Consider the following 55502-nt stretch of genomic DNA (forward strand, 5'->3'; position numbering starts at 1 on the left):
GCACCGTCGACGCTTCCTCTCGCCTCATTGCGCCCAACTCGCGCCCCGCTCTCGGCAAGCCTCTCCCCAACGTCTCCCTCTTCGTCCTCGACGACTCTCTCTCCCCCTGCCCCATCGGCGTCCCCGGAGAGCTCTTCATCGGCGGCGCTGGCCTTGCCCGTGGCTACCTCGACAGGCCTTCTCTCTCCGCGGAGCGCTTCATCCCTCACCCCTTCGCCTCCGCCCCTGGTGAGCGCCTCTACCGCACCGGTGACAAGGCCCGTTGGCTCCCCTCTGGTGAAGTCGAGTACCTCGGCCGTCTCGACTTCCAGGTGAAGCTCCGCGGCTTCCGCATCGAGTTGGGCGAAGTCGAGGCCGCCCTCCAGTCGCTCCCCTCCGTCGACCGGGCTCTCGTCCTCGCTCGTGAGGACGTCCCTGGCGACACACGCCTCGTCGCCTACCTCCTCGGCTCCCCTTCCTCCCCCTCCTCCCTCCGCGACTCCCTCCGCTCCTCCCTCCCCGACTACATGCTCCCCTCCGCCTTCATCTTCTTGAAGGCATTCCCCCTCACCTCCCACGGCAAGCTCGACCGTCCCGCCCTCCCCGCCCCCGAGGCCACTGATGCGGCAGCGGCAATTCACGTCGCGCCTCGCACGCCCACGGAGGAACTGCTCGCGGGACTCTGGGCGGAGGTCTTGCGACTGGAGCGTGTCGGCGCCGAGGACGACTTCTTCGCGCTCGGCGGCCACTCCCTGCTGGCCACTCAGGTCGTGGCACGCGTGCGCAGCACGTTCCGCATTGATCTCCCGCTGCGTGCGCTCTTCGAGTCACCCACGGTGGCTCGGCTCGCCGCGCACATTGACGCCGTACTCCAGGCCCACCACGGCAGTGCGATTCCGCCGCTCGTCGCCGCAGCCTCCGAGGCCGATGCACCACTGTCCTTCGCGCAGCAGCGCCTGTGGTTCCTGGATCAACTCCAGCCCGGGACGGGCACGTACAACATGCCCCGAGCGCTCCGGCTGGAAGGGCCGCTCGACGTCGCAGCCCTGGAGCGTGCCTTCGCAGAGCTGCTCCATCGCCACGCGGTGCTCCGCACGTCCTTCCCGCAGCAGGACGGCGAGCCCACCCAACGCATCACGCCCCCTGGCCCCTTCTCCCTGGAGGTCCTCGACCTCAGCGCCCGGGAGGATCGCGAGGATGCAGCGCGCCGACTGACTGAAGCGGAAGCCGCGGCCCCCTTCATGCTCGCCACCGGGCCCGTGCTCCGCGCCCGCCTGCTCCGCTTGGAGGCGCGTCGCCACATCCTCCTCCTGACGATGCACCACATCGTCTCGGATGGCTGGTCCATGGGCATCCTCGTGCACGAGCTGTCCGAGCTGTACCAGGCCTTCACGCGCGACCAGCCCTCGCCGCTGGCGAAGCTAGGCCCGAGCTACGCCGACTATGCGCGCTGGCAGCGCACCTGGCTCCAGGGCGAGCACCTGGAGCAGCAGCGTGAGTGGTGGCGCAAGCAACTCGCGGGAGCGAATCAGGCGCTCGAACTGCCCACCGACTTCCCGCGTCCGCCCACGCAGTCCTTCGATGGCGCGACGCTCCACTTCCAGCTCCCCCTCGCGCTGAGCGAGTCACTCCAAGCGCTTGGACGGAAACACGGCGCCACGTTGTTCATGACGTTGCTCGCCGCCATCCAGACGCTGCTGGCGCGTCACGCGGGACAGGAGGACATCGTCATCGGCTCGCCCATCGCGGGGCGTCGCTTCGCGGAGCTGGAGGGGCTCGTTGGCCTCTTCGTCAACACCATCGCCCTGCGCTCGCGCATGGAGGATGAGCCCACCTTCGTTCAGCTCCTGGCGCGAGTGCGCGAGGCCACGCTCGGCGCCTACGCCCACCAGGACATCCCCTTCGAGAAGCTGGTCGAGGAGCTTCAACCCCGCCGCGACCTGAGCCGCGCGTCGCTGTTCCAGGCGATGCTCATTCTCCAGAACGCACCGCAGTCGGTCGCGGATGCCTCGGTGCCCGATGCACTCACCATCCAGCCCATCGAGGTGGACAACGGCGCGGCGAAGTTCGACCTCACGTTCACCTTCACGGCGTCCAGTCAGGGGCTCGTCGGCGCGCTGAACTACGCCACCGCCCTGTTCCGAGAAGACACCGCGCGGCGAATGCTCACGCGCCTGCGCGTCCTGTTGGAGGCCGTGGTCCAGGCGCCCGAGTCCCGCGTCCAGGAGCTCCCGCTCCTCACGAGCGATGAGCGACAGGAGGTACTGCGCGCCTGGAACGACACCGCGCGCCCCTTCGAGGCCACGTGCCTCCACCTCCAGTTCGAGGCGCAAGTCGCGCGGACCCCCGAGGCCCTCGCCGTGGCCTTCGGAGACGCGCGGCTCACCTACCGCCAGCTCCACCAACGCGTGCTGCGCATGTCTCGCCAGCTGCGCGACTTCGGGCTCCAGCCGGATGAGCGCGTAGCGCTGTGCGTGCGCCGCTCGCCCGACATGGTCGCGGCGATCCTCGCCATCCTCCACGCCGGTGGCGCCTATGTGCCGTTGGATCCGGCCTACCCCGTCGAGCGCCTGACCTGGATGCTTCAGGACGCGGGAGCCAAGGTCCTCGTCACGCAGAGAGACCTGATCGGCTTCATCCCCGCGGAAGGGCTCCCGACCGTCCTGCTCGATGACGTCCCCGAGACGCCCGAGTCAGTCATCCCCTCGGGTGACGTGTGCGTGGACCACCTCGCGTACATCATCTACACGTCGGGAAGCACGGGACGCCCCAAGGGCGTCATGGTGACGCATCGGACCGCCGCCAACTTCCTGCACGCGATGGATGCGCTGCTGGACAAGAACGCGGGGGGCACCTGGCTGGCCATCGCCAGCATCTCCTTCGACATCCACGTCCTGGAGCTGCTGTGGACGCTGTCGCGAGGGTTCCACGTCGTCCTGCATGATGTGCAAGCCGCGGCCCGAGGCACCGCGCTCCCACTTCCAGAAGTGCTGAGCCGCCACACCATCACCCACTTGCAGTGCACGCCGCCCTTCGCGCGAGCGCTGCTGCTGGCCCCCGAGTCCCTCGCCTCGCTCGGTTCGCTCAGGCATCTGATGATGGGCGGAGAGGCCATGCCGCGTCCGCTGGCGGAGCAGATCAAACAGGTCCTGCCCGGCACGGCGCTGACGAACATGTACGGACCGACCGAGGTCACGGTCTGGTCCTCCACGCACACCGTCGCCGAGGGCGAGGACTCCGCGACCGTCTCCATTGGCGCGCCCGTCTGGAACACCGAGTACTACGTGCTCGACAGGACAGGACGGCCCGCTCCCCGGGGGGTGCTGGGCGAGCTGTACATCGCCGGCGCTGGCGTGGTGCGCGGCTATCACGGACGACCGGAGCTCACGGCCGAGCGGTTCATTCCGGATCCATATTCGGATCGCCCGGGCGCGCGCATGTACCGCACGGGAGACCTGGCGCGCTGGCGACATGACGGCACGCTCGACTTCCTCGGCCGCACTGACTTCCAGGTGAAGGTGCGCGGCTTCCGCGTCGAGTTGGGCGAGGTCGAGACGGTCCTCGCGCGCCACGAGGCCGTGCGTCAGGCGGTGGTGGGCGCGCAGCAAGACAGCGCGGGAGATGGCCGACTGGTGGCCTGGGTCGTTCCGACCAGGGGGCACGAGGTCAGCGCGAGCGCGCTGCGGGAGTACGCACGCAAGCACCTGCCCGAGCACATGGTCCCATCGCTCGTGGTGCCGATGGAGTCCTTCCCGCTCACGCCGAGCGGCAAGGTGGATCGCAAGGCGCTGCCCTCGCCCGACACGTCGGGGTTGGAGCGCCGGCACGTGCCGCCCGCCACCGAGGCGGAGCAGCGCGTCGCGGACATCTACGCCGAGCTCCTCGGAGTCCCCTCGGTGGGCGCCACGGATGGCTTCTTCGAGCTGGGAGGCCACTCCCTGCTCGCCACGCGGCTGATGTCGCGGATCCGGAACGCGTTCGCGGTGGAGCTGCCGCTCCAGGCGGTCTTCGAGGCGCCCACGGTGGCCGCGCTCGCCGCGCGCATCGACGCCTCGCTGCGCACGGGCGCCCACGCCGCGCGCGCCGCCATCGAGCGCGTGCCTCGCACGGACGAGCTTCCCGCGACGCACGCGCAGCAGCGCCTGTGGCTGCTCGATCAGCTCGCCCCCGGGAGCCCCGCGTACAACATCCCCATCGCCCTGCCGCTCTCCGGCACGTTGGACATCGAGGCGCTGCGTCAATCGCTGGAAGCCCTCGTGCATCGCCACGAGGCGTTGCGCACGCGCTTCCGCGAGGGCACGGCCGGGCCCGTTCAAGTCATCGAGGCGCCGTCGTCGCTGTCGCTCGACCTCATCGACTTGCGCGAGCTGCCACGCGAGCGCCGAGAGCCCGAAGCGGCGCGGCTCGCGGAGGCCGACGCCCAGCGGCCCTTCGACTTGGGGGCGGGCCCCCTCCTGCGCGCTTCGCTCCTCGTCGTGGACCCGCGCGAGCACGTGCTGCTCCTCAACGTCCACCACATCATCTCGGACGGCTGGTCCCTGGGGGTGATGGTGCGCGAGATGGCGGAGCTGTATCGCGGCTTCACCTCCGGCACGCCCGCGCGCCTCGCACCGCTGCCGTACCAGTTCGTCGATCACGCGGTCTGGCAGCGTCGCTGGCTGGAGGCCGGTGAGCTGGAGCGTCAGCTCGCGTGGTGGAAGGCCCAACTCGATGACGTGCCGCGCGAGCTGGAGCTGCCCACGGACCGGCCGCGCATCCATCGCGACATCCCCCGAGGCGAGCACCTGTCGGTGAACCTGCCGCTCGCGCTGTCCGAGGCCTTGGAAGCGTACTGTGTCCGGGAAGGCATCACGCCCTACATGTTCCTGCTCGCCGGGTTCCAGCTCCTGCTGGCGCGCTACTCGGGACAGGACGACATCAGCGTGGGCTCACCGCTCTCGGGGCGCGACCGCTCCGAGATGGAGGGACTCGTCGGGTTCTTCACGAACACCGTGGTGATGCGCACGCGCCTGGGAGGAGACCCCACCGTGCGCGAGCTGCTGCGCCGCGTGCGCACCACCACGCTGGATGCCTTCGCCCACCAGCATGTCCCCTATGAGCAACTCCAGCCCATGCGTGACCTGCGGCAGGCGCCGCTCTTCCAGGTCATGTTCATCCTCCAGAACATGCCGCCCGCGGAGCTCGCGGTGCCGGGCCTCACGTTCCGGCATGTGACGCGCCAGCCGCGAGCCGCCAAGTTCGATCTGACGCTGACGTTGCTGCGCGGCACACAGGGCTTCACCGGAGACCTGGAGTACGCCAGCGAGCTGTTCGACCCCTCCACGGTCGCGAGGATGATGCGCCACCTGGAGACCTTGCTCGCGGCCTTCCTCGCCAAGCCCGAGCAGCGCGTCTCCACGCTGGACCTGCTCGGCGGAGAGGAACGCGCCCAGCTCCTGCTCGCCTGGAATGACACGCGCGCGGACTTCCCCGACGCGTGCGTCCACACCCTCTTCGAAGCCCAGGTGCGCCGCGCCCCGCGTGCCATCGCCGCTCGCTACGAGGGCGTGGACCTCACGTACCAGGAGCTGGATTCCCGAGCGAACCAACTGGCGCACGCCCTGCGGCGCCGAGGTGTGGGCCCGGAGACGCGCGTGGCCTTGAGCGTCGAGCGCTCACTGGATGTCGTCATTGGCCTGTTGGGCATCCTCAAGGCCGGCGGCGCTTGGGTCCCGGTGGATCCGCAGCTCCCGCGTGAGCGGCTGGCCTTCATGCTGGAGGACAGCGAAGCCGTCGCCCTGGTGACGCGCGCCCCGCTGCTGGAGCGATTCCCCACGTCGTTCCACGCTCACGCGCTCTGCTTGGACACGGATGGCGGAACAATCGCTCGGGAGCGTTCCGAGGCACCTCGTTCCGGCGCGACGCCCGAGCACCTCGCCTATCTCCTCTACACGAGCGGCAGCACGGGCAAGCCCAAGGGCACGGCCATCGTGCATCGAGCCGTGGCCAACCTCGTCACGCATGAGGCGGTGGCGTATGGCATTGGCCCCGGCAGCCGCGTGTTGCAGTTCGCCAGCCTGAGCTTCGACCTGTCCGTGGAGGAGATCTTCACCACGCTCTGCAACGGCGGGACGTTGGTCCTCGCGCCGCTGGAGAAGCTGATGCCCGGCGCACCGCTCCAGGAGTTCCTGCGAGCCGAGGCCCTCACCGTCATCAGCCTCACGCCCGCCGCGCTGGCCGCCACGTCTCCCGAGGGCCTGCCCGCGCTGCGCACGGTCATCTCCGGCGGCGAGGCGTTGCCGGTGGATGTCCTCGCGCGCTGGGCTCCGTCGCGAACGGTCCTCAACACCTACGGCCCCACCGAGGCGACCGTCGTGGCGACGCTCGCGGAGGTCCGCGCGGACGGCCGTCGTCCCTCCATCGGTCGTCCGCTCGCCAACGTCCGCGCCTATGTGCTCGACGCGCACGGGGCCCCCGTCCCCATCGGCGTGAAGGGCGAACTGTACCTCGGCGGGATCGGCGTGGCGCGAGGCTACCCGGGCCGCCCGTCGCTCACCGCCGAGCGCTTCATCCCGGATGCGCTGGGCACCGAGCCCGGAGCCCGGCTGTACCGCACGGGTGACGTGGTCCGGTGGCGCGATGACGGAACGTTGGACTTCGTGGGCCGCGCCGACGCGCAGGTGAAGGTGCGCGGCTTCCGCATCGAACTGGGTGAAGTGGAGGCAGCGCTGGCGCGACTGCCGCAGGTGCGCGAGGCCGTGGTGTTGGCTCGGGAGGATGGGCCGGGAGGAAAGCGGCTCGTGGGCTACGTCGTGGCACACGATGACGTGGCGACGGATGGCGCCCAGGTGCGCGAGGCCCTCAAGGCCGAGCTGCCCGAGTACATGGTCCCCTCCGCGGTTGTCGTCCTCCCGCGCCTTCCCCTCACGTCCAACGGAAAGGTGGACCGCAAGGCCCTCCCCGCGCCGGACTACGCGGGAGACGCGCGCGCCTATGTCGCGCCCGCGACGCCCACCGAGGAACAGGTCGCGGCGCTGTACGGCCAGCTGCTCGGCGTTCCCCGCGTCAGTGCCCGCGACAGCTTCTTCGACCTGGGAGGTCACTCGCTCCTGGCGACGCAAGCCATCAGCCGGATCCGCCAGGGCTTCGCGGTGGAGCTGCCCCTGCGCACGCTGTTCGAGGCCCCCACCGTCGAGGGCCTCTCGCGCCGCATCGACGCGGCACTCACGGGTCAAGGACTCTCGCCCACGCTCCGGCAGACGCGGGCGCGGCCGGTCCTGAGCCAGCCCATCGTTCCGCTGGAGGAGGCCGCTACGAACGAGGCCCTGCGTCCGGCGCCCGTCGCAGAGCAACCCGTCCCAGCGTCCTGGAACGCCACGGACACGGTCTATTCACCCGACGCATATCCAGTCCGGGGCCTCGCGGAACACGCCGCGCGGCATCCCGAGCGCCTCGCGGTCGAGGGGAACGGCACGCGCCTCACGTATCGCGAGCTGTACGAGCACGTCCTGCGCATCTCCGGTCGCCTCCAGGCCCTGGGCGTCCGTGCGGATGAACGTGTCGCGCTGTGCGTGCGGAGGTCCCCGGAGATGGTCGCGGCGATGTACGCCATCCATCACGCGGGCGCGGCCTACCTGCCGCTGGATCCGAGCTATCCCGTCGATCGCTTGGGCTGGATGCTCCAGGACTCAGGCGCGAGGGTGCTCATCACCGAGTCTCCGTTGCTGGGGCTCGTTCCCACGGAGGACCGGCACATCGTCCTGCTGGAAGAGGCGATGCAAGGCCCGCCTGCCTCGGCGGAGGGCGAGGTCCATCCGGACAACATCGCCTACGTCATCTACACCTCGGGCAGCACCGGCCGCCCCAAGGGCGTGATGGTGCCGCACCGAGCCGTCACCAACTTGCTGCCGACCCTGGATGGGCCGCTCGAAGGAGAGCGGCCCGGAACGTGGCTGGCGGTCACCAGCATCTCCTTCGACATCCATGTCCTGGAGCTGCTGTGGACCCTGTCGCGCGGACTCCAGGTCATCCTCCACGACGAACACGCCGCGGCCCGAGGCACCGCGCCGTCCCTGTCGCGGCTGCTCCGTGAGAACGCCATCACGCACTTCCAGTGCACGCCCGCCTTCTCGCGCTCACTGGTGCTCGCGCCGGATTCCTTGCCGTTCCTCGGCTCGTTGCGACACATGATCGTCGGGGGTGAGGCACTCTCAGGCCCGCTCGGCCAGAGCCTGCGCGCGGCCCTGCCGAACGCGGTGCTCACCAACATGTATGGGCCGACGGAGACCACGGTCTACTCGACGCGCTATCCCGTCCCGGAGGGAGAGCTTCCGGCCACGGTCTCCATCGGCACGCCGCTCGCCAACACGCGCGTGTACGTGCTGGATACCGAGGGGCAGCGCGTGCCCGTGGGGGCACCCGGTGAGCTGTACATCGCGGGTGACGGGGTGGTGCGCGGATACCACGGACGCCCTGACCTCACGGCCGAGCGCTTCGTCCCGGATCCGTTCTCGACGACGCCCGGGGCTCGCATGTACCGCACCGGCGACCTGACGCACTGGAGCGCCGAGGGCACGTTGGAGTTCATGGGCCGCACCGACTTCCAGGTGAAGGTGCGCGGCTTCCGCATCGAGCTGGGCGAGGTCGAGGCCGTCCTCGCGAGGCACCCGGACGTGCATCAAGTGGTCGCGGGCGCGCACCGCGATGCCTCGGGCGATGGGCGACTGGTGGCCTGGGTGGTGCCGCAGCCGGGGCTGGACGTGAACGCGACCGCCTTGCGCGAGCACGCACGCCAGCACCTGCCGGAGCACATGGTGCCGTCGCTCTTCACCGCGATGGAGTCCTTCCCCCTCACGCCCAACGGCAAGGTGGATCGCAAGGCGCTGCCTGCGCCCGATGCCTCCGGCCTCACGCACCAGTACGTCGCACCCGCCTCCGAGCGAGAGCGGCAGGTCGCGGACCTCTACGCGAGCCTGCTGCGCGTGGGACGCGTGGGGGCTCTCGACAGCTTCTTCGAGCTGGGCGGCCATTCCCTGAGCGCGACCCAGGTCCTCTCTCGCATCCGGCAAGCCTTCGGAGTCGACCTCCCGCTGAGCGACTTCTTCACCGCCGCCACGGTGAGAGCGGTCGCGCGGCGAATCGATGAGGAGGCCGCGTCGCAACCCGTCACGGCCCTGCCCACGCTGAGGGCGAGACAGGACATCGAGCATCCGCCGCTGTCCTTCGCGCAGCAGCGCCTGTGGTTCCTCGCGAAGCTCGAACCCGACAGCGCCTCGTACAACATCCCCGTCGCGGTGCTCCTGGAGGGTGTGCTCGACGTGGCCGCGCTCGCGGGCGCCTTCCGAGAGCTCCAGCTGCGCCACGAGTCGCTGCGCACCACCTTCCACGAGCACGCCCATCAGCCGTTCCAGCACATCGAGGAGCGGCCCGCGCTGCCCGCGAGCTGGGTGGACCTGACCGGTCCGTCGACGAACCCGCCCGACACGCTCGTGCGGGACCTCTTCCAGTACGAAGCGTGGCTGCCCTTCGACGTGGAGACCGGCCCCTTGTGGCGCGTCCTCGTGGCGCGCCTGTCGAGCGAACGGCACGCCCTGCTGCTCACCATGCACCACGCCATCTCGGACGGCTGGTCCATGGGCGTGCTCATCCAGGAGCTGACCGCGCTCTACTCCGCGCGGGCGACGGGGGCGGCGCCACGACTGGATCCGCTCCCCATCCAGTACGCGGACTTCGCGCTCTGGCAGCGAGGATGGCTGCGCGATGACGTTTTGGAGGCGCAGCTCGACTGGTGGAGGGGCCAACTCCAGGGCGCGCCGTCGTTCCTGGCCCTGCCCACCGACAAGCCCCGGCCCGCCACGCGCAGCGTCCACGGCGCGGCGCATCCGTTCCAATTCCCTCGGGAACTCTCCGACGCGTTGCACGCGCTCTGCCGCCAGGAAGGCGTCACGCCGTCCATGGTCATCCTCGCGGCGTTCCAGCTCTTGCTGTCCCGGTACAGCGGCCAGGACGACATCAGCGTGGGCTCGCCCATCGCGGGCCGAACACAGCCGGAGCTGGAAGGGCTCATCGGCTTCTTCGTCAACACGCTGGTGCTGCGCACCCGGTTCGACGGCATCACGACCTTCCGAGCGCTGCTGGACCGCGTGCGGACCCTGACGCTCGGGGCCTACGCGCATCAGGACGTCCCGTTCGAGAAGCTCGTGGAGGCGCTTCGCCCCGAGCGTGTCCCGGGCCGCTCACCGCTGTTCCAGGTCATGGTCGCGTACCAGAACGCGCCCATGCCCGAAGTGCTGGGGCCGAGGCTGCGGATGTCTCCGTACAAGCTGGAGCATCGCGCCGCGCTGTTCGACCTCACCTTGGCCATCAGCGACCGCGGCCAGGGGCTTCGCGGACAGCTCGAGTACAGCACCGACCTGTTCGAGCCCTCCACGGCGGCACGCATCGTGGGACACCTGCGCGTGCTCCTGGAGTCGGTCCTCGCGAATCCCTCGCGCCCGCTCGCGGCCGTCACCCTGCTGACGGAGGACGAGCGCCGGCTCCTCATCGAGCGCTGGCGCGACGTGGACGCCGCGACGCCCGCGGACGCCAGCCTCTACCGTCTGTTCAGGGCCCAGGCGCTGCTGACTCCGGGCGCGGTCGCGGCGGAATGGGAAGGACACACGCTCACGTGGCGGGAGCTGCACGAGCGCGCCCGAACGCGCTACCGCGCCCTGCTCGCCCGAGGCGCCATCGCGCTCCCGGCGCCGCCCCCCGTGGTCGCCGTGCCGCGCACGGAGTCCCTGCCGCTGTCGTTCGCACAGCAGCGCCTGTGGCTGATCCACCAGCTCGAACCGGACAGCCCCAGCTACAACATCCCCTCCGCGGTCCGCCTGGAAGGCGCGCTGCACGTCGATGCGCTCCAGCAGGGACTCTCGGAGCTGGTGCGTCGGCACGAGGCGCTGCGCACGCTGTTCCACGAGCACGCGGGCGACCCCGTTCAACGCATCCTGCCTCCAAGTCCGCTGGAGTTGACGCGCGTGGACCTGACACACCTCGGCGCGGGCGCGCTGGAGGAAGCCCGGCGCCTCGTGCTCGACGAGAGCACGCGGGGTTTCGACCTCGCCAGGGGTCCGCTGCTTCGGGCTTCGCTCCTGAAGCTCAAGCCCGAGGAGCACCTGCTCGTGCTCAACATGCACCACATCGTCTCGGACGGCTGGTCCATGGGAGTGCTGGTGCGCGAGCTGGCCGCGCTCTATCAAGCCTTCTCCGAGCGACGCCCGTCACCGCTGCCCGAGCTGCCCCTGCAGTACGCTGACTTCGCCGTGTGGCAACGGAAGTGGCTCGACGGTGACGCGCTCGACGCGCAGCTCGCCTATTGGAAGCGCCAGCTCACGGGAGCCCCCTCGATGCTCGAGCTGCCCACGGACAAGCCACGCCCCGCGGTGCAGACCTCGCGCGGTGGCTATGTCCCGGTGCAGTTCTCGACCGCGCAGAGCGAGGCCCTCGTCGCGCTCTGCCAACGCGAAGGCGTCACGCCGTTCATGGCCCTGCTGGCGCTCTGGCAGCTGTTGCTCTCTCGGTACTCGGGCCAGGAGGACATCTGCGTCGGCTCACCCATCGCGGGCCGTCAGCGCGGAGAGACGGAGAACCTCATCGGCTTCTTCGTCAACACGCTCGTCCTCCGAGGACACGTGGAGGGAGCGCGCTCCTTCCGACAACTCCTCCAGGACGCGAAGGAGACTGCGCTCGGGGCCTACGCGCACCAGGACCTCCCCTTCGAGAAGCTCGTCGAAGAGCTTCAACCTCAGCGCAGCCTCAGCCACTCGCCGCTGTTCCAAGTGCTGCTCGTGTTGCAGAACACGCCGGCGAGCACGCTCACCCTGCCGGGGCTCACGTTCCTGCCCTTCGAGCGCGACTTCGAGGCCGCCAAGGCAGACCTCACGTTGTCCCTGGTGCAAGCACCCGCCGGACTGTCCGGATGGCTGGGCTACCGCACGGACCTCTTCGAGCGGCGAACCGTCACCCAAATCGTCGAGCACCTGCGCACGTTGATGGACTCGGCGCTCGCGAATCCCGAGGCCCGGCTCGACTCCCTGCCATGGCTGACCGCCGCGGAGCGCACGCGCGTGCTGGAGACGCTCCAGGTCGGGCCTCCCGCTGAGGCCACGCCCCGGCTCCTCCACGCGCTCATCGCGGAGCAGGCCGCGCGGCATCCCGAGCACCCCGCGGTCGCGAGCGAGGGACGCGTCCTCACCTATGCCGACCTGGATGCTCGGGCGAATCAGCTCGCCTGGCACCTGTGTGAGATGGGCGTTGGACCGGACTCGCGCGTCGCGCTCTGCCTGGAGCGCTCGGCGGACACGGTCATCGCGCTGCTGGGCATCTGGAAGGCTGGCGCCGCGTATGTCCCGATGGATCCTTCTCAACCGTCGCTGCGCCTCCAGTCCCTGGTCGAGGAGATCGGCGCCTCCGCGCTGGTGACGGTCTCCGCGCGCTCCGCGACCCTGGAGACCCCTGGCACGCCGCACGTGTGTCTGGATGGGGATGCCCCGCGAATCACGCGGCATCCCACGTCCGCGCCCGGCGTCGTCCAACATCCGGAGCAGCTCGCCTACGTGCTGTTCACCTCTGGATCCACGGGGCGGCCCAAGGGCGTGGGCGTCACGCACGCGAATCTGCACGCCTACGTCGAAGCCGTCACCGAGCGGCTCTCGCTCACCGAGTGCGCGAGCTTCGCGATGGTCTCCACCTTCGTGGCGGACCTGGGCAACACCGTGCTCTTCCCCGCGCTTCGCACGGGCGGATGCCTCCACGTGGTGTCGCAGGAGTGCGCGTCCACGCCGGACCAACTGGCGCACTACGTCCAACGCCACGCCATCGATTGCATGAAGATCGTCCCCTCTCACCTCTCCGCGCTGCTGACCGCGGAGCGCCCGCGCGACGTGCTGCCTCGCAAGCGGCTGGTGCTGGGTGGTGAGTCCTCCACCTGGCCGCTGCTGGAGACGGTGCACGCCTTGGCACCCCAGTGCGAGATCCACAATCACTACGGCCCCACGGAGACGACCGTGGGTGTGCTCGCGGGCCGCGTGACGTTGCCCATCCCCTCACCGGCGCCAACATCGGTGCCCCTCGGGTGGCCATTGGCTGGAACGCGGCTGTACGTGCTGGACGCCGCGCTGCGCCCGGTTCCCGTGGGAGTCCCGGGCGAGCTGTACGTCGGGGGCTCGCAGGTGACGCGCGGCTACCTTGGCCGGCCCGAGTTGACCGCGGAGCGCTACGTGCCGGACTCGCACGCCCCCACGGCGGGCGCGCGCATGTATCGCACGGGAGACCGGGTGCGCTGGCTCGAGGATGGACGGGTGGAGTTCCTCGGGCGCGTGGACTTCCAGGTGAAGGTGCGCGGATTCCGAGTGGAGCCGGGCGAAGTGGCCCAGGTTCTGCGCGAGCTGCCCGCCGTGCATGACGCCGTCGTCGTCGCGCGCGCGGACGCAACGGGAGACAAGCGGCTGGTCGCCTACGTGGCGCCAGCGTCTCTGTCGCCGTCGGAGCTGCGTGGAGCCCTCCAGCAGCGACTGCCCGAGTACATGGTGCCGTCCGCCTTCGTTCCATTGGAGGCGCTGCCCCTGACGCCCAACGGGAAGGTTGACCGGAACGCGCTGCCCGCCCCCACGGCCACGGCGACCACGGTCGAGCACGTCCCCCCCGCCACCGAGCAGGAGGCGCAGGTCGCGCGGGCCTTCGCGGAGGTGCTGCGCCTGGAGAGCGTGGGCGCCGAGGATGACTTCTTCGAACTCGGTGGACACTCGCTCCTCGCGGTCCGGCTGATGGCGCTGCTGCGCGAACGGACGGGCGTCGTGCTTCCGCTCGCGGCGCTGTTCCAAGGCGCCACGGTGAGACGGCTCGCGGCACGGCTCGAAGTCGGAGCCCACGCACGCCGGCCCAACCTCGCGCGACTGGATGTGGGTCAGGCCCAAGGCCGCCCGGTCTTCTTCATCCACGGCGGTGGCGGCGAGGTGCTCAGCTACACGGAGCTGGTCCACCAGTTGGGAGAGAGTCACGTCCTCTACGGCGTGTCCGCCCCCGGCCTGGAGGGCGGCGCGCTTCCGCCTCCGACGATGGAGGCCCTCGTCCGTCACTATCTGGAGCAGATCCGAGACGTGCAGCCGAGCGGCCCGTACCGACTCGCGGGCTGGTCGTTCGGAGGCGTCGCGGCCTACGAGCTTGCGCGTCAGCTCGAAGCCCTGGGGGAGCGCGTCGAACTGCTGGCGCTGCTGGACAGCTACGCGCCCAGCGGTACGCCCGAGCCCGAGCCTCCGCCCCTCGCGAGGCTCGCGCGCTTCGCCAAGATGCTGGGAGTCACGCTGGACGATGTTCCCGAGAACGAACTGGTTCGGCTGACCGAGTTGCGGGGACAGGAGCAAGTGACGCGCATGATGGAGCTGGTGCGTTCGATGCCCACGGAGGGAGCGCTGGACGCGACACAGGCCGAGCGCGTCTTCTCCGTGCACGAGCGCTTGAGCGAGGCGCAACGAGGTTACGTGCCCGCGAGTCCGTTCGGAGGCACGGCGCACTTCTTCCCAGCCGAGTCACGGCGAGCCATCCCGGGCATGGCCTTGGATGGAGGCTGGTCCACCTGGATCCACGGTGGCATCACCGTGTGCGAGCTGCCCGGAGACCATCAGACCCTCCTCCAAGCGCCCCAAGTCGCGACGCTCGCGGAGCACCTGAGGAAGCTGCTGTACGCGTTGGAGTCCCAGACTCACTGACCCGATCCCGGTCGGCGTCCCATCGAGGGGCGCCGACCTGTCACGGGAGGCGTCGCCGGTAGCGCTCGCCCCACTCCTTCAGGCCCAGGAGGATGGGGACAAGGCTCCGCCCGAAGGGCGTCAGCTCATACTCCACGCGCGGAGGGACCTCGGCGTAGACCGTGCGCTTGACCAGGCCGTCCTGCTCGAGTTCGCGCAGTTGCAGCGTCAGCATGCGCTGGGTGCAATTGGGCAACAGGCGGCGAAGCTCTCCGAACCGAAGCGTCCGCGTGGACAGCCAGTAGAGGACGACGCCCTTCCACCGTCCGCCAATCACCGCGAGCGCCGATTCCACCGAGCACCCGCTCTTGCCTTCCGTGCGTCGCGCCATCCCAATGGTTCCTTTTTGGGTACTACCTACCAACATTGTGCGTACTTGCGCACGCGCATGAATCTGACGAGAACGCACGTTATCAAGCCGCTGCACGGGCGGGCTCGTGAGCGACCTCGGGTGACGTGCGTTCAAGGGGTCGGACGAGAGACGGTGCCATCACCAGGAGAATGCCGATGTCGTCGACCAGCAAGCCGCTCATCACGGTCGTAGGCGCAACGAGCAAGCAGGGGCGCAGCGCGGTCCACGCGTTGCTTCAGAGCGGTCGCTACCGCGTGCGCGCCCTGACTCGCAAGACCGACACCCCCGAGGCCAAGAGCCTCGCGCAGAAGGGCGCGGAGCTTGTCGCCGTGCCGCTCGAACTCGGGCACAAGAAGGCGCTCATCGAGGCGTTCCGCGGGTCCTCCGGCGCATTCTTGATGACGCCGCCCATGGCGCCCGGAACCGGCGAGGTCGAGGTCGGAAAGCAGCAGGCGGATGCGGCCGTCGAGGCAGGCGTGCAGCACCTGCTCTTCACGGGCCTGGAGAACGTGGACAAGATTTCGGGTGGAAAGAAGTACGCGCCGCACTTCACGGAGAAGGCGCAGGTCGAGGAGCACATCCGCACGCTCCCCGTCGCCAGCTCGTTCATCTACCTGGCGTACTTCTACACGAACTTCGTGGAGTACTACCCGCCGCGCATGGAGGGCGACACGGTGGTCTTCCCCATGTACCTCCCGAGGGACTTCCGGGCGCCGTTCGTGGATCCGCTGACCGCGGCGGGCCCGGCCGTCCTGGAGATCTTCAGCCACCGCGACAGGTACGCCGGTCAGACGTTGCCGGTCATCGGTGAGTTGATCACACCGCAGGAGATGGTCGAGACCTTCCAGCGCGTCACAGGCAAGAAAGCCGCCTACGCCTCCGCGTTCACGCGGGAAGAGCTCGTCCACCACTTCCCCCAGTTCGCCGGCGACGAGGGCTTCCTGCGCGAGGCGGAGGGGATGGTTCAGTACACCGTCGAGTACGGCTACTACCGCAAGGACCGCGACCTGGAGTGGAGCCGGCGCGTGGACCCCCACGCGGCCACCTGGGAGGAGTTCCTGCGCAGGACCGGCTGGCAAGGAGAGCCGCGACGCTTCGGCCAGGAGGTCGCGGAGGCGCGTCGTTGACACTCCCGTGACATGCCCCGCGGGAGCTGCGCGCGGGCCTCGAGGCTCGAGTTCCCGGAATGCACTTGCAGTGACAGGCCGCCGGAGCGGCGGTGTTCTCTTGCGGAGTGTCCGCCACCATCTCCGTGCTTCGCGGTCCGTGGCGTCACTCCGCAAGGGAAGAACCATCATGCCTCCGTCACTCTCGTCACGGGCGTCCTCCATTCACGGCGCTCAGCGCCCATGCGGCTGGGGGTGGAGGGCGCCTGTCGCGCTCGGGCTCTGCGCCCTTGTCAGCGCGGGCTGCGGCGGGGACGACCCCAAGAATCCGGGGGACCCCAATGCGGTGCCGGAGTTCACGCGCGTCGACAACGCGGCCCTGGACGTGATGCCGGGGGTCTACCCCAACGCCATTCGCGGCTCGGACACGGGAGATCTACAGGTCGCGCTGCTGGGCTCCGAGACGCTCGATCCCACCACGGTTGACCTCTCCACGGTGGTGCTCACGAATCCCAAGGGAACGGGGAAGGTGCCGGCTCACGGCGCCGAGACGCCCAGAGACGTGAACGGCGATGGTCGCATCGATGCCGTCTTCAACTTCCCTATTCCGGCCCTCCGCGACGCGGGCTTGCTCGCCACGGAGAGCACCCGGGTCCTCTTCGACGCGAAGACCCAGAGCGGCGCTGGGGTCTCCGCTCAAGACGGCGTGTACGACGCCAGCCATGTCGTGGTGAAGCTCCCTGCGCCCACGGGTCCATACGCGCTGGGCACGACCGAGTTCACGTGGACGGACTCCGGTCGCGAGGAGTCGTTCACCCAGACCTCCGATGACCACCGCACGCTCCAGGTGCGGCTCTGGTATCCCGCGCGAGCGATGCCGCAGGCGCAGCCGGCCACCTACTTCCTCCATCCCGTCGAAGGAGAGCTGCTCGCCGCCTGGCAGGGGTTCCCGGCGCAGATGTTTGGCTTCTACTTCGCTCACGCCGTGCGCGACGCCGCGCTACCCGAGGGCTCCGAGCGATTCCCTGTCGTGCTCTTCTCCCCGGGCTATGGCACCGCGCCGACCATCTACAGCGGCGCGATCGAGGAGCTGACGAGCCAGGGCTACGTCGTGGCGGCCATCTCCCATCCCTACACCGGCGCGCCCGTCGTGCTGCCAGATGGCAGGGTGCTCCCGCACACCGTGGAGATCTCCCCGGTCGATGAAGCCCAGAACGCCCACATCCAGGCGGTCTGGACCGGCGATGCGCGGTTCGTGCTCGATCAACTGGAGAAGCTCGGCGCCGAGTCCTCCGAAGGTCGCTTCGCGGGGCGACTCGACTTCACGCGGGTGGGGATGTTCGGTCACTCGTTCGGCGGCTCGACGTCCGCGGATGCGTGCCGCACGGACGCGCGCTTCAAGGCGGGACTCAACCTGGACGGGAGCTTCCACGGCGACCTGTCCGTGGAGGTCCACGCCCCCTTCCTGATGATGAACAGCGAGGAGTCAGCCCTGGACCCCACGCGGTCCGCCTTCTTCCAGAAGCTGCGCGCCATGGGCTACAGCGCCACCGTCCACGGCACGCAGCACTTCAGCTTCAGCGACATCGCCCTCGCCCTGCCCCTGGTGCGGACCTACGCGCCCAACGTCGCGGGCAAGGACATCCAGATCGGGACCCTGGAGGGCACTCGCGCGTTCGCCGTGACCGCGGCGTACGTGCGGGTCTTCTTCGACAAGCACCTGCGCGGGAACAGCAGTCCTCTGTTGGACGGCCCGTCAGCGGAGACGCCGGAGGTGGACTTCTCGGTCCACCGCCCCTGAGCGCGCGTCAAGGCGAGCCCAAGGCCCGGACGACCAGGGCATCCAGCTCGATGACATCGCCGGGTGAACCTTCGTCGCCCGTCACTTGCACGGACACCCGCTCCGTTCCCGCCGGGGCCGTCAGCTCGCGAGTGGTCCGGACCCACTGGCCGGAGAGCACGGGGCTGGAGAGAGTCTCCGTCTGCAGCTCCTTGCCGCTCGAGTCTCTCCAGATGACATGCATCTCGGCGACCAGGGAGTGCCCCTGCGTTCCGCGCGCCCAGAAGGAAGCGCGGTGAGCGCCCGGCGCGGCCACGAACCCTGGCCAGTTGTCGGTGATGACGCCCCAGCCGTAGGGCTCGACCACCTCCACGCGCAGACCCGCCGCGCCGTCTCTCGCGGCGGAGGATGCTCTCGAAACGGTGACCGCGAACCACGCCCGCCAGGTTCCAAGCCCCGACTCCAGGGAGGCCGTGTCGGCATCGAGCAGATTGGCGGTTGGAGAATGATCGATGATGGCGGGCCCGCAGGCAGTCAGCGCCAGGGCCAGCAGCGGCGCGCGCCAATGCCTCCGGTTCATGGCGAGGTCTCGCGGTCCTGGCGCTCACAGGACAGCGTCACACGGGAACGTTGAACGGCCTCCGCGTAGCGGCCTCGCCGGAACTGTTGCTCATGCCTCGCCCAGTGCGCGCACGCGCGCGGCGCGTCCTTGAGCTGGTACGTCAGCAACGAGCCCAGCTCGAAGCTGAGGCGCTCGCGCGTCACCAGCGGCTGCTTGCGCATCGACTCCTCAAGATATCTCGCCGCTTGCTCGAACTCGTGCCGCCCCCGCAGCACCTCCAGCTCTCGCAAGACATCGTCCACGCTCGGAGCACGCGCCGGCGTGGAAGGCACCCGGGACGCAGCGGCCTTCGTCGGGAGAGGCGCCGCGATCGGCTGCGGACGTTCTGGCTCGGGAGGAACGGGCTCGGGCGCTGGCCACTCCAGTGTCTGCCCAACCGTTACGGGGACCACCGCGCCACTGCGCACACGGAAAGCAATGGCGCCTTCATGCAGGGTGACCGCGCCGCCGGACTCCCGCTGCTCCACCGTGAAGCGCGTGCCCATGACCTCGATGGCGCCGCCTGACACGAGCACGACGGCGGGGGGCGCACCGGGCTGGCGGTGATTCACCGAGAACTCCGCGCGGCCACGGACCAGTCGCACACCCGACGCCTCACGGCGCACGACAAGCGGTCCCTGATTTCGAAGGGTGATGCCCCGCGCCGCGTCCAACAAAGCAGCCTCGCCGCCTTGAATCTCCACGCCCGCGACGTCTTCCCGCACCTCCAGGTCAGCACTGGCCCGCGCGAGTTCAAGCCCCCCCACAGAGCGGGTGGAGGGCGTCCACAAGAGGAACACCCCGAGGGCGAGCGTTGCCGCCGCGGCGGCAAGTCCCCAGAACACCGGACGCCTGGGCCACGCGGGCTTCGGCGCGCGCGCCTCTCGCAGCCGAGCCCCCAGCCGGGCCCGGACGGCCGGTGGCATCCCTCGCTCGCGGCGGTGCGAGTCTTCACGCCGGAGGGCTGCGCGGAAGTCACGGGGAGCCATCGTCCACCTCCCATCCCCAGGCCAACAGGCGGCCCTGGGCGCGGCTGATCAACTTCGACACGTAGCCTTCCGACAGCGAGAGCAGGTGGGCAATCTCGCGCTGGCTCAGGTCATCCAGGATCTTCAAGCCCATCACCACCCGCTCCTGCCCTGGCAAGCGGTCCAGCGTCGCCGTGGCGCTGCGCACCGCCTCTCTGCGCGCGAGGGCTGCCTCCGGCGTGGACTGCGTCTCCGCGGGTGGCGCCGGGAGAAAGAGTTCGGCGATGCGCTGTCGAAATGTCCTCTCGCGCCGCAGCGCGGAGAACGCCACGTTCTGCGTGACTCGAAAGAGCCAACCCCTCACATCCTCCTCGCGCAGCCAGGCCCGGTGCTCCCATGCCTTGAGGAAGACGTCATGCGCGACGTCCTCAGCCCAACCCGAGCGGCCCGCCGCATACCGCAGCGCCCAGACGTAGACGTCCTCGGCGTGCTCCTCGTAGAGCGTGTCGAACGACACAGGCCGGGCTGGCGGAGCGGGCGGGGCCGTGGAGGGGAGAGCGCGCGACATCCATCACCTGAGGACCTACGATCCAAGCGGGAGAAACTTTCCTCGAAGGTTACTGCCCCCAGGAAAGCAGGGCGCCGGTTTCGAGCCTCGCGCCTCCCCGTGACCACAGCGTCTCGCCCTCGCTCACATGCGTCACAGGTCGCAGCAGCCCCAGGGCCGCGCGCGCTTCCGCCGCGAGACGCCCGGTGAGCCGCCACCGGAGCTTCATCCGCGCCCAGCCCGTGGGAGAGACCTGGGTCCCCGACGGGCTCGACAGCCCGGAGTCCTTGAGCTGGAAGACGTGGAGGACCATGCCCGCGCCCACGCCCGGTTCGAGCTGAAGGCGCTCCGCCACGGAGAGCCGATAACTCAAGAAGGCGCCACCTTGGGCCTCGAACACGGTCAGCGCCGCGTCGCGGGACATGCCGAGGCCCACCTCCGCATCCAGGCCGAATGACTCCCAGCCACGCCTGACCGAGAGCAGGAGATGCGGATCCACTCCGGGCCCACGCCAGAGTGTTCCCAACCCCAGGCTCAGGTCCAGCGAGGGACGCCAGGGCGCGGCGGCCACCTCCACGGGAGGCTGGAGCACGGGCTCGGGCTCGGGCTCGGGCACAGGCGGTGGCGCTGGCTCCGGCAGGGGCTGCACCGCCCGCGTCATCTCGGAGAGCTTCTGCGCGATCTCGAGATGAAGCTCCGAGAGAGAACCTCGCCCCACGCGAACGCCCTGTTCGACCCGCTGCTTCGGCCCCATGGCCTCCAGGCGCAGTCCTTCTGGGGTGCGACTCGCGCGCAGTCGAAGCTGCGCCGGACTCTGAGGCGAGACGACCGCGAAGCCCTCTTGAATCAGCCGCAGGGCCACCTGTCGCTCCAGCGCCACTCCGTCCCACCGTCGATAGTCCTGCTCGGGCAGGGAACGCAGGTCGAAGGACACCGACACTGCCGGAGCCTGGGTCAGGACGACGAGGGAGAGCGCGCAGAGCAGAGCAGTCATGCGGTGGCGGCGGAGAGTACCGTCGCCCGTGTCCCCCAGCCAGCGAGGACTCACCCGTCACGCACGGGCCACCCGGCAGGAAAGTATTTTCGGCCACGCGCGTAGCCAGGGTCATGACGCTTCCTCGCTCCGTAAGCCTCCTGCTTCTTTGCGCTGGCGCGGTCGCCTGTGATGGCTCCATCGGGCCCAGCCATCACACGGGCGGAGACGACCCCACTCCGCCGGCCACCTCCGATTCCGTCCGCCCGGCGCCGGCGAAGTTCTCCTGCGACGCCAACGCCGTCCCCGCGGACCTGCCGTTGCCTCGGCTCTCCCGCACGCAGTTGATGAACTCGCTTCGCTTCGCCATTGCCCGTGCGCTGCCGAACGAGGCCGACGCCATCTGGACGAAGCTCACGCCCACCCTCGCCCGCTACCCCACGGACCGGCGCACACCCGCGCCCGGTGACTTGAAGGGCGGCTTCAGCCGGTTGGATCAATCCATCCAGCAGACCCAGATCGACGTCATGTACGACCTGGGCACCGCGGTGGCCCAGGAACTCACCAGCACCGACGCGCGCCGAAACACGCTCCTGGGGACCTGCGCGAGCGACAGCCAGACGGCCAACGATCGCGCCTGCCTGGAGACCTTCATCCGAGGATGGGGCTCTCGCGTCCTGCGCTACCCCCTGCCGGCAACGGAGGTCACTGCCTTCGCCGACATCGCCGGGGCCACCCCGGTGGACAAGGCCGCGGTCGCGGACGTCATCACCACCCTCCTCAACTCGCCGTGGTTCCTCTATCGCGTCGAGCACGGCACCACCGCCAGCGGAGCGCTGAGCCCCCTCTCCGCGTTCGAGCTGGCGTCGAAGCTGTCCTACGAATTCTGGCAAGCCCCCCCGGATGACGCGCTCTGGGCCGCGGCGACCGATGGCTCGCTCCTGACCGCGAGCGGCTACACCACGCAGCTCGAGCGGATGATGAAGAGCCCACAGCTGCGCAGCTCCCTGGACGAGTTCGTCAGCGAATGGCTGCGCCTCGAAGAGTTGCCGTCGCTGGTGGCGCTCCGCAACGACCCGGTCTACCAGGCCTTCGTCGGAGCGCAGATGCCGACGGACGCCACGCGCACGGCGATGTTCGAGGACGTCCAGCTCTCCGCATGGAACACCGTCGCGTCCGGCGGCTCGGTGAGCGACTTCCTGCACGACCGGCGCTCCTACACCGCGGATCCCTTCCTGGCCGCCATCTACGGTGTCCCCGTCTGGAACGGCACGGGCCCGGCACCGGTCATTCCTTCCCCGAACCGCAGCGGACTGTTGACCCGCGCGGCGCTGCTGGCCACGGGGACCGCGTCAACCCGTCCCATCCACAAGGGCTACCTGGTGCGAAACGCCCTGCTCTGCCAGCAGGTCGGCGCCCCTCCGCCCAATGCCAGCACCCGCCCGCCCGCGCCGACAGAGAGCCTCACCACGCGACAGGCGGTGACCCAGCTCACCTCCGGGGGCATCTGCGGCGGATGCCACAACAGCACCATCAATCCACCGGGCTTCGTCCTCGAAGGATTCGATGCGCTCGGCAGAGAGCGCAGCGCGGAGCGGCTGTTCAACCCGCAAGGCAACGAGACCGCCACCTCCCCCGTGGACACCTCGGCGGACGTGCTGCTCTACGACTCCGAGAAGCAGGTCATCTCCAACGCGGTGGGGCTCTCGCAGATGCTCGATGACAGTCACCTCTTCGAGTCCTGCGTCGCGCAACACTACTTCCGCTTCGCGCACGCTCGCGTGGAGTCCACCTCACGCGATGGCTGCTTGCTGACGGAGATGGAGTCCGTCGCGCGCAGCGGCGCACCCATGGCCGACCTGCTGAAGACCGTCGCCAATCATCCCTCGTTCAAGCAGAGGAGCTTCCAGTGAGCAATTCACCCGTCTTCCGATGGGATCGCCGCATGTTCCTGCGCGGCGCGGGCGGAGCCGTGCTGGCGCTGCCGCTGCTTCCATCCCTCTTGAGTCCCCGCGAGGCCAAGGCCCAGACCACGCAGCGCCCGAAGTGCTTCGTGCATTTCCGCACGCCGCACGGCGCCATCTTTGGCGCGAACATGTGGCCAACGGACGCGGCGCTGACGCAGTCCCTGTCCTACGCGGACCACGATGTCCGGCGGGGAAACCTGGCCGCGACGACCAACGCGAGTGGTGATGCGGTCATCAGCCGGGTGCTCACCGCGAAGTCGTCCGTGCTCACGGCGGCGCTCCTCGCGAAGATGAACATCCTGCGGGGACTCGACTTCCCCATGTACATGGCTCACAACTTCGGAGCCACCCTGGGCTACTACGACTACAACAAGGAGCGGCCCGGCTCCCCTCGCGCGACCATCGACCAGGTGATGGCCTACTCACCGGCCTTCTACCCAAGCGTCGCCTCCGTCCGGAAGCGAAGCGTCGCCATTTCCGGCTCGGACACGTCGAGCGGCAGCTGGGGATACAGCACCCCCGGGGTTCGCACCTCCGGGGTCGCGTCGAGCGCCATCAGCGGCACCGAGAGTTCGCTCGCGCTCTTCGACACGCTGCTCGCGGGCACCAGCAGCTCTGGCGCCACCCGAGCCCCGGTGGTGGACAAGGTCCTCGAAAGCTACCGGCGCCTGCGCAATGGCAATGGTCGGCTCTCGGCCGAGGACACGGTGCGACTGGATCAGCACATCGACGCGGTCGCGGAGCTGCAGCGTCGACTGGAGACGACCGCCAGCGCGGGTTGCCAGGTGCCGGCCCGGCCCACCACCGACAACCTGTCGCTGCGAAACTCCGGCACCTTCGGAGGAGACCCCGCGAAGAACGTCGAGTACTTCCGCCTCATCAACGAGGTGCTCGCCGTGGCGATGAACTGCGGTGTCTGCCGCATCGCCACCCTCAGCATCGATGAGAACAATCAGAACCTGACCTTCACCACCCGCGCGCCGCAGGGTGAAGACTGGCACAACAACGTCGTTCATCCCGCGACGGTGGCCGGGACGAACCAGGACCTCGTGGTCCAGTTCAACCAGGTCTTCTTCTCGCAAGTGTTCCTCGATCTCGTCTCCCGGTTCGATCGATTCTCGAACGGCGCGGGGGGAACGCTGCTGGATGACTCGCTGCTCGCGTGGGCCCAGGAGAGCGGCAACACGCCCCACTTCTCCTTCTCCATCCCGGTCGTGACCGCCGGGGGCGCGGGGGGCGCGCTCAAGACGGGCAGCTACTGCGACTACCGGAACATCACTCGCAAGGTGAGCGGCGACTCGAGCACGGGCACCGAAGGCAACTTCCTGTGGTCGGGCCTTCTGTACAACCAGTGGCTCGGCACGGCGCTCCAGTCGATGGGCATCCCGAAGTCCGAGTGGAGCGAAACAGACCATCCCGGCTACGGCTGGAAGACGGCGTACCAGTCAACCTACGAGTACCTCTTCACGAACAATGGCTTCACCGCGGCGCAGGCCTATCCGGCGTCCATGTGGCAGAAGACCGGAGAGCTGCTGCCCTTCCTCTCTCCCTGACCGACGCGGGAGGCCCTGGGGACACGGGTTGCTCGCGGCCCGCTGAGCCGCCCAGCAACCAGGCCACGGGGCGCTGAACAGACATGCCTCCCACCCGAGCGGCCCTCCCGCCAGTCTTTGCGGGAAGGCCCCCGGGTGACTGCGCGCGACAGCGAGGGACCTCACCTTCTGTCCGAGGCACATGCCATGAGCCCGACCGCGCCCAATGACCTGTCGCACGTCGTGGAGCAGCTCCGCCGCAGGGATGCCTACGCGCATCCCGTCGACCGAGTAAAGGTCCTCCAGACTCACATCTCGTACGTCCTGCTCGCGGGCGACTACGCCTACAAGCTCAAGAAGCCGGTGGACTTCGGCTTCCTGGACTTCCGCACGTTGGATCAGCGCAGACACTTCTGCCTGAGCGAGGTGGAGCTGAACTCGCGCCTGTCGCCCGAGATGTACCTCGGCGTGGAGCCCATCGTCCGCGCGGGGACGCACGTCCACATGGGCGGAGAAGGAGAAGTGGTCGAGTACGCGGTGAAGATGCGGCGCCTGCCCTCGGAGCAGATGCTGGACGCGAGACTCGCCGCGGGGCGCGTGTCCACGGCGGACATCGAGCGGCTCGCGCGGAAGATGGAGCGCTTCCACCGCGCGGCACCGAGCGACCCCAGCGTGTCCCGCTTCGGAGCCCCCGCCGAGATTGCGCGCGACTGGGCAGAGAACTTCGACCAGTCCCGGCCGTTCATCGGGATGACGCACTCGGCCGCCCAGCATCGGCTGTGCCTCGAGTTCGTCCGCTCGTCGCTGGTCCGCCGCCACAGCCTGTTGCTCGCGCGCATGCGGCACCATCGAATTCGAGAGGGGCATGGAGACCTGCGCACATCGGCGGTGTGCTTCGACACGATGTGTCCGGACGGCATCTGCGTCTTCGACTGCATCGAATTCAATCGCCGCTTCCGCTGCTGTGACGTGGCCTCGGAGATCGCCTTCCTCGCCATGGACCTGGAGCTGCATGACCGGCCGGACCTGTCAGACGCGTTCGTGGACACCTATGTCGAGGCGAGCCACGACACGGGCGTGCGACGGCTCCTCCCCTTCTATGGCTGCTATCGCGCGTATGTGCGCGGCAAGGTGGATGGGTTCCGGCTCGACCAATCCGAGTCCAGCCCTCACGAGCGCGCCGAGGCCCTGCTCCAGTCTCGCAAGGCCTTCGAGCTGGCCTGCGGCTACGCGGACGAGGACCGACCGCCGCTGCTCGTCCTCATGAGCGGGCTGTCCGCCACGGGGAAGACGACGCTCGCGCAGGCCCTCGCGCGGCTGCGCGTCTTCGACGTGCTGGCCTCGGATCGGCTCCGTCGAGAACTCTCGGGCCTGGACACCCACGCGCCCCAGGTCGCGGCCTACGGAGCGGGGCTCTACTCGAAGGAGCGTCGGCAGCGCGTGTACCAGGAGCTGCACCGGCGCGCCGCGGAGGCGCTCTCCGACGGGCGCTCGGTCATCCTTGATGCCACCCATGGAGAGCGGGCGCAGCGCGAGGAGGCGGCCTCACTCGCCCGCGAGCATGGCGCGTACTTCTTCGTCATCGAGTGCCGCGCGGACGAATCCGCCGTGCGCCATCGCATGGATGCGCGGGAGCGGGTCCACTCCGTCTCGGATGCACGCTTCGACACGTACCTTCAGCAGCGCAGTCACTTTGATCCACTCGACGAGTTGGACGACTGGAGCCACATCGTCGTGGACACCTCCGCGTCGCTGGATGTGAGCACCGCGCGCGTGCTCCATGCCTTGGACGAGCGCCTGACGCCACGAGGACTCGCGACGGGGCCCCGCCTCGATACGGCGCGACGACGCGAGGCCCCGGACCTGCGAGGCTGACCCTACGGTTGGATGGCGACCTTGAACACCCCGTCGCGGCGCTCACCAAAGAGGGCATAGGCCTCCTGGATGTCCGCGAGCCGGAAGCGATGCGTGATGAGCGGAGACAGGTCCACGCGTCGGCTGCGCACCACCTCCATGAGTCGCCGCATGCGCTCCTTGCCGCCCGGACAGAGCGTGGTGACGATGCGGTAGTCCCCCAAGCCCGCGGCGAACGCGTCATACGGGATCTGAAGCTTTCCGGAGTACACGCCCAAGCTGGACACCGTCCCGCCCGGCCGGAGGCAGCGCAGACAGCTCTCGAAGGTCTGCGGTGTCCCGAGCGCCTCAATGGCGACATCCACGCCGCCCCCCGTGAGGCGTCGCACCTCGGCCACCACATCCTGCTGCCGATAGTCGAGCACCACGTCGACCCCCATTCGCCTGGCCATCTTCAAGCGCGACTCATCACCATCGACCCCAATGACCAGCGTCGCCCCCATCAGCCGGGCGCCAATGGATGCACACAGGCCAATGGGCCCCTGCGCGAACACCACCACGGCATCACCGATCCGCACCCCGGCCGACTCGGCCCCGCTGAAACCCGTGGAGGCGATGTCCGACAGGAGCACCACTTGCTCATCCGTCAGCTCATCCGGGATGGGCGCGAGGTTCGCCTGCGCCGAGGGGACGAGGATGGACTCGGACTGCGCGCCGTTGAGGGTATTGCCCAGGCGCCAACCGCCCGCCTGCTCCCACCCATCCCCATGGCCACACTGCGCCGCCTGCCCTGACAGACACGCCCGGCACTGCCCACACGGGGTGATCGCCCCCACGAGCACGCGGTCCCCAACCTGGTAGCCCGTCACGCCCGGACCCAGTTCCTGGATGACGCCCACGGGCTCGTGGCCAATGACGAGCCCCGGCTTCACGGGGAACTCCCCCCGAACGATGTGCAAGTCCGTGCCGCACACCGTGGTGAGGGTCATCTGGATGACAGCCTCACCCGGCCCGGCACGGGGCGTCTTCACGTCCTCGATGCCGAAGCGGTTCACGCCGTGAAAGACATTGGCTCGCATGCGCTTCCTCCTGTGGGTGCATCCACGGACGAAGTGTCTGCACGATGCCAATGAACGAGGCGCTCCCGGGAGCTCGCTTCCAGGCGCCCGCGCCCCCGGCTGCGTCGCCCCCCCTGATTTCGAGACCGCCGTTGCGTTCAAGCGCGCCCTCGGAGCGCTGACTACCTAGGGAGGCAGGAACCCTCCTCTCCCAGCTGAGTCCGCTGCCGCTCCCATCCCGGTACCGTCCAACCGTGCCGGCGTTCGCAAAGAACCTCCTCGGCTCGCGTTGATAATCACCGCCCCATCCACTGACCATCCTGAACCAAGGAGGGCGGCCTTTACCTGTTCTTTCCTGAGACCTGAGCATCCCGGTCCATCCCTTGATGTCCCGAGTTCCTCATGACAAGCTGTCAAGAGGAGGGCTCATGAAGCCACTGGCTAGCGCGTTGTGTTTCTTTGCGTTTGTTGTGCTTTTGGTGAAGGGATTCAATTCAAACAGTGTGATGTCAACGGCCGAGGCGGCGACACCACCGGTCGGCCAGGCGGTGATCGCGGCCACCAAAGCTGCAACAGTGACAAAAACGATAACGAAGACAACGACAAAAAAGACAGCGACCCTGAAGCCACCCTCAGGACCCACAGAACCCAACGAAGAAGACGGCGAAATCATCAACAGCAAACCAACAACAAGCCGAACGACGCAGACCAAGACAGTGCAGACCAAGACAGTAACGAAAGGTGGACCTACGCCCACCGATGAGTGAGCCCCCCCTTCTGGGGATGGCCTCCCTCGCATGGAGGGTGCCGGGGGGACCCTCATGCGAGACAGCCTATTCCCAGGGAGCCAGCGGATTGCGTGGGAACCAATAGAAGAACCACGCCAGGACGCCGACACAGAATGTCAGCATGACCCGGCGTGGCAGCTTCGTAAGCGCCAGCGCCGCCAGGATGCATTGGCTGGGAACAAACACCAGCATGTAGAACGGATAGGTGACGCGCACGTGAGCAATCAGGATGAAGAGTAGATACGGAACACTGAAGAGCAGAAAGGCAAGGAGCGCCAGCGGATGTCGCTCCCGGATGTCCGACCAGACGAGCGGGAGGGCGATCCAGCTGAACAGCAGAATGATCAGGTTGGGTTGATCCATGTACTGCAAAACATAGCGCGGAATGCTGCCGTCTTCGACCTGCATTGATGTGACGAAATACGGCGAATTCTGGAATCCTGAAAACCAATGAAGCGGATGCACGCTGTCGCTCACTCCCGGCGACCCCAGGGTCCGGTGATAGCTCGCCATGCTCGCGATGTGATGGAGCGGGCTGGGAAATGCGTGATAGACGGCGTCGTAGATACCCAGTCCCACGAGAAAGCACAGTGCCGTGGGAATGCCGACGCTGAGGCCGACCCGCGTGGTCACTTTCAGCGCGGCCTTGGAAAGCCATCGCTCCTGGCTGACCCAGACGTAGAGGACAAGAGCGATGAAGACCATCGCAACGACTCCCTTGGCCAGCATTCCAATGCCAAGAACAAGTCCGGAGAGCCACCACCTCTGTCCCGTGAATAAATAGACCCCCAGCATCGCGAAGAAGAACGCCGGGATGTCGAGCATCGCGATCGAGGAGTGAACGAACCAGAGATTCTCAAACCCAAGCAAGAAGGCAGCAAGGAGCGCGACCCTGCTGTCAGTGAACCTGCGGGTGAGCAAGTAAACCAGCGCCAGCGTGAAACTGCCGGCGAGGACGGAGGGCAGGCGCCAACCGAATCCGCGATCCCCGAACAGCTGGATGCTGACTGCGATGAGCGCTTTGGCAAGAGGCGGGTGCTCCTCGTTGCATACCGTCCCATTGATGAGACACTTGGCGGCCGGTACGTAGTGTGCTTCGTCGAAAACATAAGCCGCGGCCGGCTGATCAATGATGCTCAAATGAAGGAGCACGACGACCGCCACGAGTCCCACCAGTGCCCAGTCATGATTGGGTGTCGAGGGCTTCGAAGACGCTGCGTCATCAAGCAGAAGGGCATTGCGAATCCATCGAGAAAGAGCGCCCATCTTTTCCATTCATCACGCCCAAACCACCTCGCCGGAGAGCCGCGGCCGAGACGTTTTGATTTGGCATTCCAAGAGGTGGCTTGCGGTTGTCATCGACGACAGGCGGGCCCAGGCTGCTTCCTACGGATGCATCCGCCCTGAGCTTGGAGCCACCGGTGCCTACCCAAAGTTCGGTCACTGAGTCAAGACAGGGAGGTTGAACGGATTTCCTTGGAGAAGGGGCGAGCTGCTCGCCTGGGCTCACCCCTCCATGAAGCAGGCACTATCTGCCCTCCCCTCGCTGACGTCGGCGGAACTCCTCCACCTTCGCCTTGTTGCCGCAGCCCGACATGGAGCACCAGCGCCGCTGTCCGGAACGCGAGGTGTCCACGAAGAGCAGCGCGCAGCCCTCTCCCTCGCAATTGCGGATGCGCTCTGAAAGCGGCCCCCCCAGGAGCTCCACACCCTCCCGCGCCACGGCCGCCAACAGGGAGTGCACGCCACCACGCGTCCACGTCAGGCCCTCGGGGCCCAGCTGAGGCGCTGGGGGAGGCTCCGCCGCCCACCGGTTCACCAGCGCCCTGGCCTTGGCGTCCAGGCTCTCGTTTCGCAAGCGGGCCACCGCCAGTCCGTAGAGGGCCTCGCGAAGCTCTCGCGCGTGCCGCAGATCCTCGTCGGTGGGCTTCGGGTCCTTCACCGCCAGCCCGGCGGCGACCAGCCAGCGCCCCAGGTCGTGCGGCGTCTCCAGCAGGTCCCTCGGCTCGGCCTTCAGCCGCCCGGCCAATGACGCAGGCAGGTCCAGGCAGAGCCGGCCCGAGCGGAACTTGAATCCGTCCCGCAGCTCACCGGCCAACGCCAAGGGCTGCTCCAATGCCTGTTTCTTTCTGAGTGCCATGAACTCCCACAGGAAACCATGAAACCGGTTTGACAGGTTACAGAAACTCAACCATAGATTCGCATGTAACCTGTTTATGGGGTTACTTGAATCCCCCGTCGCGGAGGCACACCCATGCAACTGGAAGGCAGGAAGGTGATTGTCGTTGGGGCTGGCTCGGGCATCGGCAAGGGCGTGGCATTGGCGGCATCGAGGGCGGGCGCGCACGTGGTGCTGGCGGGCCGCACGCGAGCGACGCTGGAGGCCACCTCGGAGGCGATGACGGGCTCCCGCGAGGTGCGCGTCCTGGACGCGTCCGTCGAAGCAGAGGTGGCGGCATTCCCCTTCCTTACCGGCGCTGTCCTCTCCGTGGACGGCTGCGGGGTGCTGATGTGAGCGGGCACGACGCGGTGAAGCGAACCCCCTGGCGCGCACTCACGGCCGGGGCCCTGCTGCTCCTGGCGCTCCCCTTCATCGCTCGCGAGGCGGACGCCCGAGGGAAGTCCGTCGCGGATCAGCTCGTGGGGACTTGGACGCTGGTCCTCGTCGACAATGTGCTTCCGGACGGGACGCGGGTGCAGCTCTACGGTGCACAGCCCCAGGGCCTCCTCATGTTCGATGGCCAGGGGCGCTACTCCCTCCACATCCTCCGCGCGGGCCGGACCCGGTTCGCGGCCAGCGACAAGAGCCAGGGAACGCCGGAGGAGAACCAGGCCACCGTGCGAGGGACGAACTCGCACTTCGGCCGGTACTCCGTGGACGAGAAGGAGCGCACGCTCACCTTCCACATCGACCACGCCTCGTTCCCGAACTGGGAAGGAACGGAGCAGCGGCGCACCTTCACGCTGACGGGCGACGAGCTGAAATACATCGTCCCCGCGCCGACGACCGGAGGCACGGGGACGCTCGGCGAGGTGCAGTGGAGGCGCGCGAAGTAGCTGCGTGGACTCGGGGGCTACGACGCGTGGAGCTGCGCCCGTTCGAGCATCACGTGCGGCCGTTGAGGGATGAAGGCCGCCACCAGAGTCCCGTGCACTCGGGATAGATCGTGCTACCGAGGCGCGAGAACGAGCGGGCGCACTCTTCCCCAAAGAAGAAGTCCAGAAGGCGCACCCCTTCATCCATCGAGGGGAACTCATAGTCCGTCCGAATCCACATGCGCTTGAAGCCCCAGGTGCCTTCGAGCAGTTCGTAGTAGCGGCGGAGCTGTTCAGGCGGCTGAAACGGGACGGAGTGCCCCGTTCCCAGCGTCTCGATGACCATGGCCGTTCCGCCAGGACGGAGGACTCGCAACATTTCTCGGAGGCCCGCCTCGACGAGCGCCTTCCACTCGGAAGGCTCCCAAACAGTCTGGTGGCCATACGTCCATCCCGCGATGGAAAGGTCGGCGCTCCCATCTGCCACGGGGAGCGCGCCATTGTCGGCCACGTTGACGGTGCAGTTTGTCAGTCCGAGGCGCGTCAACTCGCGCTGGGCCAGGCGGAGCATGGGTGCGGCACCATCGAACGCGCGGACCGAGCGCACACGAGGCCCCAACAACGTGGTCACACGCCCTGTTCCAGCACCAAGTTCAACGACCTCCAGGTCGGCCAACGTGACCCGCGACTCGATGGCCTTGAGGAGATTGCCCTCGCGATCTTCATGCTGAACAAGCGCAGCGTACTGGTCCGGGTATGACTCGTAGACCTCACGGGCGTCGATCATGTGTCCCTTTTCTCCAAGTCCATGGCCAAGTGAAACGCTCGATGCGGAAGAAGGTGTTCAGGTTCGGGCCGAGGATGGGACGAAACGGTGCCATCCCGCTGCGGCCCAAGGAAGGGCCGCGAGGATGCGGACCCGGCGAAGGGCGGCGTCCCAGCAGCTCGCGTCCATCATCCGGGGCCGCCATGCAGTGGGTACCTGCCGACCGGGCATGAGCCTGTCTCGACTCTCCCTCGACGCGACCTCCTGTGACCCGTCGCACGTCATCTGCGCGTTCCGAACCGTCACCGAGAGCCCGCTGTCGCGATTCTTCCGCGCCGACGCGCACTGCCGACCTCACTCGCGACTGTTCCGGAGCGGGCGCCGCGACGAAGAGAGCACGACACGCTCCGCCTTCGGCGTGGCAATCTGCGCGGGTGGCTGGGCGGCACGTTGCCCCCTCCCTCGCGAGGCTCCATGTCCACTCTTGATTCCGGCCCTGTGACGTCCTCGGTCCGGGTGGAACTCCTGACCGCGCCCTCCCTGAACTTCGCCATGGAGCAGAGTGGCGTCCCGCTCATTCGAGAGGCACGGATCCGCAACGTCGGGTCACGTGCCCTCGGGCCCACGGTCCTCGGCGTGCGCCTGGAGCCCGAGCTGGGGGACTCCGTTCGCATCCCGGTCCCGTCCATGCCCGCGGGTGAGGAGGTCAGCCTCGGAGTCATCGACCTGCGCCCACCCGCCGGACACCTGCGCACGGTGTTGGAGACCGAGCGGGCCCAGCTCCGCTGGTCGCTCCAACAGGAGTCACAGGTCCTCGCCGAGGGCACCGCGCCAGTGGAGATCCTCCCCTACAACCACTGGCCTGGAGCGAGCGCGCCGCTCGGCCTGCTGACCACCTTCGTCACGCCCAACCATCCGGTCATCCCCGAGCTCCTCAAGGACGTCCGCGCTCGGCTCGAGAAGGCGATCGGCGAGGGGGACCTGCCGGGGTATCAGCGCCACCAACCGCAGCATGTGCTGTCGATGATGGCGGCGCTCTATGGCGTCATCCAGGACCTGGGGCTCAGCTACATCGAGGCACCTCCCAGCTTCGAGTCCTTGGGACAGAAGGTGCGGCTGCCGGATCAACTCCTCCGCGAGCGGATGGGCTGCTGCCTCGACGTGACGCTGCTCTTCGCGTCCGCCCTCGAAGCCATGGGGCTCCACCCGGTGGTCCTCCTCGTCCATGGGCACGCGCTGCTCGCCACATGGCTCATCGACGAACGATTCCCCGAGGGATGGGTCGAGGATGCGGCCCGGTTGCGGAACCTGGTATCGCTGGGCGCGCTGATTCCCTTCGACGCCACGGCCGCGCTGGTCGCCGGGCACCCCACCTTCGAGCAGGCCATGCTCATGGGGCGCGAGTACCTCGCGGACGATGCGAACTTCCGCGCCGCGCTCGACGTGAGCGTCCTGCGCCACGACGGCTACCGCCCCCTGCCCCTTCGCAAGGTCGAAGCCCCACCCGCCGACTTCGAGTCCACCGAGCCGGCGCGCGCTCGGCTCCACACCCTCCTCGCGAGCGCAGCCGCGGCAGCTCCTGCGCAGGAGCCTCCGCCTCCGCCGCCCCAGGTCGTCTCGCGCTTCGCGCGATGGAAGGAGAAGCTGCTCGACCTCACGTTGCGCAACAAGCTGCTCAACTTCCGCCTGGAGACGCGCGGCGCGCTGCCGCTGCACATGCCCGACCTCGCGACGTTCGAGGACGCCTTCTCCAGCGGCGAGAGCTTCGAGATCCACCCCGCGCCCGAGTCCAGTGGCGCGGATGCGCGCGATGCGAAGCTCCAGCTCGCCCGCGGAACGGCGGATGAGCTGACCGCGCGACGACAGCAGGACCTGGACAAGGGCCTGCTGCACTCCCCGCTGCGCGAGTCCGAGCTGTGGGCTCGCGCGCGCCACCTGGAGCGGACCGCGCGCACCGACCTGGAGGAAGGGGGCGCCCATACGCTGTACCTCGCGCTGGGACTGCTGCGCTGGTTGGAGCCAGGGGATCCGACCCCGCGCCTCGCGCCGCTCATCCTCTACCCCGCGACGTTCCGGATCGACCGCGCCCGCAAGCGCCTGCGCATCGAACGGCTGGCTGACGAGCCGATGGGCAACGTCACCCTCGCGGAGAAGCTGAAGCAAGACTTCGGACTCGACGCGCGCGCGCTCACGGCCCTGGAGGCCGATGAGAAGGGATTGGATGTCCCCAGCATCCTTCGCGCGGTACGAACCGCCATCCAGAGTCGCGCCGGCTGGGAGGTGCTCGAAGAAGCCCATGTTGGACTCTTCGCCTTCACGAAGTTCCTCATGTGGAAGGACCTGGCGGACAACGAAGCCGGCCTGCTCTCCAATCCCCTCGTGCGACACATCGCCGCGGCGGGGACGTCCGCGCCTCCAGTGGGCGGCACCGAGTTCAATCCCGAGACGCTGGACGCCGAGGTCCCCGTCGCCGACCTGCCGTGTGTCGTCAACGGTGACTCCACGCAGCTCGCGGCCATCGCCTCCGCGCTCTCGGGGCGCTCCTTCGTGCTGCAAGGCCCACCGGGGACGGGCAAGTCGCAGACCATCACCAATCTGATTGCCGCTGCCGTCGCGCGAGGCAAGTCCGTCCTCTTTGTCTCGGAGAAGATGGCCGCGCTCGAGGTCGTGCATCGCCGCCTGAAGGATGTGGGGCTGGACGACTTCTGCCTCGAACTGCACAGCCACAAGAGCAACAAGAAGGAAGTGCTCGAATCCTTCGGGCGCGCGCAGGACCGGATGCGAGGCATCCGCGAGCCGCCATGGGAAGACCGCTCACGCGAGCTGGGCAAGGCGAGGACAGCGCTCAACGACTACGTCCGCGCGGTCCATCAGCGGTGGCCCCTGGGCCAGAGTTCCTACGACGGCACGAACCGGCTGCTGCGCTTGCGTGCAGCGCCGTCCGTCGCCCTGCCCCACCCCGCGCCCGAGGCGCTCACCGAGTCCGAGCTGCGCGCGGCCCAGGAAGAGGTCGCGTCGCTCGTGAGCCCGCTGCGCAATGTCCGGGCCCTCGGCGCCCACCCCTGGGGCGCCGTGCGCGGCGTCCACTGGACGAATGCCCTGGAGGATCAGCTCCTCCGGATGCTGGGCGAAGTCCGCACCAGCCTCGACGGCGTGGACGCGACGGCGACGGGCCTCGCCTCGACCCTGGGACTCGAATCCACTCCGAACCCGACCGCGAAGCTCCGCGACCTCGCGGAGCTGGGGCTCGTGCTGTCCAGTGGCCCCCTCCCGTCCGCGGCGCAGAGCAGTGAGGGGTGGACGCCCACCGCACAGCGCATCCGCGAGCAGGCAGGGTGCTTGCGTGAGCAGTCTTCTCGCGAGGCGGACGTCGCCTCGCGCTGGAGCCCGAGCCTCTTCTCGTTGGAGCTCACGCCCCTCCAAGCCCGCTTCGAGAAGTGGGCCGGAGCGTTCGTGCTGTTCGCGTTCCTCTTCCTGTGGAGCGCGCGACGCCTGCTCACGCCGCACGCCACCCGCGTGCTGCCCGGCAACCGTGACATCGCCCGAGACCTCACCACTGCGCGACAAATCATCGCGGGCCGCCAACGCATCGAGACCCAGGGACGAGCGCTCGAAGAGCCCCTGCGAGTCCTCTCGCCCGCCGAGCAGACCCAACCCGACGCACTGGAGAGCCTGATTCAGCGCGCCTCCCAGACGCGCGACCTGAAGGAAGCCTTGGGCGTCGCGCGACTCCAGCTGCCGGGAACCTCCGCGGCCCGCGACGCGCTGCGCACCCAAGCCACGGCCCTGGAGCGCGCGCTGGAGCGACTCGCTCGCGCCGAGGCGGCCCTGGCCGAGACCGTGAAGGCACATCCCTGGGAGCAGCCGACCTCGCCGCGGCACCGTGGGTCCCTGCGATCCCAGGTCGAGGACTGGAAGAGCCACCTGCGCGCGCTCAAGCCCTGGTGCCAGTACCAGACGCAGGCCGACCGAATCCGCGCGCTGGGCTTCAGCGCCTTCGTGGACGCAGTCGAGCAGGAGAGCGTCGCGCCTGAAGCGTTGAGCGCGGTCTTCGAGCGCGCCGTGCTGACCACCTGGTCGCGCGCGCTCCGCGACAGCGAGCCCGCACTTCGCGACTTCGACGCGGACGCCCACACCGGCCGAATCGAGCGCTTCCGGCAGCTCGACCTCGCGCACGTGGGCCTCTCGCGCCAACGCGTCCTATATCAGCTCGAACAGCGGCTGCCCGTGGGCCTCGGCGCGAGCGCGGAGAGTTCGGAGCCGGGCATCCTCGCGCGCGAGCTGCGCAAGAAGCGGGGACAGATGGCGCTGCGCAAGCTGCTCGCCTCCATTCCCAACCTCGCGCGCCGCCTCAAGCCCTGCTTCCTGATGAGCCCGTTGTCCGTCGCGCAGTACCTGCCCGCCGACGGACAGCGGTTCGATCTGCTCGTCTTCGACGAGGCCTCGCAGATCGGCACCCACGACGCCATCGGCGCGATGGCCCGAGCCAATCAAGTCATCGTCGTGGGTGACTCCAAGCAACTCCCGCCCACGAGCTTCTTCAGTCGCGGCGAGGACGCGGAGGCCACGCCCGACGAGAACGACGTGGTCGAGTTGGAGAGCATTCTCGAAGAGGCCCTCGCCAAGCAGTTCCCCCAACAGATGTTGGGCTGGCACTACCGCAGCCGCCACGACAGCCTCATCGACTTCAGCAACCGGCAGTACTACGAGGGCCGCCTCCAGGTCTTCCCCGCGGCGCGCGCCCGCGTGGCCGACCTGGGCGTGAAGTGGCATCCCGTCCCGGACGGCGTCTATCAATCCAAGACGTCCGGCAAGACCGCGGCCATCAATCCGCGCGAGGCGGAGGCCCTGGTGGCGGAGCTCGTGAAGGCGCTCCGCAAGCACACGCCCCAGGAGCGCACGTTCGGCGTGGTCACCTTCAGCATGGTGCAGCAGCAGGTCATCCTCGACCTGCTGGATGCCGAGCGCGCGAAGCACCCGGAGCTCGAGGCGCACTTCACGTCCTCCGAGCCCGTGTTCGTCAAGAACCTGGAGAACGTCCAAGGCGACGAGCGCGACGAGATCTTCTTCAGCATCTGCTACGCCAAGGACACCGAGGGGAAGCTGCGGATGAACTTCGGCCCCCTGAGCCGCGCGGGCGGCGAGCGCCGACTCAACGTGGCGGTGACGCGTGCCCGCTGTGCCCTGCGCATCTTCTCCACCTTGACGCATGAGCAGATCGACCTGTCGCGCACGACCTCGGTGGGCGCGCGCCACCTGCGCGAGTTCCTGCGCCGCGCCGCGGAGTCCGCCTCGCCGTCGAGCACGAACACCCGGGAGCCCGAGGACGCACTCCCACAGGACGTGGCGGCCTCGCTGCGCGCGCTGGGCTACACGGTCCATTCGGACGTGGGCACGGGCGGCTACCGCGTGGATCTCGCCGTGGAGCATCCGTCGCGCCCCGGCGAGTACGTGCTCGGCGTGGAGTGCGACGGGCCCCACTATCGCGCGGCGTCCAGCGCCCGAGACCGCGAGCGGCTGCGGCCCGAGGTCCTGCAAGGCCTGGGATGGCGCCTGGCTCGCGTCTGGTCGCTCGCCTGGGAGGAGGACCGAGCGGGACAGCTGCAACGCCTCGCTGCCGCCGTGAAGGACGCGGTGGAGGGGGCGCCCCTCGCCGCGGTGGCTCCTCGGCTGGAAGACCCATCGGCCGAGGCGGCCATCCCAAGCGCACCGCCTGCGGAGCAGCCAGGGGCCACGACGTCGGCGCGCGGCGCGGCGGTGCAGGCCTACGTCCCCGCGACGCTCCCGGCCGTGAGGGAGGGCGCGGACTTCTTCGCCCCCACGTCGGCCTCGCGACTGCGTGAACAACTCCAGTCCGTGCTCGAACAGGAAGGCCCCATCCACGAGGAGCTGCTCGCGCGACGCATCCAAGAGGCCTGGGGCTTGGGCAAGCTGACCCCTCGCGTCCGCAAGCGCATGGAGGAACAGCTGGCGGAGCTGGTCCAGCGCGGCGCCATCCTCGCGCAAGGGGAGTTCCTCTGGGCCGGATCGCGGAGACCCGCTCAGTTCACGGGCTTCCGCGGCGCGCACGACGACCGGGACGTCAGCCAGATTCCGCCCGAGGAGCTGGCCAACGCCGCCGCCGCAGTGCTCGCCCACGCGCTCTCGATGGAGCGCGACGAGCTGCTCCGCGAGACAGGGCGGCACTTCGGGGTGAGCCGGCTGACGCGCACCGTGGTGCCGGTGCTCGAAGCGGGCCTGGAGCTGCTCGCCCGCGAGGGGCGGTGCACCCTCGCGGGCGAGCGGGTCATCTGGCGGGAGTAGGCGCCGCGCTCAGCGCGCGGCGTCCTGCTTCAACCCATACGTCTTGCCGCCGAACGCGAGCGTGAAGTTGGCGGGGCTGGAGACGGGGAGCTGGTAGGAGAGCTTCACCGTCACGCTGCTTCCACTGGGGATGGTCTGCCACGTCGGCAGCGTGAGCTGAACCCGGTGGAAGTCCCCCTTGAGGCCGCCCACGTTCGAACCGCTGTGGTCGCTGCGAATCACGCTCAGTGTCCACCCGGACTGCTGCGACATCGTCGCGGGCGCGGACGTGGCGTAGTCGAACTGAAGCAGCGCGCCTCCCGGGATGGTCTGCCCGGAGTTGTTGGTGAGCTTCATCGCGGGGTTGATGGGGTAGTTCGCATCACCGACGGCGAAGTCCCCCACCTCCACGGACACATCGAGCGCCTCGGTGGGCATGCCCAGGTTGGAGCGCAGGTTGCGATACGGCGAGGCGGTCTTGAACTTGTCGTAGATGAGGTTCGTCATCGTCGAACCCATGAAGTACTCGCCCTGACCGTTGTTGCGGGTGGCATCGAAGGCGTAGTCGCCCGCCAGCTCCCAGAACATGATGCCGCCGATGCCTCGGTCCACCACGTACTGGGCCTTCACGGCGATGGACTCCTCATCCTCGGTGGAGAGGAAGACCTTCTTCGTCGCGTTCCACAGCCACGGCGCCACCAGGGAGGCGCTGTAGCTGCGGACGTACGTGCCCGTGAGCTTGTCCGTGGGGTCGTTCACCGGATCCAACCCGTACGCCGTCACGTAGCTGCCCTGGAGCCCCGCCTGGAGGTTCTTCGCGTGCCACATGGGGTTGCTGCCCGACCCCACCTCCGCGCCGAGCGAGTTCTTGTCATGCCAGAGGTTGTCGATGCCAATGGCCCCGTTACCGCACGGCACCGTCGAGCCCACGTTCGGCCCGGTGCCCGGCGGGCACTTCGTCTGGTCCGCCAGCGGCGCCGTGCCCCACAGGCCACTCGTGCCGTTGCTCACGTTCTGCCAGCCACGCGTGTAGTACGGCACGCCCAGGTTGATGCGGCCTGCCTGCAACGCGCCTCGGAAGTAGTGATAGGCCCAGTCCGTGTTCAGGTACCCGATGCCGCCGTAGGTCCCATACACGTTCCAGTTGAGCAGCTCGCCGTCCTTGCCGTCGTCGAAGAGCGGCGCGTTGGGACCCACGAACTGGTTCCAGGCGCCGTGCAGGTCGTAGGTCATCAGGTTGGCGTAATCCAGGTACTGGGTGACCTGATACGTCTCCGTCCCGCGCAGGATCCATCCCGAGGCCGTGGTCGCCGCCGTCAGCATGTAGTACTTGCCATCCGCCGCGCTCGCCGCGTCGAGCTTCTCGCGCAGCGTCTTCATGAGCGCGACATAGCCCTTCATGAGCCCCGAGCGCCGAGGCGTGGCGAGGGAGAAGTCATCCGGGTTGCCCGCGTTGGGCATCGACGTGGCGTACTCGAAGTCGATGTCCGCGCCGTCAAACCCATACGTGCGCAGGAACGCGACGACCGAGTCCGCGAAGGTGTTGATGGCCGCCTGGTTGACGGTGTTGCTGCTCGTAGTCGTCAGCGTGTAGAAGCCGCCGCTCGCCACCCGGTTGCCATTGTCATCCAGGTAGCCGCCAGACTCGGCCCAGCCGCCAATGGACACCAGCGTCTTGACCGCCGGGTGCTGCTTCTTGAACTTGTTGAGCAGGTTGAAGTGCCCCTTGTAGGCGAAGGCGGGGTCCATCTCCGCGCCGGCCACACCGGGCCACTCCTGGCCCGTGGCGGGGTTGTTGGGAGAGTTCGCGCCCACGGAGACCTTGTTCTGGCCATCCACGTGCGCGAACGCGTAGTTGATGTGCGTGATCTTGTCCCAGGGAATCTGCGGCACCAGATAGGACGGGGCGCCGTTCTTCCCGTCGCGCCAGCTGGTGAAGTACCCGATGATGCGGCGCGGGTGGTCCGCCCCCATCTTCTCGCGGCCCGCCGAGTCGTAGACGAGGCAGTACGGCACCGCCACGCCCGGCGTCGAGTACAGGCCATCTGGCCGGCACCCCACGGGGTCGCTGCCACCGTTGGTGGTCGTCACCGGGAGCGCGGTGCTCGCCGCCGAGACGTTGCCCGCCGCGTCACGCGCCTTGACGCTGAACGAGTACGCCGTGTTCGCGGTCAGGCCCGTCACGACCGCCGCAGGGTCCGTGACGGACACGGCCAGCGCGCTGCCCTGATACACGTCGTAGCCCGTCACGCCCTTGTTGTCCGTCGACGCGGTCCACGCGAGCGCGACGCTGGTCGAGCCCACGCTGGTCGTGCGCAGCCCCGCCGGTACGGAGGGAGGAATCGTGTCCACCTCACCGCCGGTGCCGCACGCACCCACCAGCTTGTACCAACCGCTCGCCGTTCCAGCGACCGGGTCCGCGGTCCAGATGGCGACGAGGGCCTCGTAGAGATTGCTCTGATACACGACGCGGTCGCCGGCCTTGTAGATGGTGCTGGCGTTCCACGCGGGGACGCCCGTGCAGTCCACCGCCAGCGCCGCGCGACTTCCCTCCAGCGGCGAGGACGACGCATCGGCGGCGTCCGAAGACAGACACGCGGTCGAGCTCGAGAGCAGCAGCATCCCCGCCAGGGACGCGCTCCTCCAAGAAAGGCAATGCATTGCATTCTCCTCGGGACACGCGGCGCGCCAGGACAGCGCACCGGATTTCAGGACCAGGGGCCCTGTCTCAAAGAGGGAGGCACTCGCGAGTTCGGGTCACCACCCGCCCGCCGGCGCGCGTTCGCGCCGGGCAGTTGATGCGCGCCGCCCGGCACACCCTCACGCGCCAGCAGCTCGCGCAGATGCGCCCGACCCAGCCGGAGCCGGCTTCGCACCGTCTCGAAGGGAACGCAGAGCACGCCCGCCAGCTCGGGCACGCTCATCCCGTGCACGTGATGCAGCACCAGCACGCGGCGCTGCTCGCCGGGAAGCTGCTCGAGCAGCGCATCCACGCGCTGACGCCAGAGACAGTCCTCGCGGGCGTCGTCGAGGCTCGGCGCGGCGACCTCGGCCAGCGCCTCCTCGTCCATGCGTGAGCGCTCCAGTCGCGCGCGACGCGAGGCCGCGAAGCTCACCCGCCGCACCACCTGATCCGCCCACGCGACGAGCGCCCCGTCGCCTCGGTAGCTCGGCAGACCGCGGTAGATGGCGACGAGGGCCTCTTGCGTGACGTCGTCCACCTCCGTGTCGCGCCGGAGCAGGCCACGCACCCGGGTGCGCACGCGCGGCAACAGCTCCGTGAGGAGCGCGCCCACCGAGTCACGCGACCACGCAGGCGGCGCCACGGCTGAGACGCCCTGCCCCGCGGCCCGCCCTCCTCCGTCCCTGCGTCTGACGCTCGCCATGTGTTCTCCCATCGCGTGCGCTGGAAAGGTCGGGCACGGGGCCGCCCGGCCCATCGGGCGCACCCGATGGGCTGGCTCGCGGCACATCCTCGCGGCACCCGCGCCCCGTGCTCCTCCGGACCCGGAGCAGCACGGGTGCCGCGGTGCCTCAGTTCAGCTCGACCACGCGGCTGGTGCGGCCATCCTCCGCGCGCGAGCGCAGCAGCACCCGGCCCGAGACTCGGACCGGCTGCGCGTAGGGCACCCACCACTTGCCACCATCGAGCGAGTACTCGATGACCAGGCCCGGGTAGCGCACGTTGGCGAGGAGCTGACCGCCGCGACGCTCGGCTCCCGGCAAGGGGATGCGGTAGTTGACGCCCACGCTGTCCGGCAGCTCCCCGCGCACGTCCACGGGACGATAGGCCCCGAGCCGCGGCAGGACGTACTGGCCCAGGCTGTTGGCGAAGCGCGCCCACAGCGCGGGCATCTGGGCGACGGGGGGCAGGTCCGGGTTCCACGCGCGCTCGGCCACGCCCAGCAGCTTGGGGAACGCGAGGTACTCCATCACCTCGGGCGTCTTCACGTTCTCGCCGAAGAGCAGGCCATGCATGCCCAGGATGTTGCGGCGGCCCTCGGCGGTCAGGTGCTCCTTCGAGTCCCAAGACTCGGGAGGAATGGGGTTGCCCATCCGGTCATGCGTCCCGTTCACGTAGACGTCGAACGGGCGGTACTCGAAGGTCTTCTTCTCGTCGACGAAGTTGGCCCAGTAGTAGCCGGGCTCGTCGGGGTCCTTGTTGTACGCGAGGTCCATGTACAGGTTCGTCGCGTGCGACAGGATGACGCGGTAGCCCTGGTTCGCGTACCGGTAGGCGTCATCCTCGCGACCCCAACCCCAGACATTGCTCCACGGCATGGGGATGAAGCCGGGCAGGTCCAGCCCGTGGTGGATGATGTCATCCCAGCCCGTCACCGCGGCGCCGGACTGAGCGATGAGTCCGCCCCAGCGCGCGAAGAACAAGTTGAAGCGCTGCAGGTCACTCAGCCCCTGCGTCTCCGGATTGCGCTGGCACGCGGGTGAGCCCGCCCACCACACGTTCGCCGAGAGCGAGGGCAGCTCGTCGCCACCCGCGTGGATGGCCACCAGCCGCGCCGCCGGCACCGCGTCGTAGCGCGCCTTCAGCTCGCTCACCACCTTGCCCAGGAAGGCATACGTGGAAGGCAGACACGGGTTGACGAAGTTGTCCGTATAGCCTTGCACGCTGGTGTGATGGGACGCGTCGTCCGGGTCCACCAGCCGGTACTCCTGCGCCTGCGCGGGGTCCGCGTCCCGATATTGGCGATAGCGATACTCCATGGCCTTCACCGCGGCGCGCGCGTGGCCCGGCATGTCGATCTCCGGAATCACGTCGATGTGGCGCTCGGCCGCGTACGCGAGCAGCTCCTCGAAGTCCTTCGTCGAGTAATAGCCGCTGCCCCGGCCCACGAAGTTGAGCGTGGCGGTCTCAAAGCCCTGGTAGCTCGGCGCCGCGCCCCCATTGGCCTCGGTGGGAGAGCTGGCCTTGAAGGCGACCCGGTCGCCCGGCCCCAGGTCGCTGCCGCTGCCCAGGCCCACCTGCAGCATCTCGGCCTCCTGAAGATCATGGCCGCGCCGCGAGCCATAGCTCGTCAGCTCGGGGATGCCGGGCACCTCGATGCGCCAGCCCTCGTCATCCGCCAGCCGCAGGTGCAAGGCATTGAGCTTGTAGTGGGCCATCACGTCGAGCAGCTTCTTCACCGTCTCCTTCGACTGGAAGTGCCGCGCCACGTCCAGGCTCATGCCGCGATACGCGAAGCCCGGCGCGTCCACGATGCGCACGCGCGGGAGCGTCACGGACGCCGGCCGCGCCTCGCGCTTCACCGAAGCGGTGTAGGCCGATACCGGAACCAGCTGACGCAGCGTCTGGATGCCATGGAACACGCCCGCCGCATCCGAGCCCACCAGGGACACGGCCGAGTCCGTGACCTCCAGTATGTAGCCCTCCGCGTCTCGGGCGCCGTCGCCATCGACATCCAGCGCGGCATCCACGCGCAGATCGATTCGCTCCGAGCCCGCGTTCGCCTCGCGCACGCTCACCGGCGCGGCGAGGACGTCACCGAGCGCCGCGGCCAGATAGGCGGCCTCTCCGGACAGGCCCGCCGCGTAGCGGATGCCCACCGCGCCCTCCAGCGTCAACACGCCGTCGCGCGCCTCCACCTGGCGGGGCTGAGGCAGCAAGCGCGCCTTGAGGTCGAGCGCCTGGAACGAGGGGTTCTCCGCGTAGCGCAGGGCCGGCGTCTGGACGGGGAGCACGTCCCCCTCGAAGCGCGTGGTCTGCTTGGGGTCCGCCGCGTTCAGCCGCACGGTGGCGGGGACCGCGATGGACACCGCGTCCGCCAACGCGCCGCCCTCGAAGACGACGCGGAAGCCCGCGGGCGCGTCGGTCTTGAGGATGGCCCAGTCGGAGGCGAGCACGGACAGCGTGCGCCGCTCGCCGGGCCGCAGGGGCTTGAAGCTCGGCAGCGGCTCCAGCACGTAGGCGTCACCGCTCTGCGCCTGGCCCGCCTTGGAGATGCGGATGCCCTGCGCCGCGAGCGCCTGGATGCCCGTCGCATCCCCCTCGCCTTCATCGAGGATGCGGCGCACGAAGCTGAAATAGAGCTTCCATCCGGTGGACCCCAGCTCGCGCGTGCCGCGATTCTCCAGGGTGAACTCGGAGCGGAAGAACTTCCAGCTCCCCACCGAGTTGTCCACCGGCTGCCACTCGACGGCCAGTTCCGTCGGGCGACGGCAGGCCGAGGCCAGCAACGTCACGACCGCGAGGCACAGCACGAGCCGCTTCATCGGTTCTCCCTCCGCCACGTCGCCGTGGCCACTGAAACGAATGGGTTGGGGACAGCCAGGGCCTCAGAGCCACCACTCGACGCGCGCGCCCACGTAGTGACCGACCTTCGAGCCGCCCACCGTCTGGAGGTACGGCGAGAGGACGCGATCCACCGCGGCCTGGTTGTAGAGCGCGAGCGTGTAGAACAGCCGCAGGTGCGGACGCGCCCAGATGTCGCGCTTCCCGGTGGGCACCAGCGTGGGGACGATGGACAGCTTCATCGCCGTGCCGAACTTCTCGTGGCCCTCGCGCAGCCCCTGGAAGCTCGCCTCGTTGACCAGGTGGAATTGATCGTGGAGGTACAGGGTGCTCTGCGCGCCGACGGCGTACTCGACATACCGGTCAGCGACCGCGCCGCTCGCGCCGCGGCCCGTGTGGAGGATGCCGTAGCCGTTGAGGCTGAGCAGCGGGTTGACGTTGACGAGGAAGTGCTCGACCACCTCCACGCCATAGGCTCCCGAGTACTTGCCGCTCGCGGAGGGCAGGCCATAGGTGTTCCAGGTCGGCGTGCCCCCCAGGCTGCCATTCGCGATGCGGCTGCCGAAGCGCACCGACGCGTCGTTGAAGCTGCCGTTGCCGAGGTCCAGGTGGCCCTTCACGCCAGCCACCACGCCCACGTCCTTCGGGAGGACCCGCTGCTCATCCCCCAGACGGGTGACGGCCTGGGGCAGGGAATGCACCTCGGCCAGGAGGTGCACGGAGTGCTTGTTGGGGAGAGGCTGCGTGTACTGCGCCACCAGCACCGTGCGCTGCCGGCGCTGGTCCGGCTTGCCGTCACCATCCGTGTCGATGGCGTACTCCGCGAGGGTCGCGGAGGTTTGGAGCAGCACCGCCACGTCCAGCGGGCCGTACTGCATGCCCAGGCCCTGCGCGGACAGGTTGTTGAAGTACCAGTAGTCAGACAGGTACACGTTCGTGCCGCGATAGAAGCGCACGCCGCCCCAGAACTTCAGGCCCGGCAGCAGGATGTTGCCCGCCGCGACGTAGGCTTCGCCCAACTCGAGCGCGAGCGTCGAGCTGAAGCGGTTGCTCGTGAGGCCGATGAACAGGCCATTGTCCGCCCACATCGCGGGCGTCAGCACGGCATACGCATACGGCGCATCCGGGTTCGTCTCTGCCTGCTTCAGCAGGTGCAGCTTGAGGGAGGGCTCCAGATAGTCCCCCTCCTCCAAGCGACCGCCCACGGATCGGCCGGTGAGGTTGAAGGTCTTTCCCTGGATGAACTCGCCGCTGGTGGGCGCCCAGCCCACGCCGACGCGGCCGTACATGGAGAACTCCAGCCGGTCCGTCAGGGATTGCGCGCTCGCGGACGACGCGAGCAAGAGACTCAGCGCGGCCACGAGCAGGCGCGCCGGACGACACTCGAACAAGGGGACTGCGGGGCCACCGGGAATCATGTGTGAACCTCCGGGCAAGGCACGGCCAGCCCCTCCTCATTGGAGGGGTTGATTCAGTGAGGGAGACTGCGAATGGAAGCAGGGGCGGCTAGAGCATGGCGCGCAGCTCGTCCGCGACGCGGTCCGCGGTGGGGCCAAGGATGACCTGCACGCTGCCGCTGGCCGGCTTCACCACGCCGCGCGTCCCGAGCCCCTGGAGCTTCGCGTCGTTGACGAGCAGCTCATCGGCCACGCTCAGCCGAAGCCGCGTGGTGCAGCTCTCCACCACGCGCACGTTGCCCGCGCCCCCCAGCGCATCGAGCATGGCGCGCGCGAGGATGCGGTGCTCTCCGCCCGAGGCCCCCTGGGACTGGAGGACGCGCTGCACCTCACCCGCGATGACGTCCGCCTCGGGCCCGATGATGACCTGCACGCTGCCCGCCGCCGGACGCAGCACCCCGCGCACCCCGAGCTGCTTCAGCGCGACCTCATCGACCCGCGCCCCGTCCTGCACCTGGAGCCGCAGCCGCGTGGTGCAGGCGTCGACCTCCTTCACGTTGAGCGCGCCGCCGAGCGCCCGCAGGTAGGCCTCGCCGCGGGCCAGCACGGGCACCGCGTCTCCCAGGCTGGCGGGCGCGCTCGCGACGGCGGCCTGCTCATCCTCGCGGCCGAGCGTCTTGAGGTTGAAGCGCGCGATGACCACGCGGAAGACGCCGTAGTAGACGAGGCCGTAGCCCAGGCCCACCGGCAGCAGCCAGAGCGGGTGCGTGGACTTGCCGTAGTTCAGCACGTAGTCGAACAGCCCCGCGGAGAAGCCGAAGCCCAGCTTCACGCCCAGCGCATCCATGATGACGTGCGACAGGCCCGTCATCACCGCGTGCAGCACGTAGAGCAGCGGCGCGAGGAACATGAAGGCGAACTCGACGGGCTCGGTGACGCCGGTGAGCGCCGAGGTGAGCGCCATGGACAAGAGCACGCCACCGACGCGCGCGCGGTTGCGCGAGGGGGCCGCGTGGTACATCGCGAGGCACGCGGCGGGCAGGCCGAACATCATCACCGGGAAGAAGCCCGCCATCATCGCGCCCGCGGACGGGTCTCCCGCGAAGAAGCGCTTCAGGTCCCCTGTCACGCCGTTGTAGTCACCGAGCACGAACCACGCGAGGTTGTTGATGATGTGGTGCAGCCCCGTGACGATGAGCAAGCGATTGAGGAAGCCGTAGACGAACAGGCCCATGCTCCCCGCGCCCATCACCGAGCGGCTGAACCCATCCAGCCCCATCTCCACCACGGGCCAGCCGTATCCAAACGCGAGCGCGTAGACGAGGCAGACGCTGCCCGTGACGATGGGCACGAAGCGGCGACCTCCGAAGAACGCGAGGTACTCGGGCAGCTTCATGTCCTTGAAGCGGTTGTAGAGGAACCCCGCGCTCAGGCCCGAGAGGAGCCCGACCGGCGTGCTGAGCTTCGCCGCCAGGCGCGCCTTGTAGGTCGAGAGCGCCAGGTCTCGCGCGGCGCCCGCCAGTCCCGCCGTCACCTCGGGGGGAATGGTGATGAGCGCCTCCGTCCCCTTGATGACGATGAAGTAGCCCACCGCGCCCGCGAGCCCCGCCGCGCCATGGTTCTCCCGAGCGAAGCCCACGGCCACGCCCACCGCGAACAACAGGCCGAGGTTGGAGAAGATGGCGTCGCCCGCCGCGGCCAGGAAGGCGATGTCGAGCAGGTCCGGTTGCCCCAAGCGGAGCAACAAGCCCGCGATGGGCAGCACGGCAATGGGCAGCATCAGCGCGCGCCCGAGCTGTTGCACTCCACCAAACGTGTTTCTCACCACGATGTACCTCCGTTATGGGGCCGGCCGTTCACAGGCCGGGCCAGGTGCTCCTCACCAGCGCGCGGACGGCATCCGCGCTCTCCAGCGACAAGGCCGCCCGCGCGACCTGCTCGCAGTGCGCGAGCGAGAGCGTGCGGAGGGCCGCCTTCACATCCGGGATGACCGCGGGCGTGGCGGACAGCTCCGTGACGCCCAAGCCCACGAGCAGCGGCGCGGCGAGCGGCTCCGAGGCGACGCCGCCACACACCGCCACCGGCCGGCCATGCACACGGGCGCCTTCCACCGTCTTCGCCACCAGCCGCAGCACGCCGGGGTGCAGTCCGTCCAACCGTGCAGCCAGCTCCGCGTTGCCGCGGTCCATGGCCAGCACGTACTGCGTGAGGTCATTGGTCCCAATGGACAGGAAGTCCGCCGCCGCCGCGAGCTGATCCGCGAGCACGGCCGCGGCGGGCACCTCCACCATCGCGCCCAGGGCAATGGGCTCCACTCGGCCCAGGGCCACGCGCTCGGCCTCGACCACGGCTCGCACGGCGCGCAGCTCGTCGGCGGAGGTCACCATCGGAACGAGGATGCGGCAGGCCCCTCGAGGCTGGACGCGGAGGATGGCCCGCACCTGGGCACGCAAGAGCTCCGGTGAGCGCAGGGACACGCGCACCCCACGCAGGCCGAGGACGGGGTTCTCTTCACGCGGAAGCGGCAGATAGGCCAGCGGCTTGTCCCCACCGACATCCAGCGTGCGGATGACCAAGGGGCGCCCGTGCAGCGCGTTGGCGATCTCTTGGTAGCGCGCGGTCTGTTCCTCTTCGTCGGGCGCGTGGACCCGCTCCAGGAAGAGGAACTCGGTGCGCAAGAGGCCACAGCCCTCCGCGCCCTTGTCAAAGGCAGACAGGGCATCCGCGGGCCGCCCCAGGTTGGCGAACACCTCGATGCGCACGCCATCCGCGGTGCGGCACTCCTCGTGTGCATTCGCGAGCCGCGCGCTGCGGCGCTCCGCTCGCGCCGCGAGGCTCCGCGCCGTCGCCTCACGCGTGGACTCGGACGGGAAGACGCGCACCTGCCCGGCGTCACCTTCGAGCACGAGCGGCGCGCCGTCCGGGATTCCCAGCGCAGAAGCCCCCATCGCCACCACCGCGGGAATGCCCATCCCCGCGGCCAGGATGGCCACATGCGACGTGGGCCCACCGCGCGCCATGCACAAACCCGCGATGCGCCGAGCATCGAGCGCCGCCAGCTCCGAAGGCAGCAGCTCATCCGCGACGAGGATGGCATCGGGCGGAAGCTCGGCGGGCACGCGCGAGTGCGCGCGGCCCATCAACTCCGCGACGACTCGCCGCGCCAGGTCCCGCAGGTCCGAGGCGCGCTCGGCCAGCCGCGCGTCCTCCAATCCCACGAGGGCCGCGGCCTGACGCTCGACCACCGCGCGCCAGGCCCAGGGAGCGCTGCGGCCTTGGGCCAGCTCGCGACCCGCGGCCTCGGTCAGCTCCGGGTCCTCGAGCAGCGCGAGGTGTGCGCGGAAGATGTCACCGCGTGCGCCGGCCCCCGGCCCCGCGGCGTTCGCGGCCTGAATCTCGGCGCGCACGCGCGCGAGGGCCTCGTCGAGGCGCGCCGACTCGTGCTCCAGGCCCGCGCCCGCCTCGGGCACCTCGAAGGTCAACTCCGTGACGCGCACGGCACGCCCCAGCGCGAGGCCCGGCGACGCGAGCGTGCCGGAGAGGAGTCGCTCGCCCTCGGAGGCATCCAGCACGGCCACGGGCGCGGCGGGCACTGGCATCGACACGGCCACGCCCGGCGCGGCCCGAAGATGAATCGCCTCGCCAAGCCCCTCGGCCACCCACTCCACCAACTCGCGCGCCACCTGCTCCGCGCCCTCGCCTTCCACCTGGAGGGACAAGAGGTCGCCGTGCACCGCGCCCAGGGCCATGAGCGCGGACACGCTCTTGCCGTTGGCCGTTCGGCCCTTGCACGTCAGCACCACGCCGCCCAGGTGCTGCCGGGCGCGCAGCGCGAACGCGGCGGCCGGACGCGCGTGCAGGCCGTGCGCGAGCAGCAAGCGGACCTCCCGCAGCACGTGTGCATCCGTCTGCGCCTCGCTCGCGCGCGCCGCGTCCCCGGTGACGGTGAGCAGCGGCTCGCCCGCCTGGACCGAGCGCCCCTCCACGCAGTCCGACACGGTGTAGCCATCCGCGTTGACCACCACCATGAGGGTCTGGAGGCTGCGCGCCTTGCGAGCGAGCAGGTCCATGTCGAAGGTGATGAGCAGCGCGCCGGCGCGCACCTGCTGGCCCACCTGAACGTGGCAGGTGAAGCCCTCTCCGCGCAGCGCCACCGTGTCGATGCCGATGTGCAGGAGGATCTCCGCGCCCGTCGGCGCGCGCAGCGTGCACGCGTGACGCGAGGCGTGGACGGACACGACGACGCCGTCACATGGAGCACGCAGCTCGGAGGACGTGGGGTCCACCGCCACGCCGTCGCCAATCAGTCGCTGCGCGAAGGCCGGATCCGGCACCTCTTCCAAGCGCGCGGCCCATCCCGAGACAGGCGCGCCCAGCCGGAGTCGGGCCGCCACGACATCCGCACGAGCCAGGGAGGCGCGGCTCATCGCTCACCCTCCCCCGCCTGCCGCAGCCACGTCATCGCGCGGCGCAGGTTGCCGCCGGCTCGCGCCAACGCCGCGTCCACGCGCCCATCATCCCAGCCGCCCAACCGCAGCACGGCCCGCTTGACCGAGCCATGGTGCGCGAGCGCCTCCGCCGCGCGCTCCCCGTCCACGTTCGCCAGCCGGGCCACCATCGCCACGCAGCGCTGGCGCAGCTTCGCGTTCTCGGGCCGCACATCGACCATCAGGTTGTCGAACACGTGCCCCAGCCGCGCCATGACCGCCGAGGAGAAGAGGTTGAGCACCACCTTCTGCGCCGTCCCCGCGCCCAGCCGCGTCGAGCCCGCGATGACCTCGGCGCCCGTCGGGACCACGAGCGAATGCGCGGCCGTGCGCCCCAATGGAGAGTCCGGACGACACGCCACCGCCACCGTGAGCGCATCGCGACCGCGCGCCTCGGACACCACGCCCACCGTGAAGGCGCTGTGGCCACTGGCCGAGACGCCCACCACCACGTCCCCCGGTCCGAGCCGCGCCTCACGCGCCCGCTCCGCGCCCGAGGCCGCGTCATCCTCCGCCGCCGCATCGAAGCCGCGCGTGAGGTCCAACCCCCCTGCGAACAACGTCACCGTCCGCGCGGTGGGCCAATCGAACGTGGGCCCCAGCTCCAGCGCGTCCAATGCCGCCAACACCCCGGACGAGCCCGCGCCGGCGTACACCAGCCGCCCGTCCGTCCGAGCCAGCCGCTCCACCGCGCCATCCACCGCCGCGCTCAGCCCCGGCAGCACGGCCAGGCACGCCGCCACCGCTCGGGACTGCCCGCTCCACAGCGACTCCAGGACGTCCGCCGTCCCCCAGGAATCCAACCCCTGGAAGCGGTGGGCCATCTCTTCCGTGTCCTCCACCATGACCGTGTCCCCCCGTTCGAACTGGTATCAAACTGGACTCAACGACAATACCAGCAAAAAACGCGTTTTCAAGGACCACCACGCAATTCAAACTAGTCACATTGCGTCAACGAACCGCCATTGCACGAAATCTCACAGTCAATTCCGCGAGGTACACGGACGACTTCTCGGCAATTTCAGGATTGGCCGAGAAGACCTCTGGTGCTATATTGGTATTCAACTGGTTCGACACCTGGAGCAACGCCATGTCGGTGGATCCCCGCAGAGGCGCCCCGTTCGACAAGGGAGCGATCTCGAGCGCGCTTCCCATGCCGCTCTATCTCCAGCTCGCGCGGCACCTGCGGGGCCTCATCGTGGGCGGGCACCTGGGCCACCTGGACGCATTGCCGGGCGAGCGCGAGTTGGTGGAGACCTTCGGCGTGTCGCGCGTGACGGTGCGCAAGGCGCTGCGCGAACTGCAGACAGAGGGACTGCTCCAGCAGCGTCAGGGCGCTGGCACGTTCGTCAACCGCGTGCCCTATGTGGAGCAGCGCCTGTCCACGCTGACCAGCTTCTCGGATGACATGGCCTCGCGCGGACTGTCGGCGGGCTCGGTGTGGCTCCAGCGCCTGGTGGCGGTCGCCACGCCGGAGGAGACGCTGTCGCTGGGCCTGAGTCCGGGCGCGACGGTGAGCCGCCTGCACCGGCTGCGCACGGCGAATGACACCCCCATGGCGCTGGAGCTGGCCGTGGTGCCCACGCGCTTCCTGCCGGATCCGCGCACGGTGGAGGGCTCGCTGTACGGGGTGCTGCGCGCCCGAGGCCACACGCCGTTCCGCGCGCTCCAGCGACTGTCCGCGGTGCAGCTCACCGCCGAGCAGGCCGGACATCTGGGCGTGCGCGAGGGCACGGCGGCCCTGTCCATCGAGCGACGCACGCTGCTGGAGGACGGCACTCCTCTGGAGCTGGTGCGCTCTCAGTACCGAGGGGACGCATACGACTTCGTCGTCGAGCTGAACATGACCGGAGGCCCGAACCCCCAGGAGCCCCACCGATGATTGCCTCCCATCCCCTGCCCGTCATGGCGCGCGAGGCGGCGCAGAGCGCGGAGGTCGCGCGGCTCCAGCTCCAGCACTGCGAGGAGGCCTTCGCGGAGCTGGGCGAGCGACTGCGGCGTCACCCGCCCCGCTTCGTCGTCACGTGCGCGCGCGGCAGCTCGGACCACGCGACCGTGTACGGCAAGTACCTCATCGAGACGGTGATGGGACGCGCGGTCGCGTCGGTGGGCCCCAGCATCGCGTCCATCTACGGCGCGCATGCGCTGGACCTGCGCGACTCGCTGTTCATCGCCGTCTCACAGTCCGGGCGCAGTCCGGACTTGCTGCGCATGACCGAGGCCGCGCGCGCGGGCGGCGCCTTCGTGGTGGGCTTCGTCAACGAGCCCACCGCGCCGCTCACCTCACGCTGCGACCTCGCGCTCCCGTTGTGCGCGGGACCGGAGCGGAGCATCGCGGCCACCAAGTCGTATCTGCTCTCGGGGCTCGCCTTCCTTCGGCTGGTGGCGCACTGGTCCGCGGATGCGTCGCTCCGCGAGGCAGTGGCCGCGCTCCCCGAGGCGCTGGAGGCCGCGCGCGCGCTCGACTGGTGGCCGGCCCTGAGCGGCCTCACGGACGCGCGCAGCCTGTACGTCGTCGGCCGTGGCAGTGGGTTGGGCGCCGCGCTGGAGCTGGCGCTCAAGCTCAAGGAGACGTGCCGCCTGCACGCCGAGGCCTTCAGCTCGGCCGAGGTGCTCCATGGTCCGCTGGGGCTCGTGCGGCCAGGGTTCCCAGTGCTCGCGCTGGGGCAGGAGGACGGCTCCGCGGAGGGAACGCGCGCGGTGGTGAAGCGCATGCTGGAGCTGGGCGCCGAGGTCCGCTCGGTGCTCCCTGTTCCCGGCGCGTTGCCTTTGCCCACGGTCGCGGAGGTGCCCACGGTCCTCGCGCCGCTGTGTCAGGTGCAGAGCTTCTACATGGCGGTCCATCGGCTCGCCTCGGCGCGCGGGTTGGATCCCGACGCGCCAGCCCACTTGCGCAAAGTGACGGAGACCGTGTGATGACGCAGGCACTCTTGGGCCCCCGCGTATTCACGGGAGAGCGCATGCTCGACGGGCACGCGGTCCTGGTCGAGTCCGGTCGCATCGTCGCGGTGACGCCCGCGCATGCGCTGCCCCAGGACATCGCGCGTCACGCGCTCCCCAGCGACCACCTGCTCGCCCCGGGCTTCATCGACCTTCAAGTGAACGGCGCGGGGGGCGTGCTCTTCAACGACACCCCCACCGTGGAGGCCGCGATCGCCATCGCCGCGGCCATGCGGCGCGGAGGCGCCACGGGCCTGCTCCCCACGTTCATCACGGATGCGCCCGAGCGGACCGCGCAGGCCTGTGCGGCCATCGAAGCGGCCCTTGCGCGCGAGGGCAGCGGCGTCCTCGGACTGCACCTGGAGGGGCCCTTCATCAGCCCGGAGCGCCCCGGCGTGCATGACACCCGCTTCATCCGCGATCCGGATGAAGCCACGCTCGCCTCGCTGTGCTCGCTCGCGCAGCGGCTCGCGCGACAGGGCGCGCGCCTGCTCATGACGCTGGCCCCCGAGCGCGTGCCGGACTCGGCCATCGCGCGCCTCTTCGCCGCAGGCGCGGTGTTGGCCGCGGGACACACCGCCGCCAGCCATGAGCGTGCGCACCAGGCCGTCCGCGCCGGGGTGCGCGGCTTCACGCACCTGTTCAACGCCATGCCGCCCATCGGGAATCGGCAACCCGGCCCCGTGCTCGCGGGCCTGGATTCAGATGAGGCGTGGTGCAGTGTCATCGCGGATGGCTTTCACGTGCACCCCGCGAACCTGCGCCTGCTGCTGAAGGTGAAGCCTAAGGGCAAGGTCGTGCTCGTGACGGACGCCATGTCGCCGGTGGGCACCGCCGCGACCTCGTTCACGCTGTGCGGGCGCACCATCCTGCGCCGCGACGGGCGGCTCGTGACGGAGGACGGGACGCTGGCGGGCGCGGACATCGACCTCGCGCACGCCGTGCGCAACGCCGTCGAGTGGCTGGGCGTGCCGCTCGATGAAGCGCTCCGCATGGCCTCGCTGTATCCCGCGCGCGCGCTCGGAATGGAGCAGGAGCGCGGGCGCATCGCGGCGGGACATCGCGCGGACCTCACCTTGCTGCGCGCGGATCTCACCATCGCGGCCACGTGGGTGGCCGGCAGAGAACACCGCGCGGAGGACCTCGCGAGCGCAACGAATTGACCCGGAAAAATGCGGGCGCACCTCTCCAGGGATGCGAGCCCGGGAACCGATCGCCGCTCGGCGATCCGCGCTCCGGCTCGCATCCACCGCAGCGAGGAGAGCAAGCATGCGTCGCAGCAAGTGGTTCATCGGTTTGATGGTGTCGGCCCTGTCCGTGACGGGCTGTGGCCAGAGTGGATTCACATCCCAGGACGAGGGCGCGGGCAGCGTGATGCGCGCCCCGCTCGTCGCGGAGTGGGCGGCGGGTGTGGCGTACACGACGGGGACGCAAGTCACGTACGGCGGCCGGCTGTATCAATGCCGCCAGCCCCATACGTCGCAGCCGGACTGGACGCCTCCCGCGGTGGCCTCCCTCTGGTTGGACCTGGGGCCTTCGGGCGGGGGAGACACCACGGCCCCCACCGTCACGCTGAGCGCCAGCGTCACGCGCATCACCGCGGCGGGCTCGCTCACCCTCACCGCCACCGCCACGGACAACGTCGGCGTGGACAAGGTGGAGCTCTTGGAGAACGGCGTCGTGGTCGCCACCAGCACCAGCTACACGCGCACGTTCTCCGGCGCGGCGCAGAACGGCACGTACACCTACGTGGTGAAGGCCTATGACAAGGCCGGCAACGTGGGCTCGCAGACCGTCACTGTGAGCGTCGCCATCCCGGGCGATGGCGACACGATTCCGCCCACCGCCACGCTCAGCGCGAGCGCCACGAGCATCACCGCGCCGGGCTCGCTCACCCTCACCGCCACCGCCACGGACAACGTCGGCGTGGACAAGGTGGAGCTCTTGGAGAATGGCGTCGTGGTCGCCACCAGCACCAGCTACACGCGCACGTTCTCCGGCGCGGCGCAGAACGGCACGTACACCTACGTGGTGAAGGCCTATGACAAGGCCGGCAACGTGGGCTCGCAGACCGTCACTG

The 55502-nt window shown here is 69.1% G+C and carries 30 protein-coding genes; 14 read left to right on the forward strand and 16 right to left on the reverse strand.

Annotation, left to right across the window (positions count from 1 at the left end; genetic code table 11):
* Positions 1-14702: non-ribosomal peptide synthetase (locus KRR26_RS32260; RefSeq protein WP_217081683.1), on the forward strand; the 14702-nt coding region annotated here is incomplete at its 5' end.
* Positions 14703-14742: 40 nt separating this feature from the next.
* Here the strand turns inward: KRR26_RS32260 and KRR26_RS32265 are convergent.
* A complete protein-coding gene (locus tag KRR26_RS32265) occupies positions 14743-15072 on the reverse strand; it encodes a winged helix-turn-helix transcriptional regulator (protein WP_120203514.1) in 330 nt (109 codons plus the stop codon).
* A 176-nt stretch (positions 15073-15248) separates the two neighbouring features.
* Here KRR26_RS32265 and KRR26_RS32270 point away from each other — a divergent pair, with 176 nt between their 5' ends.
* Together KRR26_RS32270 and KRR26_RS32275 are read left to right on the forward strand one after the other, a co-directional pair.
* Positions 15249-16220: an NmrA/HSCARG family protein gene (locus KRR26_RS32270; RefSeq protein WP_217081684.1), complete on the forward strand. Its 972-nt coding sequence runs from the start codon at positions 15249-15251 to the stop codon at positions 16218-16220.
* 325 nt (positions 16221-16545) lie between these two features.
* Positions 16546-18000, forward strand: a complete 1455-nt coding sequence (locus KRR26_RS32275) for an alpha/beta hydrolase family protein (RefSeq protein WP_217081685.1) — start codon at positions 16546-16548, stop codon at positions 17998-18000.
* A 7-nt stretch (positions 18001-18007) separates the two neighbouring features.
* Here the strand turns inward: KRR26_RS32275 and KRR26_RS32280 are convergent, their stop codons facing one another.
* The 4 genes from KRR26_RS32280 to KRR26_RS32295 are packed head-to-tail and all read right to left on the reverse strand — an operon-like array spanning position 18008 to position 21089.
* Entirely contained in the window at positions 18008-18559 is a 552-nt protein-coding gene (locus tag KRR26_RS32280; RefSeq protein ID WP_120203509.1) for a hypothetical protein, read from the reverse strand.
* Positions 18556-19506, reverse strand: coding sequence for a FecR domain-containing protein (locus KRR26_RS32285; RefSeq protein WP_236069405.1), 951 nt, complete (start codon positions 19504-19506; stop codon positions 18556-18558). Before KRR26_RS32285 ends, KRR26_RS32280 begins: the two co-directional genes overlap by 4 nt.
* A 49-nt stretch (positions 19507-19555) precedes the next feature.
* Positions 19556-20116 carry an RNA polymerase sigma factor gene (locus KRR26_RS32290; RefSeq protein WP_217081687.1) on the reverse strand — a complete coding sequence of 187 codons (561 nt, stop codon included), beginning with the start codon at positions 20114-20116 and terminating at the stop codon, positions 19556-19558.
* Between the two features lie 49 nt (positions 20117-20165).
* Entirely contained in the window at positions 20166-21089 is a 924-nt protein-coding gene (locus KRR26_RS32295; protein WP_217081688.1) for a hypothetical protein, read from the reverse strand.
* Between the two features lie 113 nt (positions 21090-21202).
* Here KRR26_RS32295 and KRR26_RS32300 point away from each other — a divergent pair, with 113 nt between their 5' ends.
* The 3 genes from KRR26_RS32300 to KRR26_RS32310 all read left to right on the forward strand — a co-directional run bounded on the left by KRR26_RS32300 (position 21203) and on the right by KRR26_RS32310 (position 26442).
* The gene (locus tag KRR26_RS32300) at positions 21203-22981 is read left to right on the forward strand and encodes a DUF1592 domain-containing protein (protein WP_236069406.1); all 1779 of its coding nucleotides are present in this window, start codon (positions 21203-21205) and stop codon (positions 22979-22981) included.
* Positions 22978-24588 (forward strand): DUF1552 domain-containing protein, encoded by a 1611-nt coding sequence (locus tag KRR26_RS32305; RefSeq protein ID WP_217081689.1) that lies wholly within the window; start codon positions 22978-22980, stop codon positions 24586-24588. The genes KRR26_RS32300 and KRR26_RS32305 overlap by 4 nt, the downstream gene beginning before the upstream one ends.
* A gap of 186 nt (positions 24589-24774) precedes the next feature.
* On the forward strand, positions 24775-26442 hold the full coding sequence (locus KRR26_RS32310) for a bifunctional aminoglycoside phosphotransferase/ATP-binding protein (RefSeq protein WP_217081690.1): 1668 nt from the start codon (positions 24775-24777) through the stop codon (positions 26440-26442).
* Positions 26443-26444: 2 nt separating this feature from the next.
* Here the strand turns inward: KRR26_RS32310 and KRR26_RS32315 are convergent, their stop codons facing one another.
* Entirely contained in the window at positions 26445-27500 is a 1056-nt protein-coding gene (locus tag KRR26_RS32315) for a zinc-binding dehydrogenase (RefSeq protein ID WP_217081691.1), read from the reverse strand.
* A 407-nt stretch (positions 27501-27907) separates the two neighbouring features.
* Here KRR26_RS32315 and KRR26_RS32320 point away from each other — a divergent pair, with 407 nt between their 5' ends.
* Positions 27908-28246 (forward strand): hypothetical protein, encoded by a 339-nt coding sequence (locus KRR26_RS32320; protein ID WP_147422896.1) that lies wholly within the window; start codon positions 27908-27910, stop codon positions 28244-28246.
* 66 nt (positions 28247-28312) lie between these two features.
* Here KRR26_RS32320 and KRR26_RS32325 read toward each other — a convergent pair whose 3' ends face one another.
* Both KRR26_RS32325 and KRR26_RS32330 read right to left on the reverse strand, forming a co-directional pair.
* Positions 28313-29542, reverse strand: a complete 1230-nt coding sequence (locus tag KRR26_RS32325; protein WP_217081692.1) for a glycosyltransferase family 39 protein — start codon at positions 29540-29542, stop codon at positions 28313-28315.
* Positions 29543-29795: 253 nt separating this feature from the next.
* Positions 29796-30407, reverse strand: a complete 612-nt coding sequence (locus tag KRR26_RS32330) for a CGNR zinc finger domain-containing protein (RefSeq protein WP_217081693.1) — start codon at positions 30405-30407, stop codon at positions 29796-29798.
* A gap of 114 nt (positions 30408-30521) precedes the next feature.
* On the opposite strand from KRR26_RS32330, the gene KRR26_RS32335 reads away from it, so the two are divergent.
* Both KRR26_RS32335 and KRR26_RS32340 read left to right on the forward strand, forming a co-directional pair.
* Complete coding sequence (locus KRR26_RS32335; protein WP_217081694.1) at positions 30522-30782, forward strand: SDR family NAD(P)-dependent oxidoreductase; 261 nt, start codon at positions 30522-30524, stop codon at positions 30780-30782.
* Between the two features lie 14 nt (positions 30783-30796).
* Positions 30797-31324, forward strand: coding sequence for a lipocalin-like domain-containing protein (locus KRR26_RS32340; RefSeq protein ID WP_120204129.1), 528 nt, complete (start codon positions 30797-30799; stop codon positions 31322-31324).
* Positions 31325-31373: 49 nt separating this feature from the next.
* On the opposite strand, the gene KRR26_RS32345 is transcribed toward KRR26_RS32340, so the two are convergent.
* Complete coding sequence (locus KRR26_RS32345; protein ID WP_120203492.1) at positions 31374-32090, reverse strand: class I SAM-dependent methyltransferase; 717 nt, start codon at positions 32088-32090, stop codon at positions 31374-31376.
* A gap of 453 nt (positions 32091-32543) precedes the next feature.
* On the opposite strand from KRR26_RS32345, the gene KRR26_RS32350 reads away from it, so the two are divergent.
* Positions 32544-38372 (forward strand): DUF3320 domain-containing protein, encoded by a 5829-nt coding sequence (locus KRR26_RS32350; RefSeq protein WP_217081695.1) that lies wholly within the window; start codon positions 32544-32546, stop codon positions 38370-38372.
* A 9-nt stretch (positions 38373-38381) separates the two neighbouring features.
* On the opposite strand, the gene KRR26_RS32355 is transcribed toward KRR26_RS32350, so the two are convergent.
* The 7 genes from KRR26_RS32355 to KRR26_RS32385 form a co-directional block, all read right to left on the reverse strand.
* Complete coding sequence (locus KRR26_RS32355; RefSeq protein ID WP_217081696.1) at positions 38382-41012, reverse strand: chitinase C-terminal domain-containing protein; 2631 nt, start codon at positions 41010-41012, stop codon at positions 38382-38384.
* 47 nt (positions 41013-41059) lie between these two features.
* Positions 41060-41737 (reverse strand): RNA polymerase sigma factor, encoded by a 678-nt coding sequence (locus KRR26_RS32360; RefSeq protein ID WP_217081697.1) that lies wholly within the window; start codon positions 41735-41737, stop codon positions 41060-41062.
* 148 nt (positions 41738-41885) lie between these two features.
* Positions 41886-44579, reverse strand: a complete 2694-nt coding sequence (locus tag KRR26_RS32365; protein ID WP_217081698.1) for a family 20 glycosylhydrolase — start codon at positions 44577-44579, stop codon at positions 41886-41888.
* A gap of 63 nt (positions 44580-44642) precedes the next feature.
* Complete coding sequence (locus tag KRR26_RS32370; protein WP_120203483.1) at positions 44643-46016, reverse strand: carbohydrate porin; 1374 nt, start codon at positions 46014-46016, stop codon at positions 44643-44645.
* 88 nt (positions 46017-46104) lie between these two features.
* Positions 46105-47823, reverse strand: coding sequence for an N-acetylglucosamine-specific PTS transporter subunit IIBC (gene nagE, locus KRR26_RS32375; protein WP_217081699.1), 1719 nt, complete (start codon positions 47821-47823; stop codon positions 46105-46107).
* A gap of 28 nt (positions 47824-47851) precedes the next feature.
* Entirely contained in the window at positions 47852-50422 is a 2571-nt protein-coding gene (gene ptsP / locus KRR26_RS32380; RefSeq protein WP_217081700.1) for a phosphoenolpyruvate--protein phosphotransferase, read from the reverse strand.
* Complete coding sequence (locus KRR26_RS32385) at positions 50419-51327, reverse strand: N-acetylmuramic acid 6-phosphate etherase (RefSeq protein WP_217081701.1); 909 nt, start codon at positions 51325-51327, stop codon at positions 50419-50421. The genes ptsP and KRR26_RS32385 overlap by 4 nt, the downstream gene beginning before the upstream one ends.
* Positions 51328-51635: 308 nt before the next feature.
* Between KRR26_RS32385 and KRR26_RS32390 the strand changes: the two genes are divergently transcribed.
* From KRR26_RS32390 to KRR26_RS32405, 4 genes are all read left to right on the forward strand, one after another.
* A complete protein-coding gene (locus tag KRR26_RS32390; protein WP_233576707.1) occupies positions 51636-52364 on the forward strand; it encodes a GntR family transcriptional regulator in 729 nt (242 codons plus the stop codon).
* Entirely contained in the window at positions 52361-53398 is a 1038-nt protein-coding gene (locus tag KRR26_RS32395; RefSeq protein WP_217081702.1) for an SIS domain-containing protein, read from the forward strand. The genes KRR26_RS32390 and KRR26_RS32395 overlap by 4 nt, the downstream gene beginning before the upstream one ends.
* The gene (gene nagA, locus KRR26_RS32400; RefSeq protein WP_217081703.1) at positions 53398-54585 is read left to right on the forward strand and encodes an N-acetylglucosamine-6-phosphate deacetylase; all 1188 of its coding nucleotides are present in this window, start codon (positions 53398-53400) and stop codon (positions 54583-54585) included. The genes KRR26_RS32395 and nagA overlap by 1 nt, the downstream gene beginning before the upstream one ends.
* A gap of 106 nt (positions 54586-54691) precedes the next feature.
* The coding region (locus KRR26_RS32405) for an Ig-like domain-containing protein (protein WP_236069407.1) at positions 54692-55502 on the forward strand (811 nt) is incomplete at its 3' end.

The sequence above is a fragment of the Citreicoccus inhibens genome (assembly GCF_019039035.1).
Lineage (GTDB): Bacteria > Myxococcota > Myxococcia > Myxococcales > Myxococcaceae > Citreicoccus > Citreicoccus inhibens.

Coding starts and splice junctions, on each gene's coding strand:
- ptsP (WP_217081700.1), bottom strand. CDS start 50,422: ATGAGCCGCGCCTCCCTGGCTCGTGCGGATGTCGTGGCGGCCCGACTC.
- KRR26_RS32345 (WP_120203492.1), bottom strand. CDS start 32,090: ATGATCGACGCCCGTGAGGTCTACGAGTCATACCCGGACCAGTACGCT.
- KRR26_RS32265 (WP_120203514.1), bottom strand. CDS start 15,072: ATGGCGCGACGCACGGAAGGCAAGAGCGGGTGCTCGGTGGAATCGGCG.
- KRR26_RS32350 (WP_217081695.1), top strand. CDS start 32,544: ATGTCCACTCTTGATTCCGGCCCTGTGACGTCCTCGGTCCGGGTGGAA.
- KRR26_RS32390 (WP_233576707.1), top strand. CDS start 51,636: ATGCCGCTCTATCTCCAGCTCGCGCGGCACCTGCGGGGCCTCATCGTG.
- KRR26_RS32395 (WP_217081702.1), top strand. CDS start 52,361: ATGATTGCCTCCCATCCCCTGCCCGTCATGGCGCGCGAGGCGGCGCAG.
- KRR26_RS32370 (WP_120203483.1), bottom strand. CDS start 46,016: ATGATTCCCGGTGGCCCCGCAGTCCCCTTGTTCGAGTGTCGTCCGGCG.
- KRR26_RS32280 (WP_120203509.1), bottom strand. CDS start 18,559: ATGAACCGGAGGCATTGGCGCGCGCCGCTGCTGGCCCTGGCGCTGACT.
- KRR26_RS32270 (WP_217081684.1), top strand. CDS start 15,249: ATGTCGTCGACCAGCAAGCCGCTCATCACGGTCGTAGGCGCAACGAGC.
- KRR26_RS32325 (WP_217081692.1), bottom strand. CDS start 29,542: ATGGAAAAGATGGGCGCTCTTTCTCGATGGATTCGCAATGCCCTTCTG.
- KRR26_RS32290 (WP_217081687.1), bottom strand. CDS start 20,116: ATGTCGCGCGCTCTCCCCTCCACGGCCCCGCCCGCTCCGCCAGCCCGG.
- KRR26_RS32300 (WP_236069406.1), top strand. CDS start 21,203: ATGACGCTTCCTCGCTCCGTAAGCCTCCTGCTTCTTTGCGCTGGCGCG.
- KRR26_RS32335 (WP_217081694.1), top strand. CDS start 30,522: ATGCAACTGGAAGGCAGGAAGGTGATTGTCGTTGGGGCTGGCTCGGGC.
- KRR26_RS32315 (WP_217081691.1), bottom strand. CDS start 27,500: ATGCGAGCCAATGTCTTTCACGGCGTGAACCGCTTCGGCATCGAGGAC.
- nagA (WP_217081703.1), top strand. CDS start 53,398: ATGACGCAGGCACTCTTGGGCCCCCGCGTATTCACGGGAGAGCGCATG.
- KRR26_RS32385 (WP_217081701.1), bottom strand. CDS start 51,327: ATGGTGGAGGACACGGAAGAGATGGCCCACCGCTTCCAGGGGTTGGAT.
- KRR26_RS32360 (WP_217081697.1), bottom strand. CDS start 41,737: ATGGCGAGCGTCAGACGCAGGGACGGAGGAGGGCGGGCCGCGGGGCAG.
- KRR26_RS32355 (WP_217081696.1), bottom strand. CDS start 41,012: ATGCATTGCCTTTCTTGGAGGAGCGCGTCCCTGGCGGGGATGCTGCTG.
- KRR26_RS32285 (WP_236069405.1), bottom strand. CDS start 19,506: ATGCCACCGGCCGTCCGGGCCCGGCTGGGGGCTCGGCTGCGAGAGGCG.
- KRR26_RS32365 (WP_217081698.1), bottom strand. CDS start 44,579: ATGAAGCGGCTCGTGCTGTGCCTCGCGGTCGTGACGTTGCTGGCCTCG.
- KRR26_RS32295 (WP_217081688.1), bottom strand. CDS start 21,089: ATGACTGCTCTGCTCTGCGCGCTCTCCCTCGTCGTCCTGACCCAGGCT.
- KRR26_RS32310 (WP_217081690.1), top strand. CDS start 24,775: ATGAGCCCGACCGCGCCCAATGACCTGTCGCACGTCGTGGAGCAGCTC.
- KRR26_RS32330 (WP_217081693.1), bottom strand. CDS start 30,407: ATGGCACTCAGAAAGAAACAGGCATTGGAGCAGCCCTTGGCGTTGGCC.
- KRR26_RS32320 (WP_147422896.1), top strand. CDS start 27,908: ATGAAGCCACTGGCTAGCGCGTTGTGTTTCTTTGCGTTTGTTGTGCTT.